At 57.7% G+C, this 57,671-nt stretch carries 51 protein-coding genes (2 of these 51 cut by a window edge); 31 read left to right on the top strand and 20 right to left on the bottom strand.

The features are described from left to right. From infC to IE102_RS04170, 3 genes are all read left to right on the top strand, one after another. Nucleotides 1–227 carry the end of a translation initiation factor IF-3 gene (infC, locus tag IE102_RS04180; RefSeq protein WP_189485992.1) on the top strand. It extends 295 nt beyond the left edge of the window, so the window shows 227 of its 522 coding nt (coding positions 296–522); the start codon falls outside the window, past its left edge; its stop codon occupies nt 225–227. 152 nt (nt 228–379) lie between these two features. Then, nucleotides 380–730 carry a cupin domain-containing protein gene (locus IE102_RS04175; protein WP_189485110.1) on the top strand — a complete coding sequence of 117 codons (351 nt, stop codon included), beginning with the start codon at nt 380–382 and terminating at the stop codon, nt 728–730. 185 nt (nt 731–915) lie between these two features. Further along, nucleotides 916–1,521, top strand: a complete 606-nt coding sequence (locus IE102_RS04170) for a hypothetical protein (protein WP_189485109.1) — start codon at nt 916–918, stop codon at nt 1,519–1,521. 179 nt (nt 1,522–1,700) lie between these two features. On the opposite strand, the gene IE102_RS04165 is transcribed toward IE102_RS04170, so the two are convergent. Then, nucleotides 1,701–2,981, bottom strand: a complete 1,281-nt coding sequence (locus tag IE102_RS04165; protein WP_189485108.1) for a Y-family DNA polymerase — start codon at nt 2,979–2,981, stop codon at nt 1,701–1,703. Nucleotides 2,982–3,144: 163 nt separating this feature from the next. Here IE102_RS04165 and IE102_RS04160 point away from each other — a divergent pair, with 163 nt between their 5' ends. The 11 genes from IE102_RS04160 to IE102_RS04110 all read left to right on the top strand — a co-directional run bounded on the left by IE102_RS04160 (nt 3,145) and on the right by IE102_RS04110 (nt 16,446). Further along, the gene (locus tag IE102_RS04160) at nt 3,145–4,461 is read left to right on the top strand and encodes an MFS transporter (protein WP_189485107.1); all 1,317 of its coding nucleotides are present in this window, start codon (nt 3,145–3,147) and stop codon (nt 4,459–4,461) included. Nucleotides 4,462–4,589: 128 nt separating this feature from the next. Continuing rightward, on the top strand, nt 4,590–4,787 hold the full coding sequence (gene rpmI, locus IE102_RS04155; protein ID WP_189485106.1) for a 50S ribosomal protein L35: 198 nt from the start codon (nt 4,590–4,592) through the stop codon (nt 4,785–4,787). Nucleotides 4,788–4,801: 14 nt separating this feature from the next. Continuing rightward, nucleotides 4,802–5,164, top strand: a complete 363-nt coding sequence (rplT, locus tag IE102_RS04150) for a 50S ribosomal protein L20 (protein ID WP_189485105.1) — start codon at nt 4,802–4,804, stop codon at nt 5,162–5,164. Nucleotides 5,165–5,301: 137 nt separating this feature from the next. Continuing rightward, nucleotides 5,302–6,597, top strand: coding sequence for a hypothetical protein (locus IE102_RS04145; protein ID WP_189485104.1), 1,296 nt, complete (start codon nt 5,302–5,304; stop codon nt 6,595–6,597). After that, entirely contained in the window at nt 6,594–6,890 is a 297-nt protein-coding gene (locus IE102_RS04140; RefSeq protein ID WP_189485103.1) for a hypothetical protein, read from the top strand. Before IE102_RS04145 ends, IE102_RS04140 begins: the two co-directional genes overlap by 4 nt. Before the next feature lie 84 nt (nt 6,891–6,974). After that, nucleotides 6,975–8,969 carry a phosphocholine-specific phospholipase C gene (locus IE102_RS04135; protein WP_189485102.1) on the top strand — a complete coding sequence of 665 codons (1,995 nt, stop codon included), beginning with the start codon at nt 6,975–6,977 and terminating at the stop codon, nt 8,967–8,969. Between the two features lie 86 nt (nt 8,970–9,055). Then, entirely contained in the window at nt 9,056–10,129 is a 1,074-nt protein-coding gene (pheS, locus tag IE102_RS04130; RefSeq protein WP_189485101.1) for a phenylalanine--tRNA ligase subunit alpha, read from the top strand. Between the two features lie 229 nt (nt 10,130–10,358). Then, complete coding sequence (gene pheT / locus IE102_RS04125) at nt 10,359–12,803, top strand: phenylalanine--tRNA ligase subunit beta (protein WP_189485100.1); 2,445 nt, start codon at nt 10,359–10,361, stop codon at nt 12,801–12,803. Nucleotides 12,804–12,930: 127 nt separating this feature from the next. Further along, nucleotides 12,931–14,712: a DUF1800 domain-containing protein gene (locus IE102_RS04120; RefSeq protein WP_229807552.1), complete on the top strand. Its 1,782-nt coding sequence runs from the start codon at nt 12,931–12,933 to the stop codon at nt 14,710–14,712. Nucleotides 14,713–14,721: 9 nt separating this feature from the next. Then, on the top strand, nt 14,722–16,125 hold the full coding sequence (locus IE102_RS04115) for a DUF1501 domain-containing protein (RefSeq protein WP_189485099.1): 1,404 nt from the start codon (nt 14,722–14,724) through the stop codon (nt 16,123–16,125). A 105-nt stretch (nt 16,126–16,230) separates the two neighbouring features. Further along, complete coding sequence (locus IE102_RS04110; RefSeq protein ID WP_189485098.1) at nt 16,231–16,446, top strand: flagellar basal body rod C-terminal domain-containing protein; 216 nt, start codon at nt 16,231–16,233, stop codon at nt 16,444–16,446. A gap of 63 nt (nt 16,447–16,509) precedes the next feature. On the opposite strand, the gene pbpC is transcribed toward IE102_RS04110, so the two are convergent. Together pbpC and IE102_RS04100 are read right to left on the bottom strand one after the other, a co-directional pair. Next, complete coding sequence (gene pbpC, locus IE102_RS04105) at nt 16,510–18,564, bottom strand: penicillin-binding protein 1C (protein ID WP_229807551.1); 2,055 nt, start codon at nt 18,562–18,564, stop codon at nt 16,510–16,512. A 115-nt stretch (nt 18,565–18,679) separates the two neighbouring features. Beyond that, the gene (locus IE102_RS04100; RefSeq protein ID WP_189485097.1) at nt 18,680–23,683 is read right to left on the bottom strand and encodes an alpha-2-macroglobulin family protein; all 5,004 of its coding nucleotides are present in this window, start codon (nt 23,681–23,683) and stop codon (nt 18,680–18,682) included. 256 nt (nt 23,684–23,939) lie between these two features. Between IE102_RS04100 and IE102_RS04095 the strand changes: the two genes are divergently transcribed. From IE102_RS04095 to ubiB, 3 genes are all read left to right on the top strand, one after another. Continuing rightward, on the top strand, nt 23,940–24,410 hold the full coding sequence (locus tag IE102_RS04095; RefSeq protein ID WP_373295579.1) for a response regulator: 471 nt from the start codon (nt 23,940–23,942) through the stop codon (nt 24,408–24,410). 69 nt (nt 24,411–24,479) lie between these two features. Continuing rightward, on the top strand, nt 24,480–25,298 hold the full coding sequence (locus IE102_RS04090; protein ID WP_189485095.1) for a class I SAM-dependent methyltransferase: 819 nt from the start codon (nt 24,480–24,482) through the stop codon (nt 25,296–25,298). 9 nt (nt 25,299–25,307) lie between these two features. Next, entirely contained in the window at nt 25,308–26,840 is a 1,533-nt protein-coding gene (ubiB, locus tag IE102_RS04085; protein ID WP_189485094.1) for a 2-polyprenylphenol 6-hydroxylase, read from the top strand. Here ubiB and IE102_RS04080 read toward each other — a convergent pair. The 5 genes from IE102_RS04080 to rdgB are packed head-to-tail and all read right to left on the bottom strand — an operon-like array spanning nt 26,835 to nt 30,196. Then, complete coding sequence (locus IE102_RS04080; RefSeq protein WP_189485093.1) at nt 26,835–27,215, bottom strand: YraN family protein; 381 nt, start codon at nt 27,213–27,215, stop codon at nt 26,835–26,837. The two genes, ubiB and IE102_RS04080, sit on opposite strands and share 6 nt — an antisense overlap. Further along, the gene (gene rsmI / locus IE102_RS04075; RefSeq protein WP_189485092.1) at nt 27,208–28,071 is read right to left on the bottom strand and encodes a 16S rRNA (cytidine(1402)-2'-O)-methyltransferase; all 864 of its coding nucleotides are present in this window, start codon (nt 28,069–28,071) and stop codon (nt 27,208–27,210) included. Before rsmI ends, IE102_RS04080 begins: the two co-directional genes overlap by 8 nt. A gap of 9 nt (nt 28,072–28,080) precedes the next feature. Then, entirely contained in the window at nt 28,081–28,446 is a 366-nt protein-coding gene (locus tag IE102_RS04070) for a hypothetical protein (protein ID WP_189485091.1), read from the bottom strand. A gap of 9 nt (nt 28,447–28,455) precedes the next feature. Then, nucleotides 28,456–29,589 (bottom strand): radical SAM family heme chaperone HemW, encoded by a 1,134-nt coding sequence (hemW, locus tag IE102_RS04065; protein ID WP_189485090.1) that lies wholly within the window; start codon nt 29,587–29,589, stop codon nt 28,456–28,458. Then, nucleotides 29,582–30,196, bottom strand: coding sequence for an RdgB/HAM1 family non-canonical purine NTP pyrophosphatase (gene rdgB / locus IE102_RS04060; RefSeq protein WP_189485089.1), 615 nt, complete (start codon nt 30,194–30,196; stop codon nt 29,582–29,584). The genes hemW and rdgB overlap by 8 nt, the downstream gene beginning before the upstream one ends. 170 nt (nt 30,197–30,366) lie before the next feature. On the opposite strand from rdgB, the gene IE102_RS04055 reads away from it, so the two are divergent. Continuing rightward, nucleotides 30,367–30,888, top strand: coding sequence for a DUF2975 domain-containing protein (locus IE102_RS04055; protein ID WP_189485088.1), 522 nt, complete (start codon nt 30,367–30,369; stop codon nt 30,886–30,888). Continuing rightward, nucleotides 30,885–31,097 carry a helix-turn-helix domain-containing protein gene (locus tag IE102_RS04050; protein ID WP_189485087.1) on the top strand — a complete coding sequence of 71 codons (213 nt, stop codon included), beginning with the start codon at nt 30,885–30,887 and terminating at the stop codon, nt 31,095–31,097. The genes IE102_RS04055 and IE102_RS04050 overlap by 4 nt, the downstream gene beginning before the upstream one ends. On the opposite strand, the gene rph is transcribed toward IE102_RS04050, so the two are convergent. Together rph and IE102_RS04040 are read right to left on the bottom strand one after the other, a co-directional pair. Further along, on the bottom strand, nt 31,098–31,814 hold the full coding sequence (rph, locus tag IE102_RS04045; protein ID WP_189485989.1) for a ribonuclease PH: 717 nt from the start codon (nt 31,812–31,814) through the stop codon (nt 31,098–31,100). It lies immediately after the preceding gene. A 116-nt stretch (nt 31,815–31,930) separates the two neighbouring features. After that, nucleotides 31,931–32,284 (bottom strand): hypothetical protein, encoded by a 354-nt coding sequence (locus IE102_RS04040; protein ID WP_189485086.1) that lies wholly within the window; start codon nt 32,282–32,284, stop codon nt 31,931–31,933. A 107-nt stretch (nt 32,285–32,391) separates the two neighbouring features. Between IE102_RS04040 and hrcA the strand changes: the two genes are divergently transcribed. Together hrcA and grpE are read left to right on the top strand one after the other, a co-directional pair. Beyond that, on the top strand, nt 32,392–33,474 hold the full coding sequence (gene hrcA, locus IE102_RS04035; protein WP_189485085.1) for a heat-inducible transcriptional repressor HrcA: 1,083 nt from the start codon (nt 32,392–32,394) through the stop codon (nt 33,472–33,474). Between the two features lie 104 nt (nt 33,475–33,578). Next, nucleotides 33,579–34,202, top strand: a complete 624-nt coding sequence (grpE, locus tag IE102_RS04030; RefSeq protein WP_189485084.1) for a nucleotide exchange factor GrpE — start codon at nt 33,579–33,581, stop codon at nt 34,200–34,202. 39 nt (nt 34,203–34,241) lie between these two features. Here grpE and IE102_RS04025 read toward each other — a convergent pair whose 3' ends face one another. The 5 genes from IE102_RS04025 to coaBC all read right to left on the bottom strand — a co-directional run bounded on the left by IE102_RS04025 (nt 34,242) and on the right by coaBC (nt 38,481). Continuing rightward, a complete protein-coding gene (locus IE102_RS04025) occupies nt 34,242–35,066 on the bottom strand; it encodes a TIGR03915 family putative DNA repair protein (RefSeq protein ID WP_189485083.1) in 825 nt (274 codons plus the stop codon). After that, nucleotides 35,063–36,295 carry a putative DNA modification/repair radical SAM protein gene (locus tag IE102_RS04020; protein WP_189485082.1) on the bottom strand — a complete coding sequence of 411 codons (1,233 nt, stop codon included), beginning with the start codon at nt 36,293–36,295 and terminating at the stop codon, nt 35,063–35,065. The genes IE102_RS04025 and IE102_RS04020 overlap by 4 nt, the downstream gene beginning before the upstream one ends. Before the next feature lie 33 nt (nt 36,296–36,328). After that, a complete protein-coding gene (locus IE102_RS04015; protein ID WP_189485081.1) occupies nt 36,329–36,697 on the bottom strand; it encodes a hypothetical protein in 369 nt (122 codons plus the stop codon). Between the two features lie 118 nt (nt 36,698–36,815). Next, nucleotides 36,816–37,268 carry a dUTP diphosphatase gene (gene dut / locus IE102_RS04010; protein ID WP_189485080.1) on the bottom strand — a complete coding sequence of 151 codons (453 nt, stop codon included), beginning with the start codon at nt 37,266–37,268 and terminating at the stop codon, nt 36,816–36,818. Nucleotides 37,269–37,275: 7 nt separating this feature from the next. Continuing rightward, nucleotides 37,276–38,481, bottom strand: coding sequence for a bifunctional phosphopantothenoylcysteine decarboxylase/phosphopantothenate--cysteine ligase CoaBC (gene coaBC / locus IE102_RS04005; RefSeq protein WP_189485079.1), 1,206 nt, complete (start codon nt 38,479–38,481; stop codon nt 37,276–37,278). Nucleotides 38,482–38,642: 161 nt separating this feature from the next. On the opposite strand from coaBC, the gene IE102_RS04000 reads away from it, so the two are divergent. Beyond that, nucleotides 38,643–39,215, top strand: a complete 573-nt coding sequence (locus IE102_RS04000) for a hypothetical protein (protein ID WP_229807550.1) — start codon at nt 38,643–38,645, stop codon at nt 39,213–39,215. On the opposite strand, the gene glmM is transcribed toward IE102_RS04000, so the two are convergent. Then, entirely contained in the window at nt 39,212–40,834 is a 1,623-nt protein-coding gene (gene glmM, locus IE102_RS03995; protein ID WP_189485078.1) for a phosphoglucosamine mutase, read from the bottom strand. The genes IE102_RS04000 and glmM overlap by 4 nt on opposite strands. Nucleotides 40,835–41,109: 275 nt before the next feature. On the opposite strand from glmM, the gene glmS reads away from it, so the two are divergent. The 4 genes from glmS (at nt 41,110) to IE102_RS03975 (ending at nt 46,389) form a co-directional block, all read left to right on the top strand. After that, complete coding sequence (gene glmS, locus IE102_RS03990; RefSeq protein ID WP_189485987.1) at nt 41,110–42,951, top strand: glutamine--fructose-6-phosphate transaminase (isomerizing); 1,842 nt, start codon at nt 41,110–41,112, stop codon at nt 42,949–42,951. Between the two features lie 145 nt (nt 42,952–43,096). After that, nucleotides 43,097–44,308, top strand: a complete 1,212-nt coding sequence (locus IE102_RS03985; RefSeq protein WP_373295578.1) for an LL-diaminopimelate aminotransferase — start codon at nt 43,097–43,099, stop codon at nt 44,306–44,308. A 261-nt stretch (nt 44,309–44,569) separates the two neighbouring features. Next, on the top strand, nt 44,570–44,797 hold the full coding sequence (locus IE102_RS03980; RefSeq protein WP_189485076.1) for a hypothetical protein: 228 nt from the start codon (nt 44,570–44,572) through the stop codon (nt 44,795–44,797). Nucleotides 44,798–45,108: 311 nt separating this feature from the next. Beyond that, nucleotides 45,109–46,389 (top strand): glycosyltransferase, encoded by a 1,281-nt coding sequence (locus IE102_RS03975; RefSeq protein ID WP_189485075.1) that lies wholly within the window; start codon nt 45,109–45,111, stop codon nt 46,387–46,389. On the opposite strand, the gene dapB is transcribed toward IE102_RS03975, so the two are convergent. From dapB to dnaK, 3 genes are all read right to left on the bottom strand, one after another. Beyond that, nucleotides 46,379–47,137, bottom strand: coding sequence for a 4-hydroxy-tetrahydrodipicolinate reductase (gene dapB, locus IE102_RS03970; RefSeq protein ID WP_189485074.1), 759 nt, complete (start codon nt 47,135–47,137; stop codon nt 46,379–46,381). The genes IE102_RS03975 and dapB overlap by 11 nt on opposite strands. Nucleotides 47,138–47,271: 134 nt before the next feature. After that, nucleotides 47,272–48,435, bottom strand: coding sequence for a molecular chaperone DnaJ (gene dnaJ, locus IE102_RS03965; RefSeq protein ID WP_189485073.1), 1,164 nt, complete (start codon nt 48,433–48,435; stop codon nt 47,272–47,274). A gap of 149 nt (nt 48,436–48,584) precedes the next feature. Continuing rightward, nucleotides 48,585–50,486 (bottom strand): molecular chaperone DnaK, encoded by a 1,902-nt coding sequence (dnaK, locus tag IE102_RS03960; RefSeq protein ID WP_189485072.1) that lies wholly within the window; start codon nt 50,484–50,486, stop codon nt 48,585–48,587. Nucleotides 50,487–50,863: 377 nt separating this feature from the next. Here dnaK and IE102_RS03955 point away from each other — a divergent pair, with 377 nt between their 5' ends. Both IE102_RS03955 and IE102_RS03950 read left to right on the top strand, forming a co-directional pair. Further along, entirely contained in the window at nt 50,864–51,799 is a 936-nt protein-coding gene (locus IE102_RS03955; protein ID WP_229807549.1) for a dienelactone hydrolase family protein, read from the top strand. Between the two features lie 118 nt (nt 51,800–51,917). Further along, entirely contained in the window at nt 51,918–52,940 is a 1,023-nt protein-coding gene (locus IE102_RS03950) for an acyltransferase (protein ID WP_189485071.1), read from the top strand. A 98-nt stretch (nt 52,941–53,038) separates the two neighbouring features. Here the strand turns inward: IE102_RS03950 and IE102_RS03945 are convergent, their stop codons facing one another. Then, nucleotides 53,039–53,638 (bottom strand): TetR/AcrR family transcriptional regulator, encoded by a 600-nt coding sequence (locus IE102_RS03945; RefSeq protein WP_229807548.1) that lies wholly within the window; start codon nt 53,636–53,638, stop codon nt 53,039–53,041. A 177-nt stretch (nt 53,639–53,815) separates the two neighbouring features. On the opposite strand from IE102_RS03945, the gene IE102_RS03940 reads away from it, so the two are divergent. The 3 genes in view from IE102_RS03940 to IE102_RS03930 are tightly spaced (at most 28 nt apart) and all read left to right on the top strand, a layout consistent with a single transcriptional unit that may run on beyond the window. Next, a complete protein-coding gene (locus IE102_RS03940) occupies nt 53,816–55,198 on the top strand; it encodes an efflux transporter outer membrane subunit (RefSeq protein WP_189485069.1) in 1,383 nt (460 codons plus the stop codon). 23 nt (nt 55,199–55,221) lie between these two features. Then, nucleotides 55,222–56,391, top strand: a complete 1,170-nt coding sequence (locus IE102_RS03935) for an HlyD family secretion protein (RefSeq protein WP_189485068.1) — start codon at nt 55,222–55,224, stop codon at nt 56,389–56,391. Nucleotides 56,392–56,419: 28 nt separating this feature from the next. Then, nucleotides 56,420–57,671: the 5' portion of a DHA2 family efflux MFS transporter permease subunit gene (locus IE102_RS03930; protein WP_189485067.1), read on the top strand. The gene runs 314 nt beyond the window's last position; 1,252 of the gene's 1,566 nt are visible here — the first part of the coding sequence; it begins with the start codon at nt 56,420–56,422; the stop codon falls past the right edge of the window.

Genomic DNA, 57,671 nt, shown 5'->3' with positions numbered 1-57,671 from the left:
TCGATATTCACGATTATGAGGTAAAAGCCAAAGCCATGACCCGCTTCTTTGATGAAGGCGATAAGGTCAAGGTCACGTTGCGTTTCCGCGGCCGTGAAATGGCCCACCCGGAACTGGGCATGAAATTGCTGCAAAAGGTGAAGGCCGATTTTGAGGCTACCACCAAGGTCGAATACGAGCCCCGTATGGAAGGCCGTCAGATGATCATGATTTTGGCGCCGAAATAGACCTCATCGATAAAGTTTTTGGCTAAAGCCAAAATACTTTTCGATGTTTGCGGGTTTGAAAAAATTATCTCGAAGCGGTTCTTCGATAATTTTTGCATTACTTTTCAGATGCCTCAGACTTACAGTTTGAGGCATTTGTTTTAGGGGCTGTCATGTCTAAGCTGCTGGTGTTTGATCGTAATACGCTGCCGGAACCGGAAGTGGGCGGGCCTTTGCCTGAGCGGATAGTCACGTGTGATCCGAAACATCTGACGTGGAATCTGGAAACCTCGGAAGATGAGACGGTGTTCAGCGGGTACTGGCAATCAACGCCGGGATCGTGGCGCATCGCTTACGACGAATGGGAGTTTTGCACTATCCTTGAAGGCGTCTCCGTCCTGCACGAAGACGGCGGGGCATCGGTGGCACTCACCCCCGGATCGCAGTTCGTTATCCGCCCCGGCTTTACCGGCATCTGGGAAGTGGTCGAGACAACGCTGAAATCGTATGTTATCCGCCTTTGAGCCCTCTAAAAAGTCTTTAGTTTAGATGAGATATTAAATGCGTCAGACTTAATAGACTGGGGAATTTGTTTCAGATGGCGCCATGTTAAGCGGCTGATGTTGACCGGAATGCCCTGCTAGGTAGAGGCGACGGCTTGTCAGTGTATGTTTTAAGGTATTATGATTTTACCTTATGGGGGAGACTTATGATCCGATTTTTCTTGTTGAGCAATCTTGTGCTGGCGCTTTCGATAGGTCTGTCGATAGTGCATTCTGTGCAGGCCAACGAGGTGGAACCGGCAGAGCGCCTAAAGCTTAAACTGGCGGAAACCGTAAGTTTTGTTGAAAGCGCGCTGGTCGAGCCCATGCCTGACTTAGAAGAGCGGGCACGGAAAGGCTATGCTCGCGATAAACTTATGTATGGACTGGCGTTGAAAGCTGGACGAATGGGGCCCGGACAGGAAAAAAACGCCAAAAAATGGATCAGGAAAGCCACCAATTCTTTTGAACGCCCTTCATACTCTCAATCACCGTCAAACGTAAGCGGACCCTCATCAAAACCCGCACGTTATTTGGAAGATAAAAAGTATAGTCGTGGAGCAGGATTTCAATCCTTCACCACCTCCGGGAGAGACCCTCAAACCTATACGGGCTATTCTTATCGGACCTCCTCCTCTATGAGCCCGGACACCATTCTGATAACGGAGGCCTGTGTAGCGGCGCTTTTAATAGCGCCAGATCCGGAGGCGAATGTTTTCGCATGTGGTGGAGAAAGTGAATATCAGCGTCTTTTGGCGCTTATGCCAAAGTAAAGCACGGGCATATTGCATTAACCAAAATGCAAGGCTCCGGATCACAGGTCATCATCCGCATCTAATCACCGGCCTGAAAATCGTGAGATTTGAGTCATATAATAGCTGGCAAGCGCCGCAGGTACATTTAGGTACCTGCCAGCGCAGACTGCGTATTAGATGGCCAAATACCGCGATTTTCACTCCCAGAACTCGGCGTTTTCCGGTATCCTATTAAAGGCGACTTTGGCCCCCACAAAACCATGCACCTTGGTGCGCGGACCGATAGTGACCGCGTCCTTGCCGTAACGCTGATTAAGCCCATCCAGCGCCTTTAGCACCCGCATATGACGGGCATCCTCGGCCACTTCCGGCGTCCAGCCAAACAGGTCAGGCGGCAGATCAGCCGGGATGACGCGCGTGCAGGTGATCGACACCTTCTTCACGCGCGGGCTGTTCAGCTTAGCGGCACAGTGCCGCCACAGACCGTCCATGACTTCGATCATCCGAAAGCTGTCGGCGGTGACATCGAAATGGGCCTCGGCCTGAGCGCGGCCATCGCCCCGGTCGGCGCGGATCGACAGGTGTAAGCCCCCGCATTTATAGCCCATCCGCCGCAGCCGCGACCCGCACTTGGCCACCAGCCGCCGGGCCACGCCGCGCGCCGCCTCAATCGGACGCAGATCAGAGGCCAGCACATGGGAATGGCTGATCGAACCCCGGATGGTATCCACCTCCGCCGGGTCGATGCCGTGCAGGCTGTACCAAAAATTATCGCCGCCGATCCCGCCCCAGATCTGACGCAGACGCGGCGCAGGCAAGGCGTACAATTCCGCCACGGTGAACACGCCCGCCTTGTTCAGCCGCAGGTTCATCGATGCCCCGACACCCGGCAGATCATTGAGCTTCAGATCCAGCAACTTCCCCGGCAGGTCGTCCTGACGCAGTACCGTCAACCCCAGGGGCTTGACGATATCCGCCGCCGTCTTGGCCAGCATCCGCGACGGCGCAATCCCGATAGACGACCGCAGACATTCGCCGATATTGGCCATGATATTTTGCTGAATCCGATAGCCCAGAGCGCGCGCTGCCGCCTCATGACGTTGCCCCATCGTCAACCGGCAGGCCACCTCGTCAATCGAGCAGACCTTTTCGATCGGCAGGGTGCGATCAACCTCTTCCAATATCCGGTTATGTACCTGAACATAGCGATCCGGCCGCGCCTCACGTATCTGAATCGCCGGACACAGCGCCCGCGCCTCCTTGACGCTGGTGCCGGTTTTAATCCCCAGCGCCTTGGCCTCATAGCTGGCGGCAATGGCTGAGGTGTAATCGGATTTAACCGGCACCACGATCATCGGACGGTTACGCAGGCGCACGTCGTCCTGCTGCTCGACACTGGCGAAATAGGAGTTCATGTCGAGATATAACCAGTTGAGATTACTCAAGTTTATGTCGTCTTCGGGGCTGACTGCGGGCATGTTCTTGCACCTTTCGGTTAAGAACATAACAAGAACATGTAAATTGTGTCAAGTCATGACTGGTCATATGCCGCGTCACGGCGTACATAACGCCTCCATCAAATGCCCTCGCACCTGCGGTCAAATTGTCAATAGTCCGCGCCCCATACTGCAAAGTGGCCCTATGTCGAACCCTGTACCCCAGCCCGAAAAACCGGAAACGCGTTTGGTTTCCGATACGGGCGCATCCTCGCCGCCCCCTCCGCCTCACGCGCCCAAACCGCCTTTTTTCAAAGGTATAAGGGACGGATTGCGCGATAATGGCGCGCTGGTGGCGCTGTTTTCAGTGGTGTTCGTCAATATGGTAGGCTTCGGCATCGTCATGCCGCTGTTGCCATTCTTTGCCGAGCATCTCAACGCCGGGCCGTTTCAGGTCGCCCTGATGTTTTCGGCCTATAGTCTGGGGCAGTTTTTTGCCGAGCCTTTGTGGGGCTGGCTGTCCGATCGGCTGGGGCGTAAACCGGTGCTGCTGGTCACCACCGCCTCCAATGTCCTGTTCTATGTAGCCTTGGCTCTGTGCGGCAATATCTGGCTGGCGATCTTCATCCGGTTTTTAAGCGGTCTGGGATCGGGTAATATCTCGACGATTCAGGGCTATATTTCCGATATGTCCGAACCCCATCAGCGGGCGTCACGCATGAGCCTGCTGGGGGCCGCGTTCTCGCTCGGCTTCATCATTGGCCCGTTTATCGGCGGGGTTCTGGCGCGCGATGCCGGTAATTCCGGTGATGAGGTCTACGCCCTGCCGCTTTATGCCGCCGCGGTTATGGCCGGCCTTGCCGCCCTCGGTGTCATTTTGTTCGTCAAGGAAAGCCGCCCCAAGAGCCACGCCCAGCCGCCTGATTTCTTAGGGGCGTTCAGCGAAGCCCGCGCCAATCCGGTCATCAGCCGCGTGATCATCGCCACCCTTTGTTATATGGGCGCCTTTGCGGGGTTGGAGTCGATCTTCGCTCTGTGGGCCAAGCACCGCTACAACTGGGGCCCGCAGGATATCGGCATGATCTTTTTGTGCATCGGCATCACCGCCGCCCTGATGCAGGTGGTGCTGACGCGGCGGCTGGTCCGGCTCTATGGTGAGGCCAAGGTCATGGCGGGCGGGCTTGCGGTGTTTGGGGCCAGCTTTATCCTTCAGGGGGCCAACCAGTGGGCCATACTGATTGCCCCGATCGTCATGTTCGGCACGGTCGGGCAAGCGGTTGTCTTTTCCAACATCTCGGCCCTGATCTCAAAGGCCGCGCCGCCCGACCGGCAAGGGGCGATGCTGGGGTTCAATATGTCGATGGGTGCGGTCGCCCGTATCATCGGGCCTATACTCGCCGGGTTCCTGTTCAGCCGGTTCGGGCCGGACGCCCCGATCCTGTTTGGCGCGGTTCTGTGCCTGCCCGCCGCGTGGATGGCGCTTCAGGTTGATAAGGCGGCACAAAAGATGGGTATCAGGTAGAAGACTCTGCTTGCCATCAAAGTCCTTATCCTGTAATGACCCGCCTTCCCAAGTTCGCCGGGCCCATGACATGCCTTGGCGGATAAATCTTCTATCCAGAGGACAGCGCTAATCCCGCTGTATATGAAATGTCAAAACTGAAGACGAAATCGGGCGCCAAGAAGCGTTTCCGTTTCACGGCCTCGGGCAAGGTAAAGGCCGGCGTTGCCGGTAAACGCCACCGTTTGATCTCGCACAATGGCAAGTACATTCGCCAGAACCGCGGTACGCAGGTGATGTCGGATGCCGACACCATCAAGATCAAATCCTACATGCCCTACGCCTAAGGAGAACCTGAAACATGGCTCGCGTTAAAAGAGGCGTAACTTCACACGCCAAGCACAAAAAAGTTCTGGCCCAGGCTAAGGGTTTTTCCGGCCGCCGCAAGAATACCATCCGCACCGCTAAGGCCGCCGTCGATAAGGCCGGTCAATATGCGTACCGCGACCGTCGCAACAAGAAGCGCAACTTCCGCGCTCTGTGGATTCAGCGCATCAACGCCGCTGCACGGATCGAAGGCTACACCTATTCGCAGTTCATCCACGGCCTGACCGTAGCTGAGATCGAAATCGACCGTAAGGTTCTGTCGGACATCGCGATGCACGACGCTGATGGCTTCAAGGCCATTGCCGATAAGGTTCGCGCCGCTCTGCAAGCAGCCTAATTGATCTGAAAAGATTGAGATTAAACCCCGTCACCCGCAGGTGGCGGGGTTTTTTCATGCCAGTTGTGTGCGGCCCCGCTTTCCTTTTGGCCATGTCTGTGGTTGATTAACCATATGGGGACGGCGGGGGAGTTTTCGTGACCAGCGAAGTATTACTGATGAATCTTGAGGCCGTCGTACTGGGGGCCGACAGCGCGGTCACCATTTCCGACGGCGAGGCTTACCGCGTCTCACAATCCGGCGTCGAAAAGATCTTTGTCATCGATGACAGCGGGCCGATAGCGGCCATGATCTATGGCGGCGGAGACTTCGGCGGTCTGCCGTGGAAGACAGTTTTCGGTCAGTTTAAACTTCAGCACAAACCCGATATCGGTTCGGTCAAGGCCTATGCCAAGGCGATGATTGCGGGTCTGTCCGACATATCGGGACTGGGTCTGACGCCCCATGCCAACGCCGAACAGCAGAGTTTTTCCGCCTATATTCGTGGCTTTCTGCTCGATTACGCGGCGGGTATGGTCAAGCTGGGCTGGGAGTTTGCCCGACCTGTAAACGCTGATATCGCCACACGGGCCTTGAGTGCTTTGCGTGAGGATATTCTGTTTGAAGCGGTCGATCCGATCACGGCCACGGACCACAGCGGCAAGACCCGCGATCCCCTGCCCCGCCGCCGGATCGAGGCCGGACAAGCCCTGACCGACTATATCTATGCCCATATCGGCACGACCTTAAGCGAGGAAATGGGCCGCATTTTTGAGGGGGCTCAGTATCCGGAATCGCTGGTGCGTGACGTGTTGAAACTGGCGGCGGAATCCCTGCTGCTGGAGTGGCTGCCGGAACATACCTATGGCTATACGACCGGGCTGGTGATCGCCGGTTTCGGGGCCGCAGATGCCCTGCCCGCTATGGTGTCGATGGAGTTTATCGGTGCGTTCGGCGGCACGCTCAAATACCGCATATTGCGCAGCGACAGCCCCAGTGCCGCCTCAGAACCTGTCATTGTTGAAACCTATGCTCAGGATGATCTGACGCGCGCCTTCCTGACCGGAGCCATGCCGGAATATGAGCACCACGCCCTGCACGCCACCGAAGATATCCTGCTGGCGGTCATCAAGGAAATCGGCGGTAGTATCGGCCAGTCAAATCGCAAACTGTCCGATGAGTTGGTGAAAACCTTGCGCCCGATCGCCCAAATGGCCCCGCACGCCGGTCTGCATGTGGCGCGCATGGAACGCTGGCACCGGGTCAGTTCCAAGCTGGGGCCGTTGCTGGATTCAGCCAATGCCGGTATCTTAGCCGACTATGCGCAAAAGTTCATGGAACTGCCGGTGATTGAGCACGAACTGATGAGGGAGTCGAGCGTGGCGAGGCCGATCTCGATCCTCAGCATGGAACGCGGCCGCTATCAGACCTATCGCGACGGAGCCAAGACATGAACCTGAATGCCATCATGAAATCCGCCCAAAAGCTAACGGCCACGCGCAAGATCCTACGTGAACTGATGCGCGAGAGCGGCCCTCATGAAGCGGTGCGCCTTATGCCCGCCAAGCGCCGATTCCGGGACATGTTTGCCAAAAAAACCTCACCCTTTGCCCTGAAATCCGGGCAGGTTGAAGTGTGGCTGGACGATATCCGTCAGCATCACCCATCGTTCTTCGATGAGGCCCCCGTGACCAAAGCCGATACGGATAAAAAATCCGCGCTCAAGCAGCGAAGCGTTAGCGCATAAATAAAGAGTCACATGCGGCCTGAACTGTAACAAATATGACAAACGGCGCGGTTATGGCTTGGAGCCTGTCCAAGGATGACCGCCATGCCCCACAATCGTCGCACCCTGCTTAAGGCCGCCGCAGGCTTCGCTGCCTTTCCGGCTATCGCCCGCGCCCTTGATATTCCGGCGAAAGTGCGTACCGGCACTATAAAGGATGTCGAGCACATCGTCATTTTGATGCAGGAAAACCGCTCATTCGACCACTATTTCGGGGCGATGAACGGGGTGCAGGGCTTTGGCGATCGCTTCCCCATCCCCGTGGCGCATGACCGCACGGTTTTCGCACAGCCACGCGAAGAGGATAAGACGCGTCTGATTGCGCCCTTTGCGCTCAATACCGCCAGGGATTTCCGCCTGATGCGGGTGGAAGGCACCCCCCACAGCTTTAAGGATGCGCAAGCTGCCTGGGATCAGGGCCGCATGGATAACTGGCCTGCCGCCAAGCACAACCATTCGCTCGGCTATTTCACGCGCGCCGATATGCCGTTTCAGTATGCGCTGGCCGATGCCTTTACGCTGTGTGATGCCTATTTCTGCGCTATGCATTCAGGTACTAATCCCAACCGGGTGTTCCACTGGACGGGTAAAAATGTCGGCCCGAATGGACCGGTTATCGACAACGGCTATGACGACATCAAAGCCGACCCCAAGAGCCACGGCGGCTATGACTGGACGACCTATCCTGAGCGTCTGAGTGCCGCGGACGTATCCTGGCAGGTCTATCAGGACATGAAGGACAACTTCACCGACAATCCCCTTGTTGGTTTCAAGACCTATCGGGCGGCGGATAAGGCCACCGGTGGCAAGCTGGCCGAACTGGCCAACAGATCCGTGCGCACACGCGATCTCGATAAGCTCAAAGAGGATGTGCTGGCGGGCAAACTGCCGCAGGTGTCATGGATCGTCGGCACGGCTGAGGGGTCTGAGCATCCGTCGACGTCGAGCCCCGCCCAAGGCGCCGACTATACCGCCAAGGTGCTTGATGCCCTCACCGCCAATCCTGAAGTCTGGGCAAAGACCGTTTTCCTGATCAATTTCGATGAAAATGACGGCTATTTCGACCATGTGCCGCCGCCCGCTCCGCCGTCGCTGGATGCCACGGGTGCGCCGCTTGGCTTTGCCGAAGGGGCGGATGCGGAATATCATCAGGGCGACGATAAATATCGTAACCGCCCTTACGGCCTTGGCCCGCGTGTGCCGATGTATGTGATTTCGCCCTGGTCAAAGGGCGGCTATGTCGCCTCGGAAGTGTTCGACCACACCTCGGTCATCCGCTTTATCGAGGCCCGTTTTGGAGTACATGAACCCAATATTTCGCCTTGGCGTCGGGCCGTGTGCGGCGATCTGACCTCGTGTTTCGATTTCAAGACGCCCAATGATCAGCCGTTTTTTGCCGGCATGCCCCAAACCACTGAACTGGCTGACCGCGCTCGAAAACTTGGCGGCGAGACCAAACCCCAGGCGCCGGACGCCCTGATCGCGCCGGTTCAGGAAAAAGGCCCACGTCTACGCCGGGCGACGCCCTACGCTTTGGGGTGCGGGATCAGCAACGGCCAGATCGTTTTAACCAATAATAGTCACGCAGGGGCAGCCGTCTTTCATGTCTATGACATGGATAATCTGGCCGCCATTCCGCGCCGCTTTACGGTCAGCGCCGGTAAGGCCATCGCCATGCCGCTGAAAGATACCGTAAATCTCTGGATATCAGGCCCGAATGGCTTTTATCGTCGGATCTTTGGCCAGGCCGCCTTTACCGGCGAGTGGGGGTCCAAGGGGCTGGAACTACGTAACCTGACCAAAGCCCCGCTGACCGTTATCATCCGCGACGAAGCTTACAATGCGCCCGCCCAGACTATCGCCCTGACGCCGCAGGAGACGCGCATCGTCACGATCGATCTGACCATAAGCCATAACTGGTACGACCTGAGCCTGACTTCGGATGCGAACACCTTGCGCCTAAGCGGTCATATCGAAGACGGCAAACCGTCAATGTCAAACCCCGCCGCGTTCGGTCCGGCTGTGCTGGATCAGGCCTGAGCGGACGCAAGGATCACTTTTTGCTTTCATGAGGACAGTGTTTCGCCTAAACAACCGGCCTGCAAAGGCTTTGAGTTGATCCGATCATGAGCGATTATTCCGCGTTACAAACCGAAATAGAGGCTGAAATTGCCGCAGCCAGCGACCTTACAGCCCTTGATGCCGTGCGGGTATCGGCTCTGGGTAAGACCGGCCGCATCTCTGGTCTGTTGAAGACGCTCGGTGCCCTGCCGCCCGAAGAGCGCAAAGCCACGGGGGCCGCCATCAATGCTGTGCGCGATCAGGTTCAGGCTGCACTCGATGCTCGCAAAGACGTGCTTGAGGCCGAACACCTGACCAAGCGGCTGGAGAGCGAGCGCGTTGATCTCAGCCTGCCGTCCGCCCCGCGCGCCAAAGGCGGCGTCCATCCGACCATGCAGGTCATGGATGAGATGATCGCCATCTTTGCCGACATGGGCTTTGAAGTCGCTGAAGGGCCGGATATCGAAGACGATTTCCATAACTTCACCGCGCTCAATTTCCCGGAAAAACATCCGGCGCGTGAAATGCACGACACTTTCTTTTTCAATCCCGGCGCTGACGGGACGCGCAAACTGCTGCGCACCCACACTTCGCCGGTGCAGATCCGCACCATGATTTCCGGCAAGCCGCCGTTTCGCCTGATCGTGCCGGGGCGCGTGTTCCGCAACGATTCCGATCAGACCCACACCCCGATGTTCCATCAGATCGAAGGTCTGGTGATCGATAAAACCATCCACATGGGCCACCTGAAATGGGTGTTCGACACCTTTATCGCGCGCTTTTTTGAGACCGATAAGGTCATCACCCAGTTTCGCCCGCACCACTTCCCGTTCACCGAACCCTCGGCGGAAATGGATGTGCGCTACACCCGCAACGGCAATGAGCTGAAAATCGGGGACGGCGATAAGTGGATGGAAATTTTGGGCTCCGGCATGGTGCATCCGAATGTGCTGACCGCCTGCGGGATCGACCCCAATGAGTATCAGGGCTTTGCCTTTGGCATGGGCGTTGATCGTCTGGCTATGCTCAAATACGGCGTGCCAGATCTGCGCGATATGTTCGCCGCCGATACCCGCTGGCTGAACCACTATGGCTTTAGCGGGTTTAGTGCGCCGAACTCGGCAAGCGGTCTGTCGTAATGATTGAGCGCGTTGTCGTGTATGTAGAGCTTCTAGATGAAGGGACACCTGTGTGGCGTCCATCTTCAGCCATAAAAGTCGACGGCAACGTGTTCGTTCTGACCAACGAAAATCACGATCCAAATACTGAACAATGGTCTGTACTCCCCGGTTCCTTGATAACTATTGAACAACAGCAGATCACTGATGGCTCCCTTGGAGTCGCAACTAAATACGACGAGTTCGCTCAATGAAATTTTCGCTCTCCTGGCTCAAAGATCACCTCGACACCGACGCCGATATTCATGCGGTGGCCAACGCCATGACCATGGCCGGCCTTGAGGTCGAAGACATTCACGATCCGGCAAAGCTGCTTAAGCCCTTTACCGTCGCCAAGGTCATCTCCGCCGCCCAGCACCCGAACGCCGACCGTTTGCAGGTCTTGCAGGTCGATACGGTCGATGGCCGCAAAGAAATCGTCTGCGGCGCGCCCAATGCGCGGGCTGGTCTGACCACCATCTATGCGCCCATCGGGGCTTACGTTCCGGGCCTTGATGTCACCCTGGTCGAAAAGCCGGTGCGCGGTGTGGTCTCGAACGGTATGATGTGTTCGGCGTCCGAACTGCAACTTTCCGATGAGAGCGACGGCATTTTGGAGCTGTCCGACGATCTGGCCGTCGGCACACCGGCAGCTGTCGTGTTTGGTGCCGAGCCCGTCATCGATTTTGAAGTCACGCCTAACCGCCCCGACTGGCTGGGGGTGCATGGTATTGCCCGCGATCTGGCCGCCGCCGGTTTGGGCGCGTTCAAGGACAAAGCCATAGAGCCGGTCAAGGGCACCTTCCCGTCGCCCATTTCGGTTAAGGTCGATGGCGACGCCTGCCCCTATTTTTCCGGTCGCGTCATCAGAGGCGTCACAAACGGCCCCTCGCCCAAGTGGTTGCAGGATAAGCTGACCTCGATTGGTTTGAAACCCATTTCAACTCTGGTCGATATCACCAACTACCTGTCGTTTGACCGCGCCCGCCCGCTGCATGTCTATGATGTGAAAAAGCTGTCCGGCAACGTGATTGAGGCAGTCGTTGGCAAAGATTGGCGAATCCTTTGGCATTACAACGGCATTCCTATAACAGGATCGCCACCAGCAAGACTTTTTGATGCCCTTGATGGTAGCAAGTATATCCTTACGCCAGATATGTGCGTTATCGCTGACACTGAAAACGGCAAGCTTCGCCCCATCGGCATCGGCGGCATTATGGGGGGGATGAGTACCGGCGTATCCGACGACACCACCGATGTCTTCCTAGAATGCGCCTGGTTCGATCCGATCCGCACCGCCCAGACCGGCCGCGACACCAAGATCACGTCCGATGCCCTTTATCGGTTCGCGCGCGGCGTTGACCCGGAATCGGTCGTGCCGGGGCTGGAACTGGCCACCCGCCTGATCCTTGACCTGTGCGGCGGTGAAGCCTCCGACATTGTCGTCGAAGGCGCACCCCCGGCCCGCCGCGCCGATGTGACCTTCGATCCGGCATATGTCGGTCAACTGACCGGCCTTGAGGTGCCATACGAACAGATAGAAACCATCCTGACCGCGCTTGGGTTTGGCGTCACCAAAGGTACACCGTGGACGGTATCCGTGCCGTCCTTCCGCCGCGATGTGGACGGCAAGGCCGATCTGGTCGAAGAAGTCGCACGCATCTATGGCTTCAACAAAATCCCATCGACGCCTTTGCCAACGGTCGCGCCGAAAAACGGCGGCGTGCTGACGCCACAACAAGCCCGCGCCCGCACGGCCCGCCGCGCTCTGGCCGCGTTTGGCTATTCGGAGGCTGTGACATGGTCATTTATGCGTCAGGATTGGGCCAAACTGTTTGGTGGCGGCGACGACACACTGGTGCTGGCCAACCCGATTGCGTCAGAACTGAACTGTATGCGCCCCAGCGTCCTGCCCAACCTGCTGGAAGCAGCCGGGCGCAATGCGGCCAAGGGCTTTGCCGGCGCGCAATTGTTCGAGATCGGGCCGGTCTATTTCGGTGATGAGCCAAACGACCAGAAAACCGTCATCTCCGCCATCAAGGCCCCCGCCAAAACCCGGCATTGGTCTGCGGTGGGCGAAGACGCTTTGTTCGCGCTCAAATCCGACCTGATACGCCTGCTGGAAGAAATCAATGTGCCAGTAGCCTCCCTGCAACTGGTTCAAGGGTCAAACACAGCCCATTGGCATCCGGGCCGTTCAGCCCGTCTGCAACTGGGCCCAAAGCAGGTGCTGGCCGAATTTGGCGAACTGCACCCCAGCGTGCTGAAAACCCTCGATCTTGACGGGGCCTATGTCGGTTTTGAGATCAGGCTTGACCTGCTGCCGCAGCCAAAAGCCAAGTCGGGCAAATCGAAGGGGGCTTTGACCATCTCGAACCTCATGCCGCTAACCCGCGACTTCGCGTTTGTGGCTGAGGATGCTCTGGTCGCCGGTGATCTGGTGCGCGCCATTAAGGGTGCGGATAAGGCGCTGATTTCCGACGCTCAGGTGTTTGATATCTATACAGGTGCAGGCGTGGCTGAGGGTCACAAATCCGTGGCGGTCGAGGTGACCCTGACCCCGCAGGATAAGACCCTGACCGACGCGGATATCGAAGCCGTCTCGCAAAAGATCATCGCCGCAGCCCAAAAAGCTGGGGCGACGCTCAGGTCATAGCCTGTTTATAAGGACGGCATTGGGAATGTAGGCTTAACGGCAACCATATATCCCATATGTTGAAAATCCTTAACCTTTGCATGCCAGCCTCCTAAGCCTATGTGCAAACATATGGGGCGCGGGGCAAATGGACAGGTCGGAAACAACATTCCCTGAGAATGACAGCTTGGGTGCGGGCGATCCCGCACCGGCTGAGATGTCGCCGGATATACACCCAGCGGCGGTTGCCATCGCTTCGGCCTCCCTGCTCTTGTCGGCCTGCGGCGGCGGTGGAGGCGGTGGGTCTTCAGGTGGTTCCGGTGGCGGCGTCAGCCCCCCACCGCCCCCGGTCGCGCAAGTCACCGCCTCTCAGGCCGCACGGTTCCTGCTGCAAGCGCAGTTTTCAGCCTCAGAATCCGATGTCACCAATGTTCAATCCTTGGGCATTTCCGGCTGGCTCGATGCCCGCATGGCTGAGGCGCCGGGGCCAACGGGCGTGGCCTGGCTCGATTCCCGCGGCCACAATGCGATTACGTCTGAGCAGACCTACTTCAATCCGGTGTTTGGCGACTGGATGATCTGGAATCAGGTGCTGACCAGCCCGGATCAGCTCCGCAAACGCATCGCTCTGGCCCTGTCCGAGCATTTTGTGGTGTCGCTCAATCCCATTGACGGCTTTTATCCGCCCTATTGTATCGCCGCCTACTGGGACATGCTGGCCAAAAACGCCTTTGGCAATTTCCGCACCCTGCTGGAGGACGTGACCTTAAGCGTGGCCATGGGCATCTATCTCAACACGCTCGGCAACGAAAAAGAAAACGCTCAAGGTCGCCAGCCGGATGAGAACTATGCCCGTGAAGTGATGCAACTTTTCACCCTTGGCCTCTATCAGCTCAATAATGACGGCTCGATCAAGACCGATCTCCTTACCGGTGCAAAGTTAGAGACCTACACCCAATCCGATGTCACCAATCTGGCGCGGGTGTTTACCGGCTATGATCGCGATCTGACCGGCGTGACGACCACGCCTAATCCCGCAGGTTTAGGCTACCCAATCCCGAATACCCGCTATGTCACCAACCCAATGAAGCTGACGGCCAGCAAACATTCGATGCTGGCGGTTAATTTTCTGGGCACCAGTATCCCCGCCAATACCGAAGGCACAGCCGCATTAAAAACCGCACTTGATGCCCTGTTCAACCACCCCAATGTCGGGCCGTTCTTTGCGCGTGCCATGATCCAGCGGCTGGTGACCTCAAACCCAAGTGCCGCCTATATCAACCGCGTGGCGTCCGCCTTTAACAATAACGGCTCCGGCGTGCGCGGCGACTTTAAGGCGTTCTGGAAGGCCCTGTTCACCGATCCGGAAGCGCTGACCGTGCCGACCGCCGACACCGCGGGTAAGCTGCGCGAGCCCATGATCCGCTTTGTGCAATTGCTGCGCACGGCCGGTTTTGCGTCCTGGAGCGGTAAGTATGAGATTTACGACCTGACCAATCCTGATTTCGGTCTGGGCCAAAGCCCGCTGCGCTCAGGATCGGTGTTCAACTTCTTCCGTCCCGGCTACGTGCCCCCCAATACCACTCTGGCCGACCGCAATGCCGTGGCGCCGGAGTTTCAGTTGGTCAATGAAAGCTCGATCGCCAGCTATATCAACTTCACCCTGCATGTCATGAAGAACGGTTATGCCGACATCGACCTGACCTATACCCGGCCCCTGACGATGGTGGCCGACACGACGGCGCTGGTGAACTGGCTGAACCTTTACATGACCGGCGACCAACTTTCGCCCGCCACGGTCAGCCTGATCAAAACCGCGCTGGACTCCGTGCCGGTCAGCGCCACCTCGACCGATGCCCAAAAGATCGACCGCATGTGGTCGGCCTTCCTGCTGGTGATCGCCAGCCCTGAATATCTGATCCAGAAGTGAGGCCTTAAGATGCACATCGACCGCACCAAAGATCTCACTCGCCGCGCCTTGTTTAGCCGTGCCGCTGCCCTTGGCGGGATGGGGGTCGCCGCCCCTCTGGCCATGAATCTCGCCAGTTTTGGCGAAGCCGCCGCTTTTAATGCCACCGACTATAAGGCCATTGTCTGCATATTTTTGTATGGCGGCAACGACCATGCCCATACGGTTGTGCCCTATGATGCCACCAACCATGCGCTCTATAGCAACATCCGCGGCAGCATTGCCTATAGCCGCAATGACCTCGCCGCCACAGCCCTGACTCCGACGGGGCAGACACTGCCGCACGGCCTGCAATATGCCCTGTCGCCGTCCCTGTCGGGCCTGAAAGCCCTGTTCGATCAGGGCCGTCTCGGCGTGCAGCTTAATGTCGGCCCGCTGATTACGCCGCTAACCGCAGCGCAATATGAGCACCCCAACCGCACACTCTACCCCTTGCCGCCCAAGCTTTTTTCGCACAATGATCAGCAGTCGGTGTGGCAAGCGCTGGGCTCCGAAGGGGCGACCGTCGGCTGGGGCGGACTGATGGGCGATCTGGCGTTATCGTCGAACGGTCTGTCGACCATGACCTGTATTTCTGCCGCCGGTAACGCCGTCTTCCTGTCGGGGCAAAACGCGCTGCAATATCAGGTCGGCTCTAATGGCGCTGTCTCAATCGACGCCCTGCGCTATATTGCCACCGGTAATGATAATGTTCAGGACGCGCTCTATACCCTGCTGACCCAGAGCCGCACCCATCTGATGGAAGAAGAATATGCCAAGGTCGTCCGCCGCAGCATCGACCTTCAGGGCACCGTCAACAACGCTATCGCGCCTATCAATCTGACTACCAATTTCGATCCGAACGGCCAAAATAATTCGCTGGCCAATCAGCTTAAAATCATCGCCCGTATGATCGGCGCGCGCAATACGCTGGGCACTAAGCGCCAGATCTATTTCGCGTCGCTCGGCGGGTTTGATACCCATGACGGCCTGATGGAAGATCACCCTGGCCTGATGGCACGGCTGGATGAAGCCATGCTGGCCTTTTATCAGGCTACCCTTGAACTAGGTGTGGCCAATCAGGTCACCACCTTTACCGCCTCCGATTTTGGCAGGACGCTGGCCTCCAACGGCGACGGCACCGACCACGGCTGGGGCGGGCACCATTTCATCATGGGCGGCGCGGTGAACGGCAAGAAATTCTATGGCACCGCTCCCACGGTGTCCATAACCGACGATGAGCAGGTGGGTCAGGGCCGACTGTTGCCGACCACGTCGGTCGATCAGTTCGCAGCTACCTTGGCGCGCTGGTTCGGAGTCTCGAACACCGAACTGCCGGGGGTGTTGCCGAACCTCGGCAATTTCGCCACGTCGAATTTGGGCTTTATGGTTTAAACCCTTTTAACCGCACTTTTATCCACAAGCTTAATCTTTTCGGCGCATGGTGGAAGGGTAAAGCCTGCGCATGCGGCGGGGCCTTTTAAGTTCGGGTAGAGTACCATGCTGGCATTAAACACAGCCATCGGCGGGCTGATGAGCGCACAGGCGCGCTTTGACAAAAGTGCCGTCAAAACGGTTCAGGACATCGCTCAGGGTAAGGATGTGGTCAGCGATTTCGTCGACCAGATTCAGGCCCGCACCGCCTTTGAAGCCAATATCAGCGTCATCAAAACCGTCAACGAAGTCACTGGCCGTTTGCTGGATATGAAGGCTTAAGCGCGAAGCGTTAGCGCACTAAAATCCAAGGGGGCAAGCCCCCTTGACCCGGAACTAAGCAAGCTAATCCACCGCCTTGACCCGCACCTTGACGTGGCGGGCGCGGTCTTCACCATCAACTACCGCCACATCATAAAACCCCTCCTGCGCCGGATACCACAACGGTGCGCCGTCGGCCTTGGGCAGGGCTTCGCCATTGACATACCATTGCAGCCCCTTACCCCGCGCCGACAATTTCAGGCCGCGTTTAAGCGTAAAATCGCCACGCGCCCCCCGCGCACGTACCTCGACAAAAACGGTCGCGCCATCGGGTGGGAACAGAATCACCGGCCCCGCATTTACGGTTTTCATCTCTTTCAACGCTTCCGGCGGACGATCCGGCGTCAGCACATTGGGCAACTGCGCAGGGGCCTGTAGCTGATCAACCACATCGAACAATAAAGGGGCCGCTGCATCGCGTCCGGTCATATCGGCCCGCGCCCCGCCATCGGGCCGCCCCGTCCAGACCAGTATGGCATGACCGCCTGCTACCCCCACGGCCAGAGCATCACGATACCCATAGGACGTGCCGGTCTTATAGGCCGGACGATTGGCTGATTTCATTAGCGCCCCCGGCAGCCGCCCCGCCGGTGCAGGCGTCTCACGCAGAATCGCTAATGTTTTTTGCGCCGCATCCTGCGTCATCAGGCGTGATCCCGGCTGAAGGGTGTGCAACCGCGCCTCAGCCTCCGTCCACGCCAGCGGCTTGACCACCCCATTGTCCCCCAAGGCCGCGTAAAGCGAGGCCAGATCGGACAGTTTTATCCCCGCCCCGCCGAGCGCCAGCGCCAGACCGGCCTCTTTCAACCCCGCCTTGGGCCGGATTAGGTGGATGCCCGCCCCTTCCAGCCGCGACGAAAACCCTTCGGCTCCGATACGGTTCAGCACCGCCACTGCCGGCACATTGAGCGAATTGACCAGCGCGTCTTTGGCCGACACGTCGCCGTGGAATACCCGGTCGAAGTTTTCGGGCTGATAGTCGCCAAAGCGCGTCGGCACATCCATCAAGCGCGTTTCAGGGGCGATCACCCCGTCTTCAAAGCCGATACCATAGATAAAGGGTTTCAGGCTGGAACCCGGCGATCTGACCCGCTGCATCATGTCGATCCAGCCCCCGGCGCGATCAAGCCCTGCGGAGCCGACACTGGCCCGCACCGCGCGGGTTTTGATGTCAACCACCATGATGGCCGCCGAACTGTTAAGGCCTTGTGCTGCCGCCGTCTGCCGTGCCAGGGCCTCAAGCCGGGCCTGCAAAGGGGCGTCAATGGTGGTGATGACGGTCGCGTCAAGTCCCCTGACCTGCCGCGCCAGACGCCCCGCTGCGTGCCAAGCCAGCGCCGGAAAGGCCGCCCGGCGCGTTACCAGCGGCTCCTCCATCGCCTCTTGCGCCACGGCGGGCGTAACCGCGCCCTTGTCCTGCAGGCGCAGCAAAACCTCATTGCGGGCGTTAAGCGCGGCCTTGGGGTTGCGGTCTGGACGGCGCGCTTCGGGGGCTTGGGGCAGGGCAATCAACAGGGCCTGTTCACCGAGGGTCAGGCTTTCCGGCTCATGGCCGAAATAGGACAGGGAGGCCGCCCGTACCCCCTCAAGATTACCACCGTAAGGGGCCAGGGTCAGATAGATCGACAGGATTTCGCGTTTGGTATAGCGCGCCTCAAGCTGCACCGCCCGAAACACTTCGATCAGTTTGGACAGATAGGTGCGGTCCTTGGGCGACAATAGCCGCGCCGTCTGCATGGTAATGGTTGATCCGCCCGACACCACGGAACCTGCCTGCATATTGGATGAAAATGCCCGCACAAGGGCTACCGGATCGACACCGTGATGGAGGTAAAAGCGCTCATCCTCGACCTTGAGCAAATGGTGCACAAAGCTTTTGTCCGTACGCTGAAGATCAGCCCGGATACGCCAACGCCCGTCATCGACCGGCAAGGCCCGCAACCACATACCGTTGCGATCCAGCGCCACCGCCGAGGCTTTTTGGGCCTTGGACATATCCGGCGGCAGGATGAGATTCACCGCCGCCGCGACCACCTGAACCGTGAGGAACACGATCAGGGATTTGAGGAGGTGCGGCATCCTCCTCCCCTGTTTACGGGGGAGGTGTCGCCGGTTACCGGCGACGGAGGGGGCAAACAGACGCAAAAAGCCCCTCACCCTACCCTCTCCCCGCATGCGGGGAGAGGGAATGTCCTTACTGTCCGGCAATGGTGATCCTTGATCCCGCCGTGCGGGCGTAGAGATCGGCCCGGTAAAGGTCTTTCACCTCCGCCCCCGGCAGATAGAAATCGCCCGGCGTGGTAGCCCGCGCAATATAGGCCATGGCAAAACCATTGGCCGCACTGACATCAAGGGCGGCGACATAGCGATCATCGCGCGCTTCCTGAACGTCCAGCGCCGACAAAGACCCCGCAAACCGGAACGGCCCAGCACTCGTGTCCTCATTGGTCAGGGTCGTCTCGATCTCAAAACCCGCCGGCAGGGCATCGTCAACCACGATCGGGCGGGTCTGAGCATAGGATGAGCGGCCCGAAATGACCACCAGAACCTTTTGGCCTTGAGTCAGTTGCGCCGGATTAATCCGTGCCCCGTCCAGCGTGTAATAGGCCTTCTCCAGCGTAAAGCCCTTGCTCTCAGCGGGGGGTGCTATCAGCGGATTACCTGTCACCGTCACCGTCCGCCACAACGCGCCTGACCCGGTATTTTTGAAACGCGCCTGCGCCACCGCACCGACATTGTAACGCGCCAGCGAGCCTTGCGACGGGATGGTCGCCACCCCTTGGGCATCGATTTTGATTGGCCCTGCGGCTTTCAGCATATAGGACGCCGCGCGCAGAATGAACGCCTGCTCCTGCGTGTTCAGCCGCTCAGGGTCTTTCATCGAGGTTTCCAGCCGTTTGCCCAGATCGGCCGCCATCGTGGCCTCCCCGGCTTCATAGGCAAGTGCTGTCACCCCGGCCAGATCACGCAGGGGCGATTGATACCAGTCGTGGGGGTCTTTGTAGCCCAGCGCCTGCACCGCCTGTTTAAAGCCGGAGCGCGCACGCGCCTTATCGCCCATCATGGACAGGGCGGCTGCCACCTGCGCGCGGGCCAGAGGTGAGCGCTCAGACTTAAACTGCACATCGTGATACCAGCGCAGACGCGCCAGATCACCGTTGCCGCCCTTGGCCATAACATAGAGGGCATAGGCCGAGGCACGAGATCTGATCTGGGCTGTAATGTCGTCCTTTTGCAGGCCAAACCAGCCGCCGTCATAGGCTTTCAGTCGGTAATTGACGCTGGTGAACCCATCGGGCCGTGACATATCGCGCATGGCGTTCATGGCCTTATCGAGGGCCTCTTGCGGCACATAAACGCCCTGTTTTTGCGCCTCCAGGATAAAGTCGGTGGCAAAGGCGCCGACAAACCCTTCCGCCGCGCCATCGCCCGCTTTCCACAGCCCAAAGGCACCGTCCGCCGACTGACGATCCAATATCCGGCCCACAGCCTGTTTCAGGATGGTCTGCCCGCGTGAGGCGGTTTTGGCATCGGTCAAGGACGGCGACACATAAAGCCACGGATAGGCCGCCGACGATATCTGCTCGGTGCAGCCATAGGGATAACGGTTGAGCGCGGCGGCGAGCGGCGTCGGATCAATCCCGCGGAACGGCGAGTACGAGACCTGAATACTGATCGTGCCGGGTTGCAACCCGTCAAGTAACGCGCGCGAGGGCGCATAGGTCTGGTTCACGCCCTGTTGTTCGGTGAAGACTTGCGTGCGCGTGCCCCAGCCGTTGCGGGTTTGCAGATTGTAGTCTTCATTGAAGCTGTAACCGTCCGCTTTGAGCGACAAATTGACCGCTGAAATCCCGGCCCGCTGCGGCGCGTTGATTTCAATGGCTTCCTGAATCCGCTGGCCGGTGGCGAGGTTAAAAGCTTTTTTGAATTGAACAAACAACCCCTTAAGGCCGGTCACCACCGCTTCGTAGAGGCCTGATCTGCCGTCGACATTGTTAAGCTCCAGCGTGGCGAAGGCCTTATCGCCGGGAGCCAGAAAACGCGGCAGGGCCAGTTCGGCTACCACCGGTTCACGCACGGTGATCGTCTCCTGTGATGAGCCCACCGCCTCATCGGTCCAGGCGACGGCCATGACCTTAAGCTCACCGTTGAATTTCGGCACCTTAAGGCGCACCACCGCCTTGCCATCAAAGCCGGTTTCCACCACGCCCGACCACAGGGCCACGGTCTTGATCGGGGTGACGGTCAGGCCTTCGCCGCCGATCTGATCGCCGCCATAATTCAGCTCTGCAGGGGCACCCAGATTGGGATCAAGCAGACGGCCATAGTCATCGCGGTAATCGACGCCGAGCGCGCGTTTCCCAAAGTACCAGCTTATCGGATCAGGGGCCTTGAACTTGGTCAGGTTGAGGATGCCCTGATCGACGACGGCCAGAGATAGACGCGCCCGTTCGCCCAGCTTGGCCCCCGATACTTTAACCGGCACCTCAAGCCAGGCGTCGCCCATCTTATCAATCACTGGCTTTTGCGGCGCACCTTTCGGGGTATCGACAGCGACCGTCAGCTTACGTGATTTGGGATCAAGCGGCACGTAAATCAGGCCCATCGCCCTGCGCGGCTTGGGCGAGGCAACCGGATCGCGCGGCTGCATGACCGAGACCATAATATAGACCCCGCCGCCCCAACTGGCGTCGGATTTCAGGCGCACCGTTGTGCCGTCTTCGTCGACGCGGACATGTTTCATGTCGATCAGCCGGTCAGAGGCCACCGCAATCTGCGCTTCGCCTTCATAGGGCGGTTTCAGGGTCAGGGTGATGGTGTCGCCCTGCACATAGGCCTTGGTACCGGCCGACAAACGCACAAAATCGGGCGCATCGGCGGATTTGGCCGGATTGCCCCAGCCGGAGGCAAACCGCACCACCGTGCGCGCCCCCGTCTGGGGGTGTTCGATCTCAAAGCGGTAGTCGCCCCAGTCGAGATTGCGGGCAAAGTTCAGGCCGGTACCCGCGTTGAGATCATAGCTGGTTTCCGATACGACCACATCGCGGGCGGTGCGCCGCCACGCCCAACGTCCGTCCTGTTGATACCAGTCATAGTTCCAGTTCTCGGAGACCAGCCGTACCTTAACGCCAGAGGCCGCAATCTTTTGCCCCTGCGCATTCAGGCCAATGATATTGAACCCAAGACGCGGGGCGGCGTTGCCCTTGGTGTCCTGAGCGTCAATCTTAACCCCCAGATAGAGCGGCTTTGTCCGTATGCGGAGCGTCGCCGATTCCTTGACCGGACGCCCGCCCGGTTCAAACACCGATGAGGTCAACAGCACCGATAGCGGCTGATCCGTATCGCCCGCCACAGAGGCCTCCAACGGGAAGGTCGCCTGCCCCTGACCATCGGTGACGGTTTCGGGCAGATTGACATATTTTTCCTCAAACGGGTTTTGCTCATTGCCGAAGCGATAGTCTTTAAAGGCCGGGAAGGGGTTGGTGTCCGCCCGCACCCGCGCTTCACCGCCCACCGTTAGGCCCGAACCCACCGCCCCATAAAGGAACCGTGCATTGACCCGCACCGCGCGCGCTTCATCCGGCCGCGTCAGGGGCTTATCGGCGTCCGCCGCAATATCGACCCCCAGACGCTGAGGCGCGAAATCCTCAACCGCAAAGGCCGCAGAACCGGCGGCACCCTCAAGGCCTTCGACCTCAATTCGCGCCTGCCACTGACCGCGGGGGGACGATGTGGGTAGGGCAATATCGGCAGCGACATAGCCGTTTTCGGACTTATCAAACTTGACGCGGAAGGCCTCGACCCCCGACGGACGGGTAACGATCAGCGCGCCTTTACGGTCCTTAATCGCCTTACCCTGCGGATCGCGCACAAGGGCGACCACATGCACTGTCTCACCCGGTCGGTAAATACCGCGATCGGTATAGAGGTAACCATCGACCATGCCCGCACCGGCACGACCAGAGGTTACGGCCTCATCTTGGCGCCCGCCTACACCCTTGGCCGACAGATCAACCGGCGCGCGGTCAAGATCAAGCGCGGTAAAATCCTCAGCCGGGCCGTAAGCCATGACCATCTTGGGCGTCAGCGCGCCTTCGCCCTTGAGCAGAGCCGGATTGAAGCGCACCCGCCCATCGGTGCCGGAGCGCCCTTCGGCCAGATCCTCACCATTGCGCGCGACGAGTGCAACCCGCACGCCGCTTAAGGGCTTGGCGGATTTTAGGGAGCGCACCACCACATCAAGGCCTGCGCCTGACGCTGGATTGCCGGAATAGGTCATCAGCGCCATGTCGGTATAGAGTATCCAGCGCCGGGCCTGAGCGGGCTGGTCATTTTCGGATTTGTCGCGTCCACCCGACGCATCGCGCACCTTAATGACATAGGCGCCCGGTTTCAGATTTTTCAGCACCGCGCCCAGTGGGAAAACCGTGGTGATCCGCTCACCATTACCGGCGCGCACCGCAACCTTACCCGACCAGACCTTACCACCGTTTTCATTGGGGCTGTCCTCGCCCCACTCATAATCATAATCGCCCTCGGACACCGGATCGGGGGCAGAGATATTTTGCCTGACCAGATTGCGATCAGCGACGCGCCAGACTTCGAACGCCAGCGACGTAACATTCAGCGTTTCAATCGCCACCCCGTCGGAATCTTCGCGCGGCAAAATGACGCCCTCACCGGCAAAGCCGACATAGGGCGGCTTTTCGCCAAAGGCAAAGTCAAGATCGACGTTTTTCTCAAGCTTATCATTGCCCTTACCCGGCAGACCTTTTAGCAGGGTGATGCGCCGGTCGGTAAAGCCAAATCCGGACACGCACAGGTTTGCGCCCTTGACCGATACGGCAGGGGCCGACGGCAATTCGGGCGAGACCAGCACATAGTCGCCGTAGGGTTTCGACGGATCAAGGTCGCGGCTGAACTCAATACAGGCCCGCGGTGAGGCCGCAGACGTATCAAGGCTTTGTTTCCAGACCGCAAACCCGGCTGGTTTTTTGTCCGAGGCACGGGGCGCATTTTTATCGCGTGGCTTACCGTAGAGATTACCTACAGTCTCACTGATCGACACGGCTTCCGATGAGCGATTGGCCCGCCCGCCGCCTTCGGTGGCCTTCGCGGTCAGGAACCCGACGCAAAACCCGGAGATAAGTACCGCCGCAGCCCCCGTGATCACGGTACGGTTTTGCCAGTCGAACATGTTTGCCCCGCCTTATTTGCTGCACCATGACGCACCCCAAGGGTTTGCTCATCGGCAATATTTGTTGCAAAAGAATAGCTGATTTAATGAAAGATCAATCTTTGTTTTGTGAATTAACCAAATTATCTTACAGGAAGATTCAAACCCTTTTCAGGCGCCCGATTTGGCCTGTGGGGTGAGGTTAAGACTTTCGGATCAGGAATAGCCTTTTGGGTAGACGGTTTTGAGTAATTTTTCCCGTGTCATGGCGTTGGTAGTGGATGATAACCATTACATGCGGGTTATCGTCTGCACCATGTTGCGTGCCATGGGGATCACCAATATCCGCGAAGCCTCGGACGGGGCTGAGGCCCTTGAGATCGTGCGCGATTGGCGGCCAGACGTCATCATCGTCGACCTTGTGATGGAAACGATCGACGGTATCGAATTTACCCGCCTGTTGCGCACCGGCACCGACAGCCCGCATCCTTATGTGCCGATTATCATGATGACCGGCCACACTGACCGCTCCAAGGTCATTGCCGCACGCGATGCCGGGGTCAACGAGTTTGTGGCCAAGCCTCTGACGGCGCAGGGCCTGATCAGCCGTATGAAAAGCGTCATTGAAAATGAACGCGCCTGGGTCAAATGCTCGACCTATACCGGCCCGGACCGCAGGCGCCGCAAAAATGCTGCCTATCCCGGCCCTTACCGGCGCGCCTCAGACAAGGCCGAAGGAAAAGCATAGGAAACCCCCAGTTTTTTTCGCCAAGATTTTTTATCGCCAAGGTAACGATTTCAGGCTATGGCAAAGGCCATGAGCCAGTCCCAGATTTCACCCGATCATCTTACCTCTTCTGACACGGTTTCCGCCGCCTCAGGCGGTAAAACCTCAACCTTTGGCTTTCGCGAAGTCGAGGCCACGGAAAAGGTCAATCTGGTGCACGGCGTCTTTAAAAACGTCGCGTCCAAATATGATGTGATGAACGATGTCATGTCGGTCGGCGTGCATCATCTGTGGAAAGACGCCGCCTGCGCGCGCCTCAACCCTCAGCCCGGTGAAATCATTGTCGATTGCGCGGGCGGCACCGGTGATATTGCCCGCAGGCTGGCCAAGCTGGCACGGCGCGCTAAGGCCCGCCGGGGTTCAGACAAAGACGCCCAGATCCGCATCATCGACTACAATCAGGCCATGATCGAAGCCGGTATCGCCAAAGGCACTGAGCCGGAGCTGACCTGGACGGTCGGGGATGCCATGAACCTGCCGCTCGATGACGCCAGCATCGACGCCTACATCATCTCATTCGGCATCCGTAATGTCGCTGATGTCTCTCAGGCCCTGCGTGAAGCCAAGCGCGTGCTGAAACCCGGCGGGCGGTTCCTATGCTTAGAGTTTTCGCATCCGAAATCGGGCGTGATCGCCTCGGTCTATGATGCCTATGCCTTTAAGGTCATCCCGTTCATGGGCCAGATGGTGGCCGGTGACCGCGAGTCCTATCAGTATCTGGTCGAAAGCATCAAACGCTTCCCCGATCAGGGCCGTTTCCGCGACATGATGACTGAGGCCGGTTTTAAACGCGCCACCTATACCAACTTTACCGGCGGAGTCTGTGCGCTGCATCACGGATGGGCGTAAGGCGGAGATATGGTTTCCACCTTTAGTTCCTTATCGCGCCTGATCCGCTCAGGGCTTGTGCTGTTAAAGCATGACGCCCTGATCCCGGTTGAGGTCAGTGATCAGTTGCCGCCGATCTGGCGCTTTCCAGCCAATGTGCTGCGGGCGCTGTTTGCCCAAAAAGGTACCAAAAAAGGCCCAAAACTGCGGGTCGGCATGCGCTATGCGGCGGCCTTCGAGCAACTGGGCCCGGCGTTTATCAAGCTGGGGCAGGTCTTATCGACGCGGGCTGATATTTTCGGTGACGAATTCACCGACGATCTGCGCCACCTTAAGGATCAGTTGCCGCCGTTTCCTAAATCTGTGGCCGAATTGGCGGTGGCAACGGCGCTAGAGCGCCCCGTCGATCAGTTATTTATCGAATTTGGCGAAGTGATCGGCGCGGCCTCGATCGCGCAGGCCCACAGGGCGGTGCTGAAAGACGGACGGACCGTAGCGGTTAAGATCCTGCGCCCCGGCATTGAGGACACCATCGCCCGCGACACCGCCATGATGCGGCTGGTGGCGAATATGGTGCACACCCTGTCGCCCGCCTCCCGCCGTCTGGAGCCGCAGGCCTTTGTCGAGGCGGTCGCGAAATCGCTGCTGCTTGAGCTTGATCTACGCCTTGAGGCCTCCGCCGCCGACGAACTGGGCAAGATCATCAACGAAGAATCGTTCATGAGCGCGCCCAAGGTCGTCTGGAGCTATGTCTCCAAGCGTGTCATGGTCACTGAATGGGCGCGCGGTGTCGCCTTAAGCCGCCCTGACGCGATGACCCAGCCCGGCATTGAACGCAAAGCCATGGCCGACAATCTGATCCGGGCGTTTCTGTCGCAGGCCCTTAATCACGGTGTTTTTCACGCCGATCTGCACGAAGGCAACCTGTTCTGCGAAGCGCCTGATAAGCTGATCGCCATTGATTTTGGCATTATTGGCCGCCTCAAACCCAAGGAGCGGCGCTATCTGGCCGAAATGCTGTGGGGGTTCCTACAGCGCGACTATAAGCGCGTAGCCGAGGTCCATTTTGAAGCGGGCTATGTCCCAAAGCATCAGGATGTCGATACCTTTGCGCAGGCCCTGCGCGCCGTGGGTGAGCCGGTTCTGGGCCTTGCCGCCACCGATGTGTCGATGGGCCGGTTGTTACAGCAACTGTTTGAAATCACGGCTCAGTTTGACATGCACCTGCGGCCCGAACTGGTGCTGCTGCAAAAAACTATGGTCAGCGTCGAAGGTGTGGCTAGGCGCATGTATCCGACCCATAATCTGTGGGAAGCGGCCGAGCCCGTTGTCAAGGCGTGGATTTCGCGCGAACTGTCGCCCCTGGCCGAAGGACGGCGGTTGTTTGACCGGCTGGTCAAGCGCCTGCGCGAAGACGAAGAGGGCGAGAGTACATTGACGGTGGCCAATGCGCTCAAGATTCAGGAACTGAAAACCGCCTTAAGACAAAGCCAGGGCTTGGGGGTTATTGCCATTGCCGCGTCTCTGATCACGCTGGCGGCGGTGATCATACTATCCCTATAGATTGGGCATATCGATAAAAGCGTTTTTGATATGTACCGGCCAGGCCCGTGGCCCGATAGCGTATAGGTCGATATTCAGATCGAGCCGCGACAGATTTTTGCGTTTGGCCTGTAGGGACAGCCCCGCCTGCCACAGCCGGTTTTGCTGATCGGCTGTAACCGCCTCTAAGGCTTCGGCGACCGTGCGGCGCTGCTTGACCTCGACCATAGCCAGCCGGTTGCCTTTCAAAGCCAAGATATCGATTTCGCCCTGTGGGATTTTCAGGCGAAACCCCAGTATGCGATAGCCTTTGAACATCAGGTGAATCAGGGCGACATATTCCGCCCAGTGTCCGCGCCTATGGGCCTTTGAGCCGCGTTCAGAGCGCCTATTCATGATCTTTCAGCTTCAGCGCGCGGTTGTAAATGTCTTTGCGCGGCAGGCCGTAAATCTGCGCCAGTTTTTGTGCGGCCTCCGAGGGCGACAGGGTCTCCAACGCCGATTTCAACGCCTCATCGATATTGTCCTGAGAGGGCGCCACATCCTCCGGCGGGCCAAGCACGACAACAATCTCACCCTTGGGCGCCAACAGGGCCGGATCGGCCACCAGCGCGCTTAGGCGCCCGCGCACGCAGGTCTCATAAAGCTTGGTCAGTTCGCGGCACACCGCCGCCTCACGGTCGCCCAGAACGGCCAGCATATCGCTTAAGCTGTCATGCAGACGCGGGCCGGTTTCAAACAGCACCACGGTTGTGGCTAACGATTTGAACTCGGCCAGAAAGCGCTGACGAGCCGTGGTTTTGTTGGGCGTAAAGCCCGCGAACATAAACCGGTCGGTCGGCAGACCGGCGATGCACAGGGCCGCCAGTACCGACGATGCACCGGGGATGGGATGGATGTTCAACCCGGCGTCGTGCGCCGCCTGTACCAGCCGAAAACCGGGATCGGAGACCAGCGGCGTGCCAGCGTCCGATATCTGCGCCACCACCTGACCTTCGCGCAGACGGTCAAGTATTTGCGGCAAGACCTGCGGCCCGGCATGGTCATCATACCGCAGCAGCGGCTTTTTGATATCATAGGCCCCCAACAGTTTTCCGGCCATGCGCGTATCTTCGGCCAGCACGACATCGGCGGCCCTCAGCACATCCAGCGCCCTTAGGGTAATATCGCGCAAGTTTCCGATGGGCGTCGCCACACAATAAAGGCCGGGCTCAACAGGTCGGGGGGGCGGAGCAAACAGGGATTCGGGCATAGTTTTTTATTAATCCTGTCTGAGCCAAAGCCCAAAATCGTTGGCTTCCTCATCTATGAAGGTATCGATCCTAAAAATGGCATTAGGGTATTTTGCATTAATTTGGAATGTCCAAGCCGATTGGAGCGACTTCAAAATACTTTTTGCACGCTCATCCGTGAACTCCCAATCGTCTCCAACAATGTTATCGATATACGATTCCAGTAAAAGGATATTCATCCAGTATTGAGCTTCTGCCACGGAAGAGTGCTCGGCAATTTTATTTCGAAAGGCCTCAAGTCCTAAATTGTCATGGTCTATGAATAAGCGGCCTTCAATTTCGAGAATATCCGATTTGGCAAACCCTATAAGCTCAGACAACATAAATAAATCCATCTCAGCCCCTCACGACAATAACTCATAAATCAGACGATCCAAAACCACCCGGCCTTTGGGTGTAGCGCTCAGGCGATTATTTTCGATGTTAAGAAAGCGATCCTTGATCAGGCTCATGGCACGCGCACGAATATCGAGCGTCTTAAACCGCGCAAGATCAACGCCGTCACGCAACCGCAGACCCAGCATCAGGGCTTCTTCGTCGGCATCCTGCGGACCTAAGGCTTCCCGCGCCACACCGGTGCTGGTCATCTGAACCTGCGCCGTATAGGTCAGCAGATCGGACAGGGCAACGGTTGCATAACGCACCCCATCTATTGTCACCCTCCCATGCGCTCCGGGGCCTATCCCGATATAATCGACACCCTCCCATATAGCGCGGTTATGGGCTGACTGAGCAGCACGACCCTTGGCATGGTTTGACACCTCATAGGCATCAAAACCGAGCACCTCCAGCACAGACTGGGTCTTATTATAAAAAGCTTCGCCCATGTCCGGCGGCGGGATTTTGAGCGTACCGCGCCGGGCCGCCCGTCCAAACGCGGTCCCCGGCTCAAGGCTCAATTGATAAGGCGAAATATGCTCGATCCCCAGCTTTGCCGCCGTCCTCAGTTCATCGGCCCACGCGGCCAATGTCTGATCCGGCAAGGCATAGATCAGGTCGATCGACACGCGCCCGAACACGGCCCGCGCCGTCTCAAGCCCGATCAGAGCCTCACGCGCCGAATGATTACGGCCCAGAAATTTGAGCGCCTGATCATTCAGCGACTGCACCCCCAGCGACAGCCGGTTGATCCCGGCCGCTTTGAACGTCTCATAGCGGGCAATCTCGGCATCGGTCGGATTGGCCTCCAGAGACACCTCGATATCACCATCAGGCGGAAGCAAAGTCCGCGCCATCGCCACGATTTCGGCCACCCATTCGGGCTTCATCAGGGACGGGGTGCCGCCACCAAAGAAAATACTGACCAACCGCCGCGGCCCCAGCAAATCCGCATGAGTTTTCAGATCAGTGAGAATGGCTTCAAACAGGGCGGTCTGGCGCGCCGTTTGCCCGCGGTCACGCGTGACATTGAAATCGCAATAGGGGCAGATGCGCGAACAATAGGGCCAGTGCACATAAAGGGCGACTGTATTAGTCAAACAGCGTGGCCTTTAACTGCTCAAACGCCAGATGGCGGTGGCTGATGCCGTCTTTTTGCGCCTCTGGCATTTCGGCAAAGGTGAGGCCGTAACCTTTGGGCTGAAAGATCGGGTCATAGCCAAAACCGCCCTCGCCTCTGGGGCTGACGATATCGCCGTCGATACGGCCTTCGAACACCACCGCATGACCTTCGGGCCAAGCCACCGCCAAAGCACAGGTAAACCACGCATGGGTGGTGAACACTTCGCTGTCATGGACCTGCGCTTGCAGCAGCTTATGGTCGATAATTTCCATCGCCCGTTTAAAATCCTTATCCGGCCCGGCCCAACGGGCGCTATAGATGCCTGGATCGCCTTTGAGAGCCGTGATGCTGAGGCCGGAATCATCGGCCAGAGCCACAATGCCCGCCGTCATGGCCGCATGACGGGCCTTCAGGATAGCATTGCCGATAAAGGAACTTTCAGTCTCATCCGGTTCCGGTACGTTCGCGTCTTTGGCGCTGATGACCGCAAACCGCCCGCCCAGAAGCGACGATATCTCCTTCGCCTTGCCCGGATTATGGGTGGCGGCGATCAGTTGTTCACCGGAGATCAGTTTAAGGCTCATGTAAGGCTCTGATTGTGGACGTTTGTTTCTTTGTAACGATGCGCCGCAAAATGAAAAGCCCCAAATGTGACATCGCGCACATTACAAAACATTAGGTGGCGGCCCTTGTTAAAAATGATTATCGTGGCGCACCATCTGACACTTAAGTCTTGAGGTTTAAGGCAATTTCCATGCGGTTTTTAGGGCCCAGATCGATTTCCAGCTTGCTGAAGACGGCGCTGGATGTCGTCTATTTCGGCCTATTCGGGCTGATTATTGGTCTGGTTCTGGCGACTTTGAGCCTTTTGTCCGTACCCACGCTCGCCACCGAAGTGGTCACCCGGCTGAACGTGTCCGTGCCGCTGGGTGCTGGATCGCAAGCGGTATTGCTGTTGGCCTTTGGGATATCGCTGGGCGGATATATGATCATCATGCACTGGACGCGGCAGGTCTTTCGCACGCTTGCCGAAGGCGATGTCTTTCACCCCGATAATACCCGCCGCCTGCGCTGGATCGGGTTTGGTCTGGGCGGCCTTGAGGTCTTCGGGTACGGCGCGCGGTTTCTGGTCGAACGCGCCTACGGCCTGCATCTTGAGCCGGTCTATGGTGTGCGGGCCGTCACGACATGGTTTTCGGTTCTGGTGGTCTTTGTGCTGGCCGAGGTCTTTAAAGAAGGCGCACGTCTGCGGCAGGAAGCTGACCTCACGATATGATCCGTATACGTCTTACCGAACTTCTGGCCCAGCGCAGGTTGTCGATCGTTGAGCTATCCGACCGCACCGGCATCAGCGTGCACAATCTCGAAGTCCTGCGTGATCAGGCGGCGGTGGCGGTACGGTTGCGTACCCTTGATGCGCTTTGTCGGGCGTTAAAGTGCCAGCCCCATGACCTGCTGGAGTGGACAGAGACCACACCCGAATAATTACTTGCCCAGCGCTTTGTTTTGCAAGGCAAACAGCTCTATAGCCCCGGCATGGGCCAGATCGAACAGGGCATTAAATTCATCGCGAGAGAAGCCGCGCTTTTCGCCGGTCGCCTGAATTTCCACCGCATCGCCGGAGCCGGTGATCACGAAATTGGCGTCAGTTTCGGCGTTCGAGTCTTCTTCGTAATCGAGATCAAGCACCGGCGTGCCCGCAAAAATCCCGCATGAAATGGCGGCGATCTGATCCAGAATCGGGTTCTTAGAGATAACTTTTTCGATCAACAGATAATTACAGGCCATCGACAAAGCGACCCATGCGCCGGTGATCGCCGCGGTGCGGGTGCCGCCATCGGCCTGAATGACATCACAATCTATGGTGATCTGGCGCTCACCCAAGGCTTTCAGGTCAACGACCGCGCGCATGGAGCGACCTATAAGGCGCTGAATTTCCTGTGTCCGCCCTGACTGCTTACCGGCGGCGGCTTCACGGCGCGAACGGGTGTGGGTCGAGCGCGGCAACATGCCGTATTCAGCCGTGACCCAGCCCTGACCTTTTCCCTTGAGGAACGGCGGCACGCCCTGTTCGACGCTGGCGGTCACCAGAACCTTGGTATGCCCGAACGAGACCATGCATGAGCCTTCGGCATAGCGCGTCACGCCGGTCTCAATCGTAATGCTACGCAACTGATCCGGCTTGCGGCCCGACGGACGGATGGTTTTGAGCGCGTTTAAAGCTTCGAACTGCGACATGGACTTAAGACCCCGAAAACAATGGCCCCTGCCGTATCAGGTCTGTCCGCAAATCACAACCCAAGGCGCAGAACAGCTAATCAATCCCGACGTTCGGGCAGTTTACGCGCCACCGAACAGTCCGAATTGGCGCAGATATAGGTGTCGTTATCTTTCAGGAAGACATTGTCGCTGCTATCTTTGGTGATGCCGCGCCTTTTCCACTTGTCGGTACGGATGATATCGGCCCGTAACGGCTCAACCCCTTTGTTGTCGGGGGTCGCCTCAGTTTCATATTCAGGCGGCAGAGGTTTGATGACCTCATCGCTTTCACGCAACGGGCCATAGACCTGTGTTTTTCCTGAATCCGGTTTTGATACCGTCAGCGCCACCGCCGATACGGTCGCAAATGTCGCCACCACCATGACCGACGCCCGGATTATCCCCTTACCCATCACCCCGCCTCCTTATGTATATGAGCGAGATTTTACCCCGTTAATGGCATTTTGAAGACACAAAAATATCTTCCCATAGCCCCATAAGCCCCCTATCCTTAAAGGCAATGATCAGATCCCCGTTAAGCGCGTCCACCATATTGTCGTCCGGCGCCTCCCTGACCGAGCTGGATGCGCGGGCCCGCGATATTTTCCGGCAGGTGGTTGAGACCTATCTGGAAACCGGTGAGCCGGTCGGATCGCGGACCTTATCGCGCAGTGGCGTGTCGTTGTCCCCCGCCTCTATCCGCAACACCATGCAGGATCTGGCCCATCTGGGGCTGTTGTCCGCCCCGCACACCTCATCGGGACGGTTGCCGACCCATCATGGTTTGCGCCTGTTTGTCGATGGTTTGCTTGAGATCGGCGATCTGAGCGAAGACGCCAAACGCGACATCGAAGCCCGGCTGACCTCAAAAGGCCGTAGTTTCGACACCGCCCTGCGCGAAGCCTCCTCTATGCTGTCGGGTCTGGCCGGTGGGGCCGGCGTCGTCATGACCCCCAGCTTTGAGGCTGGCGTCAAGCATGTCGAATTTATCCTGCTGGGGCCGGATCAGGCGCTGGCCGTGCTGGTCTATGATGACGGGCGGGTGGAAAACCGCCTGATGACCGTGGCCCTTGGGACCACGCCGTCGGTGCTGATCGAGGCGTCGAACTACCTTAATGCCCGTATCCGTGGCCGCACTTTGGGGGAGGCCAAGCGTGAACTGGCGGCAGAACTGGCCGAAGAGCGTCAGAAATTGGATGAGGCCGCCTCGGTTCTGATCAATCAGGGGCTGGCGGCCTGGTCGGGTGAAGAAGGCAATAAGCGCGCCCTGATCGTGCGTGGACGGGCCAATCTGCTGGAGGCCTCAAGCCTTGATGACCTTGAGCGGGTGAGATCATTATTTGAAGATCTGGAGCAAAAAGAAGAGCTGATCGAGTTGCTCGATGATGTGAAAGACGCCCAGGGTGTGCGAATTTTCATCGGATCGGAATCGAAACTGTTTTCTTTATCCGGTTCGGCTGTTATTGCAGCGCCTTACATGGCCGGTCAAAGTCAGAAGGTCGTGGGCGCCATCGGTGTAATCGGCCCGGCACGGTTGAATTACGCGCGGATCATCCCACTTGTTGACTACACCGCCAAAATTTTAGGCCGCCTGCTGGACTAAAAGCGGGTGGTTTAATTTGTTTAACGCGCATTTGATTCCGAAAACCCCAAGGACTATTTTTGGCACTTTTCGGAATGCGCTCTGTGATTTATCAAGGAACAGATATGACGGACGAGAATTTGGAAGAGGGCGGCGCGGATCTGGAGCAGGACGCCACCGAAATCTTGCTGGCCGAACTTGAGGCGCTCAAAAGCGAGAACGTGGCCCTAAAGGAACAGGCCCTGCGCTATGCCGCTGAGGTTGAAAACGTCAAGCGCCGCACTGAGCGCGAAATGAATGACGCCCGCGCCTTTGCCATTCAGCGTTTCACCCGCGATCTTTTGGGCGTGGCTGACATCCTGGCGCGCGCGCTGCAATCGGCGCCGAAGGACATCGAAGATGCGGCGTTCAAAAACTTCGTGCTTGGCATCGACATGACCGAGAAGGAACTGTCGCAGGCGTTTGAGAAAAACGGCGTCAAGAAGGTCAACCCGCTCAGGGGCGACAAGTTCGACCCGAACCTGCATCAGGCGGTCATGGAAGTCCCCGCCGAAGATGTGACCGGCGGCGCCGTCGTCAATGTCATGCAGACGGGTTACGAACTGTTTGGGCGCATCATTCGCCCGGCGATGGTGGCCACCGCCGCCAAGACCTCCGCCAATTCCGCCGCCGCGTCCGCTGCCGCCACCAGCGCCTATGCCCATGAGTCTGACGCCAGCGAAGACCCGGCGGTTGATACCAAAGCGTAAGTGCTGAAAAATTTCGCATTTAAGGGTGGGCTTTGCGGCTCACCCTTTTATTTTATGGATGCTGTAGTGGAATTTCGGGGCCGTGGTCGCGGGCTTTGCCGCCATGGCCCGCACCCGCTCTTCGGCACCGGCGATGAGGTCGGGGATCAGATCGGCTTCGGGCAGGTTCTTCCAGTATTTTTTCGGCATTTCGGTCTGCATCATCTTCACCTTTAGACGCGCCGGATTGAAGATATTGGCAAAATAGGTCCGCCACAGATCGTCGGTATCATCGACGAGTTCCGGATTACAGGCAGGGTGCGCAGAGACCGTCAGCGCGTCGCCATCCCAGCTTGCTGATCCTTTCGGGGTCGCGATCACCCAATCCATATCGGTAAAGCGCCGCTGAAAAAAACCGGCGGTGCGGCCGACGATATAATGATCCGGCTCAAACCAGGCCAGAAACTGCCGCTGGGTGCGGCCTTCAACCGCGGGCAATTCCTTAAAGCGCACAAAGGCCTTCATCTTATGGCTGTCGCGCCCGACCGACTTAGCCATCTGATGGGCGCGGACCACATCAGGATCGGTCGTGATACTCAACAGATGGCGCTCAGTTTGCAACCGCCACAAGAGCCTGTAGAGTACGCCATAGGCCGCCAGATCGGCATGACACACCACCACCTGCGCACATTCGACAAAGCCGCGCGGCACCGTCAAGGCGGCCTTAGTCTCGAAGGTCGCCTCATCCGCGCCGAACAGATCGTCGCCCAACGCCGCCCTGTCCAGCCATTCCACCGCATCCGGCCGGATGCCCGCACTGAGCAGGTGACGGGCATGGTCGCGCCATTCTTCAAAATCCCCGCGCCGGTCGATTACGATCCTCATAACAGGCTCAACTGCTCCGGACGCGGCATAAACATGGCCTTGAGGTCACTGCGATCCAGCAGGTTCATGGGCGTATGACCATCGGCCACAATGAAGGCTTTGACCTTTTTCAGGGAGACCTTGAGGCGCGCCAGATCCTCCATCTTCAGGCGCTTATGGCGGCGGGCCGTCAGGATTGACATTACGGTCTTGACGCCAAATCCCGGCACCCGCAGCAGCATTTCTTTGTCGGCGCGGTTGATATCGACCGGGAAGCGATCACGATTTGCCAGCGCCCAGGCCAGCTTCGGGTCCAGCTCCAGATCAAGCATCCCGTCCGCCCGACCGTGGGTGATTTCGGCGATATCAAAACCATAAAAGCGATAAAGCCAGTCGGCCTGATAAAGCCGATGCTCCCGCATCAGTGGCGGCTTGATTAGCGGCAGATGTTGCGAGGAATCGGGGATGGGACTGAAGGCTGAATAATAGACCCGCCGGAGTTGATAGCCACCATAAAGCCGCGCGCTTGTACCCAGAATGGTGGCGTCATTGGTGGCATCGGCGCCGATGATCATCTGGGTCGATTGTCCCGCCGGCACAAAGCGTTTGCGGCGCTTGGTTTTCAGCGTCGGTTCCCGCGCTTCGTCGATTTTGAGCTTCAACTCGCCCATAGAGCGGCGGATATTGGCCGGATGTTTTTGCGGGGCGAAGGCCTCAACCCCGGCATCGGTCGGCAGTTCGATATTGATCGACAGCCGGTCGGCAAACAGGCCCGCCTCTTCGATCAGCTTCGCCGAGGCGTCAGGGATGGTTTTAAGGTGAATATAGCCCTGAAAATTGTGCTTGAGGCGCAGATCGCGCGCCACCCGCACCATTTCCTCCATCGTATAGTCCGATGAGCGGATAATGCCTGACGACAGGAACAGACCCTCGATATAGTTGCGACGGTAAAACTCCAGGGTCAGCCAGATGACCTCATCGACCGAAAAGCGCGCCCGTTCGACATTGGAAGAAGAGCGATTGATGCAATAGGCGCAGTCATAGATGCAGAAATTGGTCAGTAATATTTTCAGAAGTGATATGCAGCGCCCGTCCGGCGCATAGGCGTGGCAGATGCCCGACCCTTCGGTCGAGCCTAAGCCCCCGGAGCGCGACGAATCGCGCTTAGTCGTGCCGCTTGAGGCGCAGGAGGCGTCATATTTGGCGGCATCCGATAATATGGCCAGACGGTGTTTGAGCGACTTTTTCATAATTGTTCATGATATGTTCTTAATTCAAAACCGTCAATCGCTTTTGGTGGATTCGGGCTTAGCTGTGTTTTGAGACGGGGTCAGGGCAATGGCCCGCCTGACTCGAACCATGCCTTTCAGGATCAGATAGCCCAGCCCACAGAGCATCATCATCTGGATCTGAACCTCAAGCTGGGTAATGGCCGGCACGACCATATCTCCCCCAAAGGTCAATGGCCACAGCGCATCAATCAGGATCGCCAACCCCAGACAAATCAGGGCTTTAACGGCGAAATGTGCGGGTTTGGACTGGAAAAGGCCGATAAGGCCCGCCACCACGACCATAGGCACAATATTGAGCGACATAAGGGCGGCCCACACCCCGTCCATAATCAGCCAGAGATATTCCACCATCAGCGACATGGCCACACCTGTGGGTTTGAGCGGCGACTCAAAGATAACGCCGTTTTCAGAGTGTCGCGTTTCAGTGCCGCCGTAAAGGCTTTAGGCGTGCTGAATGTGTCACAGATAGCTGGAAATTTTAGCGACCCGTAGAGCCAAATCCGCCCATACCGCGTGCGGTGTCGTCGAGCACCTCCACCACGCTCCAGTCTATGCGGGCGTGCTGAGCGACGATCATCTGGGCGATGCGGTCACCGCGGTTGATGACGAAATCTTCTGAGCCTAGATTGACCAGAATGACGCCGACTTCGCCGCGGTAATCACTGTCGACCGTCCCCGGCGAATTGAGGCAGGTAATGCCGAATTTTAGTGCCAGCCCTGAACGCGGCCGCACCTGAATCTCATAGCCCAGAGGCACCGACATCTTAAGGCCGGTCGGGATCAGCGCCCGCTGCATCGGTTTCAGGGTTATGGGATCGCCTTCCGGCACGGCGGCGCGTAGATCGAGCCCCGCCGAGCCTTCGGTTTCATAGGCAGGCAGCGGCAAACCGGCGGAATGGGGAAGTTGAATGATCTGGGCAGTGATTGTCATAAGGTACTCAATTCAAACGGCTGATAATATATTGGGTGATGTCCTGCGCCACTTCGGCCTTGGTCAGGCGCTTGACGCTGGTCGGGCCGTGGGCGTCGATCAGCATCATATTGGTGGTGTCCTGATCAAAGACCTTATCGTCGCCGACTTCATTGGCAAAAATAGCGTCCGCCCCTTTGGTGCGCAGCTTGGTCTTGCCATAAACTTCCAGATTTTGGGTCTCTGCCGCAAAACCCAGCACCAGGGTTGGGCGCATCGTCGTGTGCAGGCCGACCGAGGCCAGAATGTCCGGGTTTTTGATCAAGGTTATAGTCAGTTCATCGCTGTTTGCGGATTTTTTCTGCTTATCCGCCGCCACGGTTTGCGCGCGCCAGTCAGAGACCGCCGCCACGCCAATGAAGGCATCGGCGGGCAAATGGGCATGGACGGTATCAAACATCTCTAACGCCGTGCGGACATCAATGCGCTCCACCCCCTCGGGCGTGGGCAAGGACACCGGTCCGGAAATGAGGGTGACGTTTGCGCCTTCGGCCGCCAGAGCCTCCGCAATAGCATAGCCCTGCTTGCCCGATGAGCGGTTGGTAATGCCGCGCACCGGATCGAGCGGCTCAAACGTCGGCCCTGCCGTCATCAGGACATGCTTGCCGTTGAGCGCGCCGGTGCGGGGGTTAAGCTCGGCCATTATGGCCTTGAAGATCGTTTCCGGCTCGGCCATCCGGCCAAGCCCAAATTCGCCGCAGGCCATGTCGCCCTCTTCGGGGCCGACCATGAGAACGCCATCACCGTTGAGGGTCGCAACATTGCGCTGGGTGGCGCCGTGGTGCCACATGCGCACATTCATGGCGGGCGCCATCATGACGCGCTTATCGGTGGCCAGAAGGAGCGTTGAGGCCAGATCATCGGCCAGCCCATTCGCCAGCTTTGCCATCATATTGGCCGTCGCGGGGGCCACGACGACCAGATCGGCGGAACGCGACAGGGCGATATGGCCCATCTCGGCCTCGTCATTAAGGTCGAACAGGTCGGTGTAAACCTTATCGTTGCTGAGCGCACCGGCACTGAGCGGCGTGACAAATTCTTTGGCGGCATCCGTCAGCACCACGCGCGCACCGATACCGGCTGTCCGCAACAACCGGATCAGGCTCAAGCTTTTATAGGCCGCAATCCCGCCGCCAATGATCAGCAGAACGCGCTTTTGAGCCGGTGCGGCCATGCCGTAATTCCCTTTTCCGGTGGCAACGCCTGTGCCATATTTTGTCGCGCATCTGATTCCAAAAACCGCTTACACTTTTTGGAATGCGCTTAGCCTACATGGCCTGACGGGGGAGGAAAAGCAAGGTGGGCAGGTTTAAACCATTACGCTTAATTGGTTTTTTGGCACTGTTTATCGCGGCCTGCGATGCCGGACCGTCGGCAGTATTACCGGATGGTCAGGGTACGTCCCCGTCTGAACAGATAGCACCCGCCGCCAAACCACCGGTATGGGCTGAGCCAGAAGCCGCCCCGACCACGCCGCCGCCCGATACCACCCCACGCACCACCCCCGCTTTTGATGGGCCAGTGCTCAAGGTTAAGGTGCCCAAACCCGCCGGTGAAATCACTAAGACCCGTTATGCCGACTGGCCGCTATGGTCGGTTAACCGCAAATATTCGGCCTATGAAAACGCCACCTATCATTTCGAGAAACACGGCCCGACTTTTGGCATTAAAACCTATGAAGGCTATGTCGCCTTTGTGCATGGGTTTGTGCACAATCCACCAAAAGGCACCCAGACGATTATGCGCAACAATGGCGACACGCTGTTTTATGATCCGGCGCAAAACATCTTCGCGGTCATGACCAAAAAAGGCGCGCCGCGCACCCTGTTTCAGCCCTATGAAGGGGCCGCCTACTGGCAGAAACAGAAGGAAATCGAGGCCGGGCGACGCACGATCAGAGAGGACTAAACCATCGTTGCGATGATATCTTCGACCACCGATTTGACCAGCTTTTCATCATCCCCTTCGGCCATGACACGGATCAGCGGCTCGGTGCCCGAGGGGCGTACCAGCACCCGGCCGGCACCCTTGAGGGCGGCTTCACCGGCGGCAATGGCTTTTTTGACGACATCCTTTTCCATCGGGTTGTCGCCGGAAAAACGGACGTTCTTTAATAACTGCGGTACGGTATCGAACTGCTTGCCTAGCTCACTCATCGGCTTATCCGATTCGACCAGCACCGCCAGCACCTGCAAAGCCGCCATCAGGCCGTCGCCGGTCGTGGCATAGTCGCTCATGATAATGTGGCCGGATTGTTCGCCGCCCAGATTAAAGCCACCTTCGCGCATCCGTTCCATGACATAGCGGTCACCGACCTTGGTGCGCTCTAAGCTTTGACCATTTGACTGCATCAGGCGCTCCAGGCCGAGGTTGGACATCACCGTCGCCACCAGCCCGCCACCGCGCAGCAGACCCTTTTTGGCCCAGGCGGCGGCGATGATAGCCATGATCTGATCGCCGTCGATGACCTGACCCTTTTCGTCGCAGATCACCAGCCGGTCAGCATCGCCATCGAGCGCGATCCCGATATCGGCGCGGTAGGTCTTGACGGCCTCGGCCATGGTCTGCGGATAGGTCGAGCCGCACTTATTGTTGATATTCAGACCATCGGGCGACACCCCGATCGGGAACACTTCGGCACCCAGTTCATAGAGCGCGAGCGGAGCCACCTTATAGGCCGCACCGTTGGCACAATCTATGACGATGCGCATCCCTTTCAGGCGCAAATGACGCGGAAACGACGCCTTGGTGATTTCGACATAACGCGATTGAGCGTCATCGACGCGCACCACCCGCCCAAGCTGATGAGGCTCGGCCACACCATCAAGGATATTACCGTCCATACGCGCTTCGATGGCCAGTTCGACTTCATCGGACAGCTTATAGCCATCCGGCCCGAACAGCTTGATACCATTATCGGCAAAGGCATTGTGGGAGGCCGAAATCATCACCCCCAGATCGGCGCGCATCGAGCGCGTCATCATGGCCACCCCCGGCGTCGGCAGCGGCCCGAACAGGCGCACATCCATGCCGACCGAGGTAAAGCCCGCCACCAGCGCCGGCTCAATCATATAGCCCGACAGGCGCGTGTCTTTGCCGATGACCACCAGATGGCGGCGATCGTCCGACGACATGAACATCTTGCCCGCCGCCATACCGACCCGGTAAGCGACTTCGGCGGTCATGGGGAAGGTATTGGCGCGGCCACGGATACCATCGGTGCCGAAATATTTGCGGGTCTTGTTGAGGCTGGTCATATGCGAGGCCAATTCTTCGTTTTTGGATTTGATCGGGTTAAAGCCGTAGAGCGTGAGGGCGGAGCGATAGTCATTGATTTTCCGGGTCGCCAGAGTCACAAACGCCGCTTCCATCTTATCGACCGTTTCAGGACGCGGGGACTTGGTCTGCCCGTTCAGGGCGCGAAAGATGCTCGATTGCGCCACCCCGGCGGCATCAGCGACATCCTTGATAGAAATGCCGGACGCGCCTAAAGCACTTAGCAATCTTTCCCATTTAGGTTCGCTCATCTAAAGGCTCCACAGCGTTTGTGCACGCAATTTATAGCGCACCCCAAATGATTGCAACAAAATCCAAATATTTTGCAAATTATTCATTGCGTCATGTAAATTTAGTCGCACATAAATTTAAGCATAAAATAAAAGATTGTTATTATTCAACCCAATAACCATCGACATGGAAATGTTTTGTCACAGGGATTTATGGCAAAAATAATTTATCCGTGCTAATCAAACATCGCAAATTCGCGTTACAGGCTGAAATCACCACAGCGGAGACCTCTCATATGTGCGGCATTATTGGCATTATCGGCAAATCTGAGGCCGCTCCGCGCCTGCTGGAATCCCTGCGCCGTCTGGAATATCGCGGCTATGACTCGGCAGGCATCGCCGTGGTCACCCCCACGGGTACCCAGCGCCGTCGCGCCGAGGGCAAGATTAAAAACCTTGAGGCCGTAATCGCGAATGACCCCATAACCGGCACGGTCGGCATCGGCCACACCCGCTGGGCCACCCACGGCGCGCCGAGCGTGCGCAACGCCCACCCGCATACATCAGGTGCGGTGACCTTGGTGCACAACGGTATTATCGAAAACTTTGCTGAGCTTAAGGCCGAACTGATCACGGCGGGTCATGAATTTACCTCAGATACCGATACCGAAGTCATCGCCCACCTGCTCGATGCCACGCTGAAAACCGGCGTTACAATCAAAGACGCCTTCAAAGCGGTGCTCGACCGTCTGCACGGCGCCTATGCGCTGGCGATCCTCATCGAAGGTGAGAATGAACTGATGCTGGGGGCGCGCCGTGGATCGCCGCTGGTGCTCGGCTGGGGCGAAGGCGAGATGTTTTTAGGCTCGGACGCTCTGGCCGTCGGCCCGTTCACCAACCGCGTCACTTACCTCGAAGAAGGCGATTGGGTGATGGTCACCCGCACCGACGCCGAGGTGTTTGATCACAAAGGCTTCCGCGTCAACCGTCCTGCCACCACGGTTCCAGCCTCCGCCGCTTTGGTCGAAAAAGGCGCTTTCCGCCACTTCATGGAAAAGGAAGTCCACGAGCAACCCGAAAGCTGCCAGCGCACCCTGTCGGCCTATCTTGATCCGGTCGCCAAATCGGTACGCGCCGATATTAAGGCCAGCATCGATTTCAAAGACATCACCCGCCTGCAAATCATTGCCTGCGGCACGGCCTACTATGCCGGCTGCATCGCCAAATACGCCTTTGAAAAGATTGCGGGCCTGCCCGTCGATGTCGAAGTGGCGTCCGAGTTTCGCTACCGCACCCCGGCCATGACCGCAGGGTCTCTGGCCATGGCGGTATCGCAATCGGGTGAGACGGCGGATACCTTAGCGGCGCTTCGCTGGTGCGCCGGTGAAGGACTGAAAACCGCAGCCTTGGTCAACGTCCATACCTCGACCATGGCGCGCGAAGCCGACATCCTGTGGCCAACCCATGCCGGTCCCGAAATCGGCGTCGCCTCGACCAAGGCGTTTACGGCGCAGTTGTCGGCGCTGTTGTCGCTGGTCGTGTGCGCTGGCGTCCAGCGCGGCAAGATCGATGCGGCTCAGGAAGCCCATTATGTGCAGTTGCTGCTTGAGACCCCCGGCCTGATCTCACAGGCTTTGGTGATGGATTCTGAGCTGTCCAAGGTCGCGGCCATCGACCTGTCAAAATCGTCCGATGTCATCTATCTGGGGCGCGGAGCCATGTTCCCGCTGGCGCTGGAAGGCGCGCTCAAACTTAAAGAAATCTCCTACATCCACGCCGAAGGCTATGCCGCCGGTGAGCTAAAACACGGCCCGATCGCGCTGATTGACGAAAAAACCCCGGTCGTGGTTATCGCCCCCGATGATGAACTGTTTGAAAAGACCGCCTCCAATGTGCAGGAAGTCGCTGCCCGTGGTGGCCGCGTCATCATGATCACCTGCGTGCCAGAAAAGGTGCCTACCCTGTCGGGTGATGCGGCTAAGTCCTTGAAAATCATCAAGGGCCCAGCCTGCGATCCGTTCATCGCCCCGATCATCTATTCGGTACCGATCCAGCTTTTGGCCTACCACACCGCCGTCCACAAAGGCACCGATGTCGATCAGCCCCGCAATCTGGCTAAGTCGGTGACGGTCGAGTAGTTCGGAAAACGCACACCGCAATAAACCTTATTGTTTCGTGATAAAATTTCCTAAAAAACACCCAATATCGGGATGACAATTCGCCGTGATCGGGTATATGTGCAGGCCACATCAGCCCTGCATTAGCCGTCTGGATAGCTTTGTCATGCGTGACTTTTACCGTATTCGCCGCCTGCCCCCCTATGTCTTCGAAGAAGTCAACAAGGTGAAAGCGCGTCTGCGGGCGGCGGGCACCGATGTGATTGATTTCGGCATGGGCAATCCTGACATGGACACCGCCCCGCACATTGTCGATAAGCTGGTCGAGACGGTCAGGAAACCCAAGACCCACGGCTATTCGGTCTCCAAAGGTGTGCAGGGCCTGCGCAAAGCCATGGCCGGTTATTATGACCGCCGCTACGGGGTAAAGCTCAATCCCGATACCGAAGTGGTCGCCACGCTGGGTTCCAAGGAAGGCTTTGCCAACCTGGCGATGGCGATAACGGCCCCCGGCGATACGGTCATCTGCCCCAATCCAGCCTATCCGATCCACGCCTTTGGCTTCCTGATGGCGGGCGGCGTCATCCGCCACGTTCCGGCCCTGTCGCCGGAGCAATATCTGTCCGGTATTGAACGCGCGGTGAAACATTCCGTGCCGACGCCGTCGGTGCTGATCGTCTCCTATCCGTCCAACCCGACGGCCCAGTGGGTTGGTCTTGATTTCTACAAGGAAATCATCCGCATCGCTGAAAAGCACGACCTGATTGTGCTGTCGGATATCGCCTATTCGGAAATCTATTTCGACAACAACCCGCCGCCGTCAATCCTTCAGGTCGAGGGCGCCATCAAGCGCTCGGTCGAGATCAATTCACTGTCCAAGACCTATGCCATGGCCGGCTGGCGCGTCGGTATGGTCGTCGGCAATTCGGAAATCTGTGCGGCACTGGCTCGTGTGAAGTCCTATCTCGACTACGGCGGCTTCACCCCGATGCAGGTCGCAGCCGCCGCGGCCCTAAACGGCCCGCAGGATAATGTTGAGGAAATCCGCAACATCTATAAATCCCGCCGCGATGTGCTGATCGATTCCATGAAGCGTGCCGGATGGGATATTCCGCCGCCGCCCGCGTCAATGTTCGCCTGGGCAGAGATACCTGATAAGTTCAAGCATCTGGGCTCGATCGAATTCGCCAAGCTTTTGATCGAAGAAGCCCACGTCGCGGTCGCTCCCGGTCTCGGCTTTGGGGAATATGGCGAAGGCTTTGTGCGCATCGGACTGGTCGAAAACGAGCACCGGATTCGCCAAGCGGCGCGCAATATTAAGAAGTTGCTTCTGCCCGAAACCAAATCCTCTGCGCGCGACAAAGCGGACGTGTCCTGACAAATATCCCTCTTACGGGAATTTAAAAACGGCCGTGACCCAATATGCGACAGTTTCGCGACTTAATGGTCACAGCCGCACCCGTTTACCTTATTTTATTGGGGTTAACGGGCGAAAAGGCTAGCTCGGCCTTTGACTCCCGGTCTATATTAGGGTTCTATTAACGCATTGTGCATCGCACAAAACCGCTTCGATTATTTATGTCCAATATCGCATATTTATATCGGGTACGGCTTTATTGTGCCGGTTAAGGAGAACACAATGGTCAGCCTTCAGTACGACTTGAGTTCAGAATCTGAGAGTGACGCTTTCTTCGGTGCGTTTTTCAAGTTTGTTGAAGCCGCTGCCGTGCAGGATGCGGATTCCATTTCGATTCATTCCGATCCCGCCGGTGACCATCAGGTCAAGGTCATTACCTTTGAAGACGCCGGTCTGGCTGATCAGTTCGAGACCTATTGGTCGCAGCGCCGCCGTTGGCTTGGGCTTTAATTGCCCTGACGAAAGACCGCTCTTTAAATATTTACCGGTCTTTGCCATAAAGGCTTATGCTGAGGCCGCAAACTCATAAATTTCATGGTATTGGCGGCTGAAAGGGCTAAATAATGTTAGGAAATCGATGCAGATCAGGGCCTACCCTGTTCAAATCGATTTCCGACACAGGATGACGCCCTTTCGCCGTCCGAAGGATGTGGCCCGTCTGCACGGACTACGGCGTCGTAAAATTTTGAAAATGTAGGCATTTCCAGCAATTTTTCTTCTGGTATCCGCACAAACGGCCTCACACCAATACTATGAAATTTATGAGTTTACGGCCTAACATCCGCAGTATTCCGCTGAAATACCGCCTGCCCCTCATTCATGGCGGCATTTTGGGATTGGCGCGCCTGAAATCGGGCGCATGGCGCAAAGCCTCAGACAGTGATGTGCCCCATTCGGGCCCGCTGCTGGTTTCCGGTTTTCTGAATGAGTCCTCCGGCATCGCCCGTGGCGGTCAGTTGTCGCTGAAAGGCTTTCAGGCCGCGGGCTACGCGCCTGTTATTCACGATCTGCGTCCCGGCTTCCGGCATTTCATCGACGGCAAGGCCCGTCTGCCCGATACAGCACCCGGCGGGGTGTGGTATATCCATGCCAATTCGCCGGAAGTCATGGTCGCCTTTCTGGCCAATTCGCCGGATCAGTGGGCGGATCGTTACCGCATTGCCTATTGGGCATGGGAAACACCCAAGGCTCCGGATTACTGGGTATGGACGGCGGATTATCTGCATGAAATCTGGGTGCCGAGCGTCTTTGTGCGCGACGGGGTTAAACGGGCCTTTGAAGCCGCCAACCGGCCAGATCTGACGCCGCGCCTGCGGGTCATGCCGCACCCTATGTTCGATGTCGATCAGGCGCGCCCCGACCGCGACCGCTTTGGGTTGATGCATGACCGGACTGAGTTTTTGTGCCTGTTTGATGCCAAGTCCTCCTCGGCGCGCAAGAACCCGTGGGCGGTGCTGGAGGCGTGGATCAAAGCCTTTCCGGCATCCAGTGATACCGCCAGACTGACCTTAAAAGTTCAGGATCTGAGCCGTGAACCAGATATTGCCGCCCGCCTTGATAGCTATATGTCCGGACGTGACGATATTCGCTTTTTCACCGAGCGCCTGAGCGATACAGATATCAATAATTTTATGGCCTCATTCGATGCCCTGATTTCGCTGCATCGGGCCGAAGGGTTTGGGCTGACTCTGGCCGAAGCCATGACGCTGGGGGTAAATGTTATCGCCACCGGCTGGTCCGGCAATGTCGATTTTATGGATGAAGAATCCGCTTATCTGATCCCGTCACGGCTGATTGACATCAAAGACCCGACCGGCACCTATGAACCGTTCCGCCCGTTCTGGATTGCGCGCGACCATGAACAGGTCTGGGCTGATCCGGAGGTTGATGCCGCCGCAGAGGCTATTGTGAGCGTAACAAATGACCCGGTGCTGCGGGCGCGCAAAGCAGACGCTGCCAAGGCCCGTATCAAGGCTGTCAATGACGCATGGACAACTGAGGCTTTGGGCGCTTTGCCGTTTAATGGTTGGCTTAACCGTTGAAGCCCAAAACGTCCTGCATATCATAGGCCCCGGCAGACTTACCGACGGCCCACAGAGCGGCCTCGATCGCCCCACGCGCAAACAAGGTGCGGTCACGCGCCGAGTGCGAGAGGGTAATAATCTCGTCTTCGGATGCAAACAGCACGCTGTGCTCGCCGATAACGCCGCCGCCGCGAATGACGCTAAAACCAATCGTGCCATCGACGCGCTGCCCGGTCAGGCCGTCGCGGGCAGCGACCTTGGCTTCCCCCAGATCGACCTCACGTCCAATCGCCGCCGCCTGCCCCAGCATCAGGGCGGTGCCGGACGGCGCATCCACTTTACGCTTATGGTGAGCCTCAAGGACTTCGATGTCCCAGTCTTCGGCGGGGAGTTTGGCTGCGGCCTGTTTGACCAGTCCCATCAACATGTTGACTCCGAGCGAAAAATTGCCCGCACGCACAATGGTCACCCGGTCAGTCAGGGTTTTCAGCGACTGCTCTTCGGCGGGCATCCAGCCGGTCGAGCCGATAATATGGGCCAAAGGTTTGCCGCGTGCTTCGCCCTCATCGGCACAGGCGTGGGCAATGTCGATACTGGCATAGGGGGTGGTGAAATCGATGACCGCATCAGCGCCCGACAAATCAATCACATCGCCCTTATCGAAGGCAAGTGCTACCTCAAACCCGCGTTCAGTCAGCACCTTAAGCACGGCCTGACCCATGCGCCCGCGCGCACCGGCAACTGCAAAGCGGAGGGTTTGGGTCATGATCTTACTACCTGTAAATAAAGTCAAAATCCGGCGAAGGGCCGCCCCTAGCCGGATTTTGTCGATATACACCACCTAAAATGTATTTTCGCCCCTTCGTTAGTTGCTTGGGGCGAAAAACTTTTAGGTGAGATTTATTGTGCCGCCGCACCCGTAATGTCTTCCCAGAAGCGTTTGGCCTTTTTCATAAAGCCCTGACTTTGGGAGTTTTGCTCTTCTTCGGCCAAGGTCGCAAACTCACGCATCAGTTCTTTCTGGCGGACATTAAGACGAGTCGGGGTCTCAACAAACAGCTCAACCAGCAGATCACCCTTCTGGCGGCCATTGAGGGCGGGCATACCCTTGCCCTTGATCTTGACCTTATGGCCGGTCTGCGCCCCTTCGGGGATGGCGACCTCCAGCTTGCATTGACCGTCACATCCTGCCCCGCCCATCAGGCACGGCACTTCGATATTGCCGCCCAGAACCGCCGTCGCCATCGCCACCGGAATGGAACAATGCAGATCAAGGCCGTCGCGTTCAAACAAATCATGCTCGGCCACGCTCAGGAAAATATAGAGATCGCCCTTGGGGCCCCCGCGCGTCCCGGCCTGACCTTCGCCGGTCAGACGGATACGCGCACCGTCATCGACACCCGCCGGAATACGGACATTGAGCTTACGATCAGCGCGCACCTGACCGTGGCCGCGGCAATTGGTGCAAGGGTCCTTAATGACCTGGCCCTGACCGTTACAGGTCGGGCAGGTGCGTTCCACCGCAAAGAAACCGTTGGTCGAGCGCACACGCCCCTGACCGCCGCAGGTATGACAGGTCTGAGGCTTTGACCCCGCCTTGGCACCCGTACCGTCGCAGACCTCACAGGTAAGCGTCGTCGGCACATTGATCTCGACATCGGCGCCGGTATAGGCCTGCTCTAATGAGATTTCGTAGTCAAAGCGCACGTCAGCGCCGCGTTGAGGGCCTTGCGGGCGGCGTCCACCGCCGCCAAAGATATCGCCGAACATTTCCGAGAAAATATCTTCGACATTGTCAAACCCGGCACCCCCGCGTCCACCGCCAAAGCCGCCCTGGCCGCCATTGACGCCTGCGTGGCCATAACGATCATAGGCCGCGCGTTTATTAGCGTCCGACAATACCGAATAGGCTTCGTTAACTTCCTTGAAGCGCCCTTCGGCGTCGCCATCACCCTGATTACGGTCAGGATGGTGCTCCATCGCCTTTTTACGAAAGGCCGATTTCAGCGCTGCCTCATCCGCATCGCGGGCAACGCCCAGAATTTCGTAATAATCACGCGCCATGTGAGGACGTGTCCTTTGATTCAATCTTCTAACTTCTCTGCAAAAGTCATACCCAACCGCAGACCCACAGAGAGCTTAAACCCGCACTACTCATAAAAAAGGGGAGTCTTCGGATTCCAAAGACTCCCCCGGTTTAGGTAAACGCCCGCTTAGGCGCTTTTCTTGTCGTCGCCGTCAACTTCTTCAAAGTCGGCATCAACCACGCCGTCATCGGCAGGAGCACCGTCTTCGGCCTCTTCACCGGAACCTTGGGCGGCATACATGGCTTCACCCAGTTTCATGGATGCGGTCAGCAGCGCCTGATGCTTAGCCTTGATGTCTTCGACATCTTCGCCGTCCTTGGCCGACTTAAGGTCAGACAGAGCGGTTTCAATCGCCGCCTTGTCGTCCGCACCGATCTTGGCACCGAAGTCCTTGACGGCCTTTTCGGTCGAGTGGATCAGGGCATCGGCCTGATTGCGGGCTTCGATCAGAGCCTTGCGCTTTTCGTCCTCAGCCTTGTTGGCTTCGGCGTCCTTGACCATCTGCTCGATATCGGCATCCGACAAGCCGCCATTGGCCTGAATACGGATCGAGTGCTCCTTGTTCGTCGCCTTGTCCTTGGCGTGAACCTGCACGATGCCGTTGGCGTCGATGTCGAAGGTCACTTCGATCTGCGGAATACCGCGCGGTGCGGGCGGGATACCAACCAGATCAAACTGACCCAGCAGCTTGTTATCGGCCGCCATCGGACGCTCACCCTGGAAGCAGCGGATCGTCACGGCCGACTGATTGTCATCGGCGGTCGAGAAGGTCTGCGACTTCTTGGTAGGGATCGTGGTGTTGCGCTCGATCAACGGGGTGAACACGCCACCGAGAGTTTCAATCCCAAGCGTCAGCGGGGTAACGTCGAGCAGCAGCACGTCCTTGACATCGCCTTGCAGAACACCGGCCTGAATAGCGGCACCAAGGGCCACCACTTCGTCCGGGTTCACACCCTTGTGCGGCTCACGACCGAACAGGTTTTTCACGGCCTCAGCCACCTTCGGCATACGGGTCATACCGCCGACGAGGACGACTTCGTCAATGTCGGACGCCTTCAGACCGGCATCCTTCATGGCTTGCTGGCACGGCGCGATCGTCTTTTGGATCAGATCTTCGACCAGAGATTCCAGCTTGGCGCGGGTCAGCTTGAGGTTCAGGTGCAGCGGGCCGGACGCATTCATCGAGATGAACGGCAGATTCAGGTCGTATTGCGCGACGGTCGACAGTTCCTTCTTGGCCTTTTCCGCCTCTTCTTTCAGGCGTTGCAGGGCCAGCTTGTCGGAGCGCAGATCGACGCCGTTTTCCTTTTTGAACTCGTCAGCCAGATAGTCAACGACACGCATGTCGAAGTCTTCACCGCCCAAGAAAGTATCGCCGTTGGTCGACTTCACCTCAAAGACGCCGTCACCGATCTCAAGGATCGACACGTCGAAGGTGCCGCCGCCGAGGTCATAAACCGCGATCTTCTTGTTGTGGTCTTTGTCGAGGCCGTAAGCCAGGGCAGCGGCCGTCGGCTCGTTGATGATGCGCAGAACCTCTAGGCCCGCGATCTTGCCGGCATCCTTGGTCGCCTGACGCTGGGCGTCGTTGAAATAGGCCGGAACCGTGATGACGGCCTGAGTTACGGTTTCACCGAGATAGGCTTCGGCATCTTCCTTAAGCTTCATCAAGGTGAAGGCCGAAATCTGCTGGGGCGAATAGTCCTTGCCGTGGGCCTTAACCCACGCATCGCCGTTCGGGCCCTTGGAGATTTCGTAGGGCACCATGCCCTTGTCCTTCTCGACCATAGGGTCGTTGCTCTTGCGGCCAATCAGGCGCTTGATGGCAAAGAAGGTGTTTGAAGGGTTGGTCACAGCCTGCCGCTTGGCGGGCTGACCGACCAGACGCTCGCCGTCGTCCATAAGGGCAACCACGGACGGGGTCGTGCGCACACCTTCGGCGTTCTCAATAACCTTGGGATTCTTGCCATCCATTACGGCCACGCACGAATTGGTGGTGCCGAGGTCAATACCGATGATCTTGCTCATGAGGTTTAAGTCTACTCCGTTATGGCGAATGGGTTTATCGAGCCTTATGCGTTAAGCGCTGCGAATGTCCATCCCCGAAAAGCTGAAATTGAGGATTTTTTCAAGAGGTGTCTCCTGAAAACCTAAAGCGGATATGGGAACACTCATAGGATGCGCAAGGCCTATAGTCACAAATTTCTTACGGTCTTTCGGGTCGGAATTTCACAACCGCACCCATAGATATGTAGCCCATACGGTTTCACAAGAGGTTGCACATTGGCGGCGCACAGGGCAAAATAGGTTAATAAATCATAAGCCGTCTTAGCCTTACGCCCATTTACCATACCGCTTTTTTATAAAAATCATGCCAGATCGTGCCCAAACTATTGGAGAGTTATATGCCCCCCGTGCTTAACCTGACGCGACCAGAAGGCGCCGAGCCGCAGGATTTTCACTTAAGCCGCCGCGGCGTGGCCGGTCTGTTCTTCGCTGGCTATGCGCTGGCGACCGGCCCTGTACATGCGCAGGCCATAACGACGACCACTGACGGCCTGTTTACCCAGAGTCTGAAAATCAAGACCCTACGCCCTGAAGGCAAGTACGAGATCCCGCTTTATATTGCCATGCCGGAAAAGGCTAAAAACCGACCGGTGATCATCGTCGTTTCCGAAGTTTTCGGCGTCCATGACTATATCCGCGATGTCTGCCGCCGTCTGGCCCACAAGGGCTATGTCGCCGTGGCCCCGGATTTCTTTGCCCGCAAAGGCAATGCCGCGGCGGTGACCGACTTTGAAAAGATCAAGGATCTGGTTGAGCCCGCCACCAATCGTCAGGTCATGGATGATATGACTGCCACGCTGAACTGGCTCAAGACCGACCCGGATCTGGGTCAGAAACGCGCCATGTTTGGCAAGAAGAACTTTGCCGATATGTCCCGCGTGGGCGTCACCGGCTTTTGCTGGGGCGGGGCGGTCACCTGGATGGCGGCAGCCAATATACCGGACGTCAAGGCGGGGGTGGCGTGGTACGGCCGCCTGCAACGGCCGCCGACCGATCAGTTTCTAGGCAAGGAAGATCGCAAATGGCCGCTTGATGTCGTGCCCGCCCTTAACAAGCCGGTGCTAGGGCTTTATGCGTCGGACGATGCGGGCATCCCGCAGGCCGATGTCGACAAGATGAACGCCGCGCTCAAGGCGTCGGGTAAGCCCTCACATATCATCGTCTATCCCGGCACCAAACACGCTTTCCATGCCGACTACCGCCCAAGCTATGCCGAAGCCGCCGCCAAACAGGGGTGGGAAGAGTTGCTAAAATGGTTCGATAAATATCTTTGATATGTTTTTGACTAAACCCCTTTACGTATAAGGGGAAATTTATTGCCGCCAGATAGCCTAATAGCTAGTCTGGCGGCAATTTTATATGTGCATTCCATTTGGGGATTAGGGGAAGTGCATGACCGGAGCCGTATCAGAGGCCGCGATACCAAAAATTACCGGCAGCACACGGCTTGCCGGTATCGATCTGTTCCGCTTTTTGGCCTTTGTCGCCGTCCTTATAATCCATACGGTGTCTCAAACCGAAGGCGTCATCAATATCAACAGCCTGGCACAGCACGCCTCACGCTTTGCCGTACCTTTTTACTTCATCGTCAGCGGCTATTTTTTCTGCCGGTTCAGCGGCCCTGCCTTTGAGGGCATCAAAAAAGTTATTTTCAGGATCATGCCGGTCTATTTTTTCTGGCTTTTGATCTATCTGGTTTTCTTTCCCAAAGGCTGGCCATGGTTCACCGGCATCCACAGGATTGCTGAGTTTCTGGTGGGTGGCGGGTCCATTGGATATCACCTGTGGTTTCTACCCACACTCGCCTCAAGCCTGGTGGTATATCTGATTTTGCGCCCCCTTGGCTTCAAAGTCATGTTCGCGGTGGCGGCCATTTTGTTTGCCGTGGGGCTGATGTTCGGGCCCTACCGGGAAATGCTGGGCCTGCCATCCCTGCGCATCAAGGGCTTTCATTGGTATACGCGCAACGGCCCCTTCTTTAGCTTCCTGTTCGTCGTGGCCGGGGCCTATATCGCCACCTATAAAGCCCGTATCGGCCTGGGAGCCGCCGCAGGTTTAGCCATCCTTGGCCTCGGCCTTCAGATACTGGAAAGCTATCTTTTGTGGCGGTTCGCAGAGGGCACATTTTTGTCGACCGATTTCACCGTCGGCACGGCGCTGTTCGGTGTCGGCATCTTCTTCATAGCGCTGCGCTGGCCTGAGCGCCTGACTCATCCGTGGCTGTTGCACATGGGCCGACTTAACCTGTGGATGTACTGCATCCATATGGCCTTCATACATATCTTAAGGCTGTGGTTTGATATTTACGTTCCGGCACAAATGGCCATGGTCTTTGGCGGTGCACTTGCCCTGACCATCGCCAGCGCCTATCTGGCCGAACGCTGGCGCTTCATACCGCGGTCGATGATATATTAGAGCAATATGTGGAAAAGTGTGAGCGGTTTTTCACATAAATATTTTTTTAAAACAACAACTTACAGCAAGCGATCGACTCACTTAATCGTCATCTTGCTCTAGACGCCGTAAGCCGCATAGAACACCTTCACCGCCGAAGTCACCTCAGCATCGATTTGCGCTTCGCTCGGCGGTTCGCCGTAGTTCATGAAACGGGCCTTGAGGTGCCGGTTCTGGCATAGGGCTATGAACTGATGAGTAGCCAGTTCGACATCATCAAATTTAAACTCACCGGCCGCTTCGGCTTTTTTCAAAAACTCGACCATGCGTTCGGCCCCTTTGAGCGGTCCGGCCTGATAGAATAGTCGGGCAACATCGGGCCAGCGTTCGGCAATCGACGTGATCAGGCGGAAATTGCGCTGGGTCTTTTCGCGCGTTGTGATGCGGGCATATTTACGCCCCCATGACAAAAGCGAGTCGCGATAATGGCCCTTATCGGCCAGCAACAAACCTTCAATCTCACTCTGGTGAACGGCGCAGTGACGCTGCACGAAAGCCTCGACCAGATCTTCCTTACTCTTGAAATAATTATATAGCGTGCCCTTGGAGCCGCCAAGACGCTGCGCGATTGAGGACATGGAGGCGGCGTCAAAGCCTTCCTCATAAAATATCTCGCTGGCCACATCCAGAATGGCCTCACGGCGAGCATCTTTATCCAATTTTACCTTTTGATCCAGCATAGTCCTGTTTTCTACGTTTTGCAGGCTGAGGTCAAACCCTGCCCGTTGCAAAAATTTCATCGTACCGTACGGTACGGTCATTGACAAACTATCACGACGGGTATAAATGCGCAAGAAAAATGACCGTACCGTACGGTTGTTTTAAGGATAATGCATATGGATAGTCTTCCCCCTGAACGCCGGTTTAGATCCGTTCTTATTGTGTGTGTAAGCCTTCTGGCCCTGACCGGTAGCGTCAATGTCGCCGTTGCTGCCCCCAAATCTGAGGCGCTCGATGTCGCCACCACATTCAAGCTGCCCGCCCATCCGTTCTGGATGCGATACGGCGACCCGCAGCTTGATCAGCTTATCGCCGACGCCATCAATACCTCCCCGTCGTTAGCAGTTGCCGAAGCCCGCCTGCGTAAAGCCCGCGCCAGTTTCGACGGCTCCAAAGGCGCCGATGTCCCCGCCCTGTCGTTCCTCGGCACCGCCCAGAAGCTGAACTCATCGGGCGGCGCTGAGGGTGAAGAGGGCCTCAACCTCGATGAACTGGGTGTCGCCGGTCTGAACTTTGGCTGGGAACTGGACTTCTGGGGTAAAAACCGCGCCGCTGTCGCCGCCGCGTCCTCACAGGCACGCGCGTCTGAGGCCGACATGGCGCAGGCCGGACTGATCCTGACCACGTCGCTGGCCACCGCCTATATCGATCTGGCGCGTCTTTATGATGAACGCGATCTGGCCTTGCGCGCCGTTGAGGTTCGCGGCGACAGCGCGGGTCTGGTGCGGCAAAAATTCGATAACGGCCTGACCAATCGCGCTGAACTGCAACTGGCCAATGCCGGTTCCGCCACCGCCCGCGCCGAAGTTGCCGCTATTGATGAGCAGATCGCCGCGACCCGCAATCTGATTGCCGCTCTGGCCGGTCGCGACCCTGACTACGGGCAATCTTTGACCCGTCCGGCGCTCAAAGGCCCATCAAACTTCACCTTACCCGAACGCATCGACCTTGATCTGATCGGTCGCCGCCCGGATGTGGTCGCCGCCAAATGGCGCGCCGAAGCCTCAACCCAAGGCGTTAAACGCGCCAAGGCCGCCTTTTATCCCAATGTCAATCTGATGGCGTTTGTCGGTAAGGTCTGGCTGGGCGATTTAAGCGTCGAGGGCACGACCAATTCCAATATCGGCCCCGCCATCACCCTGCCCCTGTTCGACGGCGGCAAACGCAAAGCCGATCTTCGCGGTGCCAAGGCTGATAAGGACGCCGCTGTGGCCGATTATAACGCGGCCATTATCAACGCCATGCATGGTGTGGCCGATGTGGTGGCGTCTGAGCGTGCCTTAGAGGGCCGCCTGAAGGACTCGCAATTGGCCCTTGATGGCTTTGAGGAGGCCTACCGCCTGACTAAGCTTAGGTATGACGGCGGACTTAGCAACTACACCACGCTGCTTCAGGCCGAACAGAGCCTGCTGGCCCAGCGTAAAACCGTCACCGATTTGAAATCCCGTGCCCTTAGCCTTGATGTCGCGCTGGTGCGCGCACTTGGCGGCGATTATTGATTTTTACAGAAAGCGATACTCCCATGTCCACCTCCGCTTCCCCAACCGCTGGTGCCGCTTTGAGCCCCGAAGCTAAAGTCGCCGTTAACGCCAACCGCCGCAAGCGCCTTTTGACCTATCTGGCCGCCGGTGTGGCCGCCGCCGCTGTCCTGTGGGGCGGCTACTATATTCTGGTCGGCTCACACTATGTTGAAACCGACAATGCCTATGTCGGTGCGGAAACCGCGCAGGTCAATGCCCTTGTCCCCGGCCCGATCGCCAGGATCTACGTCACGGATACGCAGGTCGTCAAGACTGGCGATATTCTGGTCGAGCTTGATAATGCAGACGCCCGCATTGCTCTAGCCGAAGCCGAAGCTGATCTGGCTCTGGCCGCCCGCCGGGTGCAAGGCTATTACGCCTCTGATGACGCCTTGCAGGCTCAGATGAACGCCCGTCAGGCCGAAATCACCGCCACCGATACTCAGATCAAGTCGGCCCAATCCGACTATGAGCGCGCCCAGATCGACCTGAGCCGTCGTAAGGCCCTGATCGCTTCGGGTGCCGTATCGCAAGAAGAACTGTCCATCGCCCAGAACCAGTATGCCCGCGCCGCCGCCGCACTTGCCGCGGCCCAGTCAGCCAAGGCTCAGGCGCAAGCCACCTATCAGGCCGCCATCGGATCACGCGAAAACAACAATGTCCGCATTGCGGGCTTTACGCCTTCCGGCAACCCTGAAGTTCTGGCCGCTCAGGCCAAGGTCGATGCCGCCAAACTGGCCTTTGAACGCACGGTCGTGCGCGCCCCTATGGACGGTATCATCGCCCGCAAGTCGGTTCAGGTCGGCCAGCAGGTCACAGCCGGTACGCCGCTGATGGCGGTAGTGCCGATCACCCACGCCTATGTCGATGCCAACTTCAAGGAAGTGCAGCTTAAAAACGTCGTGCCGGGCCAGACGGTTGAGCTGACCTCAGACCTTTATGGCGACAGCGTCAAGTTCCACGGCACGGTGCGCGGCATTTCCGGCGGCACGGGTTCGGCCTTTTCACTGATCCCGGCCCAGAATGCGTCGGGCAACTGGATCAAGGTGGTTCAGCGCCTGCCGGTACGCATCGACCTTGAGCCCAAGGAACTGGCCGCCCATCCGCTGCGGGTTGGCCTGTCCATGAAGGCGAAGATCGACATCGCTGACGCGCCCAAGGCCGTGAAGTAATTTAATTATATAATAAGGGAGCGCCATCATGGCCTCACCCGCAACCACGGCCGGTTCTGAAGCGGCCATGCCTCCGCCGTTGACTGGCGGGGCGTTGACCATCACGGCGATCGCGCTGGCGCTTGGCACCTTTATGCAGGTGCTCGATTCGACCATCGCCAACGTCTCTCTGCCGACCATTGCCGGCAATCTGGGGGTGTCCTCCTCTCAGGGCACATGGGTCATTACTTCGTTCGCCGTCGCCAACGGCATTTCTGTGCCGCTGACCGGCTGGCTGATGGGCCGGTTCGGGGTGGTGCGTGTCTTTACCTTCTCGGTGCTTTTGTTCACCTTCGCCTCCTTCCTGTGTGGCATTGCCTGGAATATCGAAGGTCTGATCGGGTTTCGCATCCTGCAAGGGCTGGTGTCCGGCCCGATGATCCCCGGTTCTCAGGCGTTGCTAATCATGATCTTTCCGCCGGAAAAACGCGCGACGGGTCTGGCTATGTGGTCGATGACGACGCTGGTCGGGCCAATCTGCGGGCCGATCTTAGGCGGCTATATTTCCGATAACTATGCGTGGGAATGGATCTTCCTGATCAACGTCCCGATCGGCATTTTCTGCGCCTTCGTCTGCTGGCAGAACATGAAATCGCGTGAAACCCCGACCCGCAAAGTCCCCGTCGATACCACCGGCTTTGCACTTCTGGTCATCTGGGTAGGCGCGCTTCAGGTCATGCTCGATACCGGCAAGGAAGCCGACTGGTTCTCATCGCCCGCCATTGTGATTGAGCTGATCCTCGCCATCGTCTTTTTCATCGCCTGGGTGATCTGGGAACTGAATGAGAAAAACCCGATTGTTGATCTGTCGATGTTTAAGAACCGTAATTTTACACTGGGCACCATCGCGCTCTGTATCGCCTACGCCATCTTCTTTGGGAACGGTTTGTTGCTGCCGGTCTGGCTGCAATCGAACATGGGCTATGTCGCGACCTGGGCAGGCCTCGTCGCTGCTCCCTCCGGCGTCGTGGCGGTGATCCTGACGCCGTTTGCGGCCCGCCTGTTGGGTAAGACCGACGCGCGCATACTCGCGACTTTTTCGATCCTGATGTTTGCCCTGTCGTTCTTCATGCGCTCAGGCTACACACCCGATGCCGATTTCACCGCGCTGGTCATACCGTTGCTGGTTCAGGGCGTGGCGATGTCGACCTTCTTCATCTCGATGATCACCATATCCATGGCCGATGTTGCGCCCAATCAGACCCCGGCGGCATCGGGCCTGTCGAACTTTGCCCGCATCA

The organism is Asticcacaulis endophyticus (assembly GCF_014652575.1).
In the GTDB taxonomy this organism is placed as follows: Bacteria; Pseudomonadota; Alphaproteobacteria; order Caulobacterales; family Caulobacteraceae; genus Asticcacaulis; species Asticcacaulis endophyticus.
Note: the sequence above shows the minus strand (reverse complement) of the source record. Positions and strands in the feature narration are given on the sequence as shown.

Bases quoted from the DNA above. Each gene is read 5' to 3' on its own strand.
- IE102_RS04175 (WP_189485110.1), top strand. From the start codon at position 380: ATGTCTAAGCTGCTGGTGTTTGATCGTAATACGCTGCCGGAACCGGAA.
- IE102_RS04170 (WP_189485109.1), top strand. From the start codon at position 916: ATGATCCGATTTTTCTTGTTGAGCAATCTTGTGCTGGCGCTTTCGATA.
- IE102_RS04165 (WP_189485108.1), bottom strand. From the start codon at position 2,981: ATGCCCGCAGTCAGCCCCGAAGACGACATAAACTTGAGTAATCTCAAC.
- IE102_RS04160 (WP_189485107.1), top strand. From the start codon at position 3,145: ATGTCGAACCCTGTACCCCAGCCCGAAAAACCGGAAACGCGTTTGGTT.
- rpmI (WP_189485106.1), top strand. From the start codon at position 4,590: ATGTCAAAACTGAAGACGAAATCGGGCGCCAAGAAGCGTTTCCGTTTC.
- rplT (WP_189485105.1), top strand. From the start codon at position 4,802: ATGGCTCGCGTTAAAAGAGGCGTAACTTCACACGCCAAGCACAAAAAA.
- IE102_RS04140 (WP_189485103.1), top strand. From the start codon at position 6,594: ATGAACCTGAATGCCATCATGAAATCCGCCCAAAAGCTAACGGCCACG.
- IE102_RS04135 (WP_189485102.1), top strand. From the start codon at position 6,975: ATGCCCCACAATCGTCGCACCCTGCTTAAGGCCGCCGCAGGCTTCGCT.
- pheS (WP_189485101.1), top strand. From the start codon at position 9,056: ATGAGCGATTATTCCGCGTTACAAACCGAAATAGAGGCTGAAATTGCC.
- pheT (WP_189485100.1), top strand. From the start codon at position 10,359: ATGAAATTTTCGCTCTCCTGGCTCAAAGATCACCTCGACACCGACGCC.
- IE102_RS04120 (WP_229807552.1), top strand. From the start codon at position 12,931: ATGGACAGGTCGGAAACAACATTCCCTGAGAATGACAGCTTGGGTGCG.
- IE102_RS04115 (WP_189485099.1), top strand. From the start codon at position 14,722: ATGCACATCGACCGCACCAAAGATCTCACTCGCCGCGCCTTGTTTAGC.
- IE102_RS04110 (WP_189485098.1), top strand. From the start codon at position 16,231: ATGCTGGCATTAAACACAGCCATCGGCGGGCTGATGAGCGCACAGGCG.
- pbpC (WP_229807551.1), bottom strand. From the start codon at position 18,564: ATGCCGCACCTCCTCAAATCCCTGATCGTGTTCCTCACGGTTCAGGTG.
- IE102_RS04100 (WP_189485097.1), bottom strand. From the start codon at position 23,683: ATGTTCGACTGGCAAAACCGTACCGTGATCACGGGGGCTGCGGCGGTA.
- IE102_RS04090 (WP_189485095.1), top strand. From the start codon at position 24,480: ATGAGCCAGTCCCAGATTTCACCCGATCATCTTACCTCTTCTGACACG.
- ubiB (WP_189485094.1), top strand. From the start codon at position 25,308: ATGGTTTCCACCTTTAGTTCCTTATCGCGCCTGATCCGCTCAGGGCTT.
- IE102_RS04080 (WP_189485093.1), bottom strand. From the start codon at position 27,215: ATGAATAGGCGCTCTGAACGCGGCTCAAAGGCCCATAGGCGCGGACAC.
- rsmI (WP_189485092.1), bottom strand. From the start codon at position 28,071: ATGCCCGAATCCCTGTTTGCTCCGCCCCCCCGACCTGTTGAGCCCGGC.
- IE102_RS04070 (WP_189485091.1), bottom strand. From the start codon at position 28,446: ATGGATTTATTTATGTTGTCTGAGCTTATAGGGTTTGCCAAATCGGAT.
- rdgB (WP_189485089.1), bottom strand. From the start codon at position 30,196: ATGAGCCTTAAACTGATCTCCGGTGAACAACTGATCGCCGCCACCCAT.
- IE102_RS04055 (WP_189485088.1), top strand. From the start codon at position 30,367: ATGCGGTTTTTAGGGCCCAGATCGATTTCCAGCTTGCTGAAGACGGCG.
- IE102_RS04050 (WP_189485087.1), top strand. From the start codon at position 30,885: ATGATCCGTATACGTCTTACCGAACTTCTGGCCCAGCGCAGGTTGTCG.
- IE102_RS04040 (WP_189485086.1), bottom strand. From the start codon at position 32,284: ATGGGTAAGGGGATAATCCGGGCGTCGGTCATGGTGGTGGCGACATTT.
- hrcA (WP_189485085.1), top strand. From the start codon at position 32,392: ATGATCAGATCCCCGTTAAGCGCGTCCACCATATTGTCGTCCGGCGCC.
- grpE (WP_189485084.1), top strand. From the start codon at position 33,579: ATGACGGACGAGAATTTGGAAGAGGGCGGCGCGGATCTGGAGCAGGAC.
- IE102_RS04025 (WP_189485083.1), bottom strand. From the start codon at position 35,066: ATGAGGATCGTAATCGACCGGCGCGGGGATTTTGAAGAATGGCGCGAC.
- IE102_RS04020 (WP_189485082.1), bottom strand. From the start codon at position 36,295: ATGAAAAAGTCGCTCAAACACCGTCTGGCCATATTATCGGATGCCGCC.
- IE102_RS04015 (WP_189485081.1), bottom strand. From the start codon at position 36,697: ATGTCGCTGATGGTGGAATATCTCTGGCTGATTATGGACGGGGTGTGG.
- dut (WP_189485080.1), bottom strand. From the start codon at position 37,268: ATGACAATCACTGCCCAGATCATTCAACTTCCCCATTCCGCCGGTTTG.
- coaBC (WP_189485079.1), bottom strand. From the start codon at position 38,481: ATGGCCGCACCGGCTCAAAAGCGCGTTCTGCTGATCATTGGCGGCGGG.
- glmM (WP_189485078.1), bottom strand. From the start codon at position 40,834: ATGAGCGAACCTAAATGGGAAAGATTGCTAAGTGCTTTAGGCGCGTCC.
- glmS (WP_189485987.1), top strand. From the start codon at position 41,110: ATGTGCGGCATTATTGGCATTATCGGCAAATCTGAGGCCGCTCCGCGC.
- IE102_RS03985 (WP_373295578.1), top strand. From the start codon at position 43,097: ATGCGTGACTTTTACCGTATTCGCCGCCTGCCCCCCTATGTCTTCGAA.
- IE102_RS03980 (WP_189485076.1), top strand. From the start codon at position 44,570: ATGGTCAGCCTTCAGTACGACTTGAGTTCAGAATCTGAGAGTGACGCT.
- IE102_RS03975 (WP_189485075.1), top strand. From the start codon at position 45,109: ATGAGTTTACGGCCTAACATCCGCAGTATTCCGCTGAAATACCGCCTG.
- dapB (WP_189485074.1), bottom strand. From the start codon at position 47,137: ATGACCCAAACCCTCCGCTTTGCAGTTGCCGGTGCGCGCGGGCGCATG.
- dnaJ (WP_189485073.1), bottom strand. From the start codon at position 48,435: ATGGCGCGTGATTATTACGAAATTCTGGGCGTTGCCCGCGATGCGGAT.
- dnaK (WP_189485072.1), bottom strand. From the start codon at position 50,486: ATGAGCAAGATCATCGGTATTGACCTCGGCACCACCAATTCGTGCGTG.
- IE102_RS03955 (WP_229807549.1), top strand. From the start codon at position 50,864: ATGCCCCCCGTGCTTAACCTGACGCGACCAGAAGGCGCCGAGCCGCAG.
- IE102_RS03950 (WP_189485071.1), top strand. From the start codon at position 51,918: ATGACCGGAGCCGTATCAGAGGCCGCGATACCAAAAATTACCGGCAGC.
- IE102_RS03940 (WP_189485069.1), top strand. From the start codon at position 53,816: ATGGATAGTCTTCCCCCTGAACGCCGGTTTAGATCCGTTCTTATTGTG.
- IE102_RS03935 (WP_189485068.1), top strand. From the start codon at position 55,222: ATGTCCACCTCCGCTTCCCCAACCGCTGGTGCCGCTTTGAGCCCCGAA.